The organism is Thioalkalivibrio sp. XN279, from assembly GCF_011089885.1.
Lineage (GTDB): Bacteria > Pseudomonadota > Gammaproteobacteria > Steroidobacterales > XN24 > XN24.
On the sequence record NZ_JAANBD010000028.1, the window covers coordinates 284,263 to 341,028 of the forward strand.

Consider the following 56,766-nt stretch of genomic DNA (forward strand, 5'->3'; position numbering starts at 1 on the left):
CAGATCGGCTACATGGTGCTGGGCATCGGCATGGCCTCGACGCTGGGCCTCACCGCCGCGCTGCTGCACGTGTTCAACCATGCACTGATGAAGGGCGCGCTGTTCCTCGCGCTGGGTTGCATCGCCTATCGCTTCGGCACCACGCAGATCGACGCCTTCCGCGGCCTCGGGCGGCGCATGCCCTGGACCATGGCGGCCTTCGTCGCGGGCGGACTGAGCCTTATCGGCGTGCCGCTCACGGTCGGCTTCATCAGCAAGTGGTACCTGGTCTCCGCCGCCATCGAGCTGGGCTGGTGGCCCATCGTCGCCGTGATCATCGTGGGCTCGCTGCTGGCGGTGATCTACATCTGGCGCGTGGTCGAGGTGGCTTACCTGCAGCCGGCTGAGGATACCAGCCGCTGCGAGGCGCCGCTGGCCCTGTTGCTGCCGACCTGGGTGCTGGTCGGCCTGAACTTCTGGTTCGGCATCGACACCCGCGTCACCGTCGGCATCGCCGAGCGCGCCGCGACGCTGCTGTTCTCCACCGCCGCGGGTGGCGCGCCATGATCCCGAGCGCCTCCACCGCCCTCGAGATCGCCGTGCTGGTGCCGCTGGTGGGGGCGCTGCTCATCGTGCTCACCGGCAAGCGGCCCAACCTGCGCGAAGCGGTCACGCTGGTCACGGCGGTGGCCCTGTTCGCCGTCGTGCTGCGCATCATGTACAGCCTGACGCGCGAGGAGATCATCGAGATCACGCTGATCGAGATGCTGCCGGGGCTGAGCCTGTCCTTCCACACCGAGCCGCTGTCGATCCTGTTCGCCGCCATCGCCAGCTTCCTGTGGATCGTGACCTCGGTGTATTCCATCGGCTACATGCGCGGCAACAACGAAAAGCACCAGACGCGCTTCTACGCCTGCTTCGCCATCGCGCTCTCCGGCGCGATGGGCGTGGCGTTCTCGGCCAACCTGCTGACGCTGTTCGTGTTCTACGAGGTGCTCACGCTCTCCACCTACCCGCTGGTGGCGCACAAGGGCGACGAGGCGGCGAAGAAAGGCGCGCGCACCTACCTCGGCATCCTGCTCGCCACCTCCATCGGCCTGCTGCTGCCCGCCATCATCTGGACCTACGCCGTGGCCGGCACGCTCGACTTCAGGCCGGGCGGCATCCTCGAGGGGCGCATCGGCGGCGGCCTGGCGACAGTGCTGCTCTTGATGTTCGTGCTCGGCGTCGGCAAGGCCGCGGTGATGCCGGTGCACCGCTGGCTCCCGGCGGCCATGGTGGCGCCGACGCCGGTCTCCGCGCTGCTGCATGCGGTGGCCGTGGTGAAGGCCGGCGTGTTCACCATCACCAAGGTCATCATCTACATCTTCGGCCTGGACTTCCTGGTGGAGGTGCCGACCGAGCGGCTGCTGGTGTACCTCGCCGGCTTCACCGTCATCACCGCCTCGGTGGTGGCGCTGCGGCAGGTGAATATCAAGCGCATGCTGGCCTACTCCACCATCAGCCAGCTGTCCTACATCGTGCTCGCCGCGCTGGTGCTGGCGCCGCTGTCGGAAATCGGCGCGTCGGTGCACATCGTGGCGCACGCCTTCGGCAAGATCACGCTGTTCTTCGCCGCCGGCGCCATCTACATCGCGTCGAAGAAGACCGAGATCACGCAGCTGTCGGGCATCGGCCGGCGCATGCCGTGGACCATGACCGCCTTCGCCATCGGCGGGCTGTCGATGGTGGGCGTGCCGCCCACCGCCGGCTTCGTGTCCAAGTGGTACATGATCGCCGGCGCGTTCCAGAACGATAACTACTTCGTGCTCGCCGTGCTGGTCATCGCCACGGCGCTGAACGCGGCGTACTTCCTGCCCATCATCTTCCGCGCCTTCTTCGACACCGAGGACGAGCCGCCGCAGAAAGACCACGGCGAGGCGCCCTGGCCGATGGTGGCGGCGCTGACCACCACGGCGGCGCTGGTATTGTTGTTCTTCGTCTTCAACGGTCCCGTGGTGGACCTCGAATACGGCATCCTGAAGGGCCCGGAATGAGCCAGCACGACGACAAGCACGACCACTGGCTGGTGCGACCGGCCACCATCCGCTGGCTGTGGCGGGTGTTCGGCCTGGTGCTCGGCCTGACCGTGGCCGCGCAGCTGTTCATCGACGTGCACGGGTATTTCGGCGTGGACGGCTGGCTCGGCTTCAACGCCGCCTACGGCTTCCTCGCCTGCGTCGCCATGGTGCTGTTCGCGAAAGTGCTGGGCTGGCTGGTGAAGCGCCCCGAGCACTACTACCGGGACCTGGAAAAGTAGGCCATGTTCGAGATCGTCATTCCGCCGGCATTCGTGATGCTCATCGGGGCCTTCCTGGTCGCGGTGTCGCGTCCGGGCCTGCGACCGGTGATCGCGCTTGCCGCGCCGCTGGTGACGCTGTACGCGATCTGGCAGATCCCGGACGGCATCCAGCTCACCGCCACCTTCCTCGGCTACGAGGTGCAGGTGGTCGAAGGCAGCCCGGTGCGGCGGCTGTTCGCCACCGTGTTCGCGCTGATGGGCTTCGGCGGCGTGCTGTTCGCCTTCCGCCAGGCCAAGTGGTACGAGCTCGCCGCGGCCATGGCCTACGCTTCGGGTGCCATCGGCGTGAGCTTCGCCGGCGACCTCATCGTGATGTTCCTGTTCTGGGAGCTGATGGCGCTGTTCTCGGTGGTGGTGGTGTGGTGCGGCGGCACTTTCGGCTCCAAGCGCGCCGGCATCCGCTACATCATCATGCATCTCCTCGGCGGCATCATCCTCAAGGTCGGCATCGAGGGCATCATGATCCACACCGGCTCGGTGGAGATCCGCGCCCTCACGCTGGACAACTTCGACACCTGGCTGGTGTTCATCGGCATCCTGGTGAACGCGGCCGCGCCGCCCATCAGCGCCTGGCTGGCCGACGCCTACCCCGAGTCCTCGCCCACCGGCTCGGTGTTCCTCTCGGCCTTCACCACCAAGACGGCGGTGCTGGCGCTGATGCTGCTGTTCCCGGGCCAGCCGCTGCTCATCGGCATCGGGCTTTGGATGATCTTCTACGGCATCATCTACGCGCTGCTCGAGAACGACATCCGCCGCATTCTTTCCTATTCCATCATCAACCAGGTCGGGTTCATGGTGGTGGCCGTCGGCATCGGCACCGAGATGGCGCTCAACGGCGCGGCGGCGCACGCTTTCGCGCACATCTTCTACAAGGCGCTGCTGTTCATGAGCGCCGGCGCCGTGATCTACCAGACCGGCAAGCACAAGTGCTCGGAGCTGGGCGGGCTGTTCCGCACCATGCCGCTGACCACCATCTGCGGCACCATCGGCGCGCTGGCCATCTCGGCCTTCCCGCTCACCTCGGGCTTCATCTCCAAGTCGCTGACCGTGTCGGCCGCCGCCGAGATGCACATGACCTGGGTGTGGTACCTGATGGTGGCGGCATCGGCCGGCGTGTTCCTGCATGCCGGCATCAAGTTCCCGTGGTACGTGTTCTTCCAGAAGGACTCGGGGCTGCGCCCGAAGGACCCGCCGTGGAACATGCAGGCGGCCATGGTGCTGTTCTCGATCGTGTGTATCGGGCTGGGGGTGTTCCCGCAGCTGCTGTACGGGCTGCTGCCGTACCCGGTGGAGTACGAGCCTTACACCGCGGAGCACGTGGTGACGCAGACACAGCTGTTGCTGTTCGCCGGGCTGGCGTTCTTCGTCATGCTGCCGCTGATGAAGCGCACGCTCACCGTGAGCCTGGACCTCGACTGGTTCTGGCGCGTCGGCTGGGTGCGCCTGTTCCGCGCCTTCGAGGGGCTGATGAACGGCCTGCGGGAAGGCGCCGGCGGTTTCGTCCAGGGCCTGCTGCGACGATTCTCCGACGGGCTGATGCGCCACCACGGCGCGCAGGGCGTGCTGGCGCGGGCCTGGCCGGTGGGGAGCATGCTGCTGTGGGTGGCGCTGCTCCTCGCCGTCTTCATGATTTTCCGCTATTTCCCCGGGGTCGGACCGTCTTAAGTTATTGCTTCTATTGACTTAGATAGCGGTTTTCCAAGCATTTCGGACCCTTGTGTGACACAAAAACCCCTGTTTCGTGTCACGTAAGCGGAGCCGTGCAGCCCTTACATGACAGCGAACCCGGGATTCTGTGTCACGTAAGGCCCAAAACAGCCGGTTTCTAACCGTCAAACCAATATTTTTCCATCGCTTAAGCCGGTCCGACCCGAGCGGGCTGGAAACGTTTGCTTGACTCGTCCAAGGTAGAAGCACAATTCTTGTTCGTGCTCGACAGCCGTAGGGCTACATCAAGCCGATCCAAGGGTAGGCATGGATATTTTCAAACGCGCAAGCGCATCCGTTCCCGGCGGGATAGCCATCGCCCTGCTGCTGGCAGTGGCGATGCCCCTGTCAGGATGCGGCGGATCATCAAGCGAACCCCCGTCGGACGACAGCGGCAGTACTCCGCCGCCGCCACCTCCACCTCCTCCCCCACCACCCCCACCACCCGATGATGGCGGCGGTGACGACGGCGACCCGGATCCGGCACCGCCTCCCGGCCTGGACGCGCGGCCAGTGAATACCACCTGCATCGCGCCACCCCGCCCGGCCAGCACGCTGGCGCTTTCGGTGCAGCGCGCTTTCCCGGCCCTGAGTTTCCAGCAGCCGCTGTTCATGCTGCAGGCTCCAGGCGACGCCTCGCAGTGGTACGTACTGGAGAAGACGGGGCGTGTGCGCAGCTTCGGGAACCAGCCGGACGTATCGAGCACCCGCGTGTTCCTGGACCTTTCCGGAGTCGTCAATACCGCGTCCGAAGGCGGCCTGCTCGGTCTCGCCTTCGCACAGGATTACGCCAGCAGCCGCATCGCCTACGTTTCGTACACGCGCACGCCCCCCACCGGCGGCATGCAGTCGGTGGTCTCACGATTCCAGAGCACCGACGGCGGGCTGTCTCTGGACCCCGCATCGGAGCAAGTGCTGCTCACCATCGACCAGCCCTACAACAACCACAACGGCGGCGGCATCAGCTTCGGCCCCGACGGCTTCCTGTACATCGCCATCGGCGACGGCGGCTCCGGCGGCGACCCGCTGAACAATGCCCAGACCACGACCAACCTGCTCGGCGCCATATTGCGCATCGACGTCTCCGGCGACGGCGACTACACCGTTCCGCCCGACAATCCCTTCGCCGGCAACCCGCGCTGCGCCACCGGCGAGGGCGCGGCGGACTGTCCGGAGATTTTCGCCTGGGGCCTGCGCAACCCCTGGCGCTTCAGCTTCGATCGCGCCACGGGCCGCCTGTGGGCCGGCGACGTCGGTCAGAACGCGCGCGAGGAGATCGACATCATCGAGCGCGGCGGCAACTACGGTTGGCGTTTTCGCGAGGGTTTCGTCTGCTACAACCCCGCAACCGACTGCCCTTCCTCTGGGCTCATAGACCCTGTGCTGGACTATCCCCATAGCGAGGGAAGCTCGGTAACCGGCGGCTACGTGTATCGCGGGCCGGCGCTGCCCGAGTTCCAAGGGCGCTACCTGTTCGGCGACTTCGTCTCCGGGCGCCTGTGGGTGCTCGATGCGGATGAATCCGGACAGTATGACAAGACCTTGCTGGCACAGACCGGCCGCAACATCGCGTCCTTCGGCGAAGCGGAGGACGGTACGCTCTTCATCGTCGATTACGGCGGCGGCATCTATGCGCTGCAGGCAACGGGCGGCGGATCGACGACCACCATCCCGGAACGGCTTTCCGACACCGGCTGCGTGGCGCCCGCCGATGCCACCCAGCCTGCCGCCGGGCTGATCCCCTATCAGCCCAATGCGCCCTTCTGGTCGGACGGCGCCGAGAAGGGTCGCTGGCTCGCACTGCCGGATGGCACGCGCATCACGCTCACGGCCGAGGGGGACTTCGACTTCCCGCCGGGCGCCGTCCTAATGAAGAATTTCCGGCGGCAGGACCGGCTCATCGAGACGCGGCTGTTCATGCGCCACCCTGACGGCGTATGGGCGGGCTACACCTACGCCTGGAATGAAGCGCAGACCGACGCGACGCGGGTCATCGGCGGGGCGCTCGTCGATATCTCCGGCCGCCCCTGGCTGTTCCCGAGTGAAGCCGAGTGCCTGCAGTGCCACACGGCGGCGGCCGGCCGATCGCTCGGCCTGGAGATCGCGCAGCTCAACGGCGACTTGCTCTATCCCCAGACCGATCGCACCGCTAACCAGCTGCTCACCCTGGACGCGATCGAACTGCTCGATCCACCGTTGACTGCTGAGCCCGCTGCGCTACCAGCGCTGCCGGATCCCTTTGGCAGCGCTGCGCTGCCTGCAAGGGCGCGCGCCTACCTGCACACCAATTGCGCGGGTTGTCATCGGCCGGGCGGGCCGACGCCATCGGCCATGGACTTGCGCTATGACGTGACACTCGGTGCGACCGCCACCTGCGACGTCCCGGGCATTACCGGCAGCAACCTGGGTATCGAGGACGCTCACCTGCTGAGCCCGGGCGATCCGGGCCGCTCGCTCATCTGGCTGCGCATGGGGTTGCGCGACGCGCATGCGATGCCGCCGATCGGCAGCCTGGAAGCGGACGAAGACGGGTTGGCCCTGATCAGCGCGTGGATCGCCGGGCTGACGGGCTGCGATTAGGGCTCGACCGGGACCTCAGAGGTCGCCTGGCGCCAGATGCACGGACCACCGACCGCCTGGTCCAGCCGATCCAGCGCCGCCTCGTGCGCCGCCAGCTCCTCCTCGCTCGCGCGCTGCACCACCAGCTTCAGCCCCTTGCGGCGCACCTGCTTCGGCTTGCGTCGCCCGGTCCCGGCCGCCGTCGATTCCTCCGCCCCCAGCACCAGCTCCGCCTGCCCGCCCGTCATCACCAGGTAGACGTCGGCCAGGAGCTGGGCGTCGAGCAGGGCCCCGTGCAGCTCGCGGTTGGAGTTGTCGATCGCGAAGCGCTTGCACAACGCATCGAGGCTGTTGCGCTGCCCCGGGTGGAGCTGCCGCGCCAGCATCAGCGTATCCAGCACGCCGCAGATCTCGCCCATCGTCGGGCCGGGCGGCGCCAGCCGCGCCAGCTCGGCATCCAGGAAGCCGAGGTCGAAAGCGGCATTGTGGATCACCAGCTCCGCGCCCTGCACGAACTCGAGGAACTCCGCCGCCACTTCGGCAAAGCGCGGCTTGTCGGCGAGGAAGGTGTTCGACAGGCCGTGCACGTCCTCGGCGGCGCGATCGATCTCGCGCTCGGGGTTGAGGTATTGGTGGAACTTGCGCCCCGTGAGCCGCCGGTTCACCAGCTCCAGGCAACCGATCTCGATGATGCGGTGGCCCTCGGCCGGCTCCAGGCCGGTGGTCTCCGTGTCGAGCACGATTTGTCGCCTCATGTCCCCACGCCCTCGGCCGCCTGCAGCGCGTCGATGGCCGCGTTGGCCAGCGCGTCCGCGCGGTCGTTCTCGGGATGGCCGCTGTGCCCCTTCACCCAGTGCCAGCGCACCTCGTGGCGTGCAGCCGCCGCGTCGAGTTCCTGCCACAGGTCCTGGTTCTTGACCGGCTTGCGCCCGGCAGTGCGCCAGCCGTTGCGCTTCCAGCCGGCCATCCATTCCATGATCCCGCCGCGCAGGTACTGCGAGTCCGTGTACAGGTCGACCTCGCAGGGACGCTTCAGCGCCTCCAGCGCGCGGATCGCGGCGGTGAGCTCCATGCGGTTGTTGGTGGTGAGCGGCTCGGCGCCCATGAGCTCCATCTCGCGCTCACCGGCGCGCAGCAGCGCTCCCCAGCCCCCCGGGCCGGGATTGCCGCGACAGGCGCCGTCCGTCCACGCCTCCACCCGGCTCAAAGCCGGCTCCGCGTGGTCGGCTCGGCGAGGCCGGTGGGGATGCGTTCGGGCCGCTGCCACAGCCGGCGCAGCGGCGTCACGGCATGCACGCGCTTGATGGCCACCAGGAGGTAGCCGCCGTAGTAGCCCGGCAGCCGCCGCCCGCGATGCCGCACGCGCTCGCCCGACTCGGCGAACGCCGGGAAATAGCGCGCGCGCGTGGTGACGTCGAAGTTCAACAGCGACAGCCAGTCGCGCAGGCGCCGCTCCGAATAAAGCTGGTCGATGGTGGGCGGCCAGGCGCCGCGCGTCAGCAGCCGGCGCATGCCGAGCACGCTCCAGGGATTGAAGCCGAGCACGATGAGGCGGCCGCCGCCGGTCAGCACGCGCTCGCATTCCCGCAGCAGCTGGTGCGGCTCGCTGGAGCGCTCCAGGGTGTGCGGCAGCAGCACCGCATCCACCGAGTGGCTGGCCACCGGCAGCTGCCAGTCCTCGGCGAGGAAGCCGACACCGGGCGCCGGTTGCTCGGCGCACACGGCACGCCGGGCCGTGCCGGCCATACCGATGAACTCGTCGGCCCGGCCCCAGGCACCGACCTGCAGCAGCTGGCAGCCGAACACGCGGCGCAGCGGCTCCGCCGCGACGACATGCTCCGCCTGGCGCAGGCGCTGGCCCGCCGGGGATTCCAGCCAGTCGTCGAGTTCCATGGGGTAGATCGGCATGGCCCGAAGGATAGCCGGGGACAGCGCCCGGGGACAGTCCCCGCGGCCGCCGGTTGGGGACTGCCTCCAAACCAAATAGAATGCCCGGATGCTCAAGGTCACACCCGTCCAGGCATTCCGCGACAACTACATCTGGCTGATCCACGGCGAGGACCCGCGGCGCGTGGCCGTGGTCGATCCCGGCGATGCGGGGCCGGTGCTCAAGGCCCTGGAATCCCGGGCGCTCGAGGCCGTCGCCATCCTGCTCACGCACCATCACCCCGACCACTCCGGCGGCATTCCGGCCCTGCGCCAGGCGCTGGACATCCCGGCCTGGGGCCCGGCCACCGAACTGGTGGCGGGGGTCACGCACCCGGTCAGCGGCGGCGACCACGTCGACCTGCCGCGGCTCGGACTCAGCTTCGCCGTCATCGACATCCCCGGGCACACGGCCGGCCATATCGCCTTCTACGGCCACGGCGCACTGTTCTGCGGCGACACCCTGTTCAGCGCCGGCTGCGGCCGCGTGTTCGAGGGCACGCCGGAACAGATGCTGGGCTCGCTGGACACCCTCGCCCGCCTGCCGGACGACACCCTGGTCTACTGCGGCCACGAGTACACGCTCGCCAACCTGCGCTTCGCCCGCGCGGTCGAGCCCGGCAACGCCGAGATCGCGCAGCATGCCGAGCATGTAGCGGCGCTGCGCGAGGACGACAATCCCAGCCTGCCCTCGACCCTGGCGCTGGAGAAACGCATCAATCCCTTCCTGCGCTGCGACGAGCCGGGCGTGCAGGACGCCGCCCGACGCCATGCCGGCCACCCGCTCGCCTCGCGCATCGAGGTGTTCGCGGCCGTGCGACGCTGGAAAGACGAATTCGCCTGAGCGGAGGCCTGCCAGTGACCCGAAACCTGTTCCACCTCGCCGTCATCGCCGCCTTCGCCCTGCTCACGGCCTGCGCCACGCCGCCGGGCGACACCCGCACGGAGCCCGCCGACCCCACCGAGAGTGACGAGGCGTCCAAGCTGCCGCCCGCGGTCACCCGCGCCACGCTCGGCGCCGCCGACATCTCCGGGGACGGCAGCGCAGAGACGCCGGACACCCCGGCCGCGGCCGCAGCAGCGCCCGCTCCAGCAGCACCCGCAGCCCCGGCCGCGCCTGACGAGCTCATTGCACACCTGCGCAGCCAGTTCAGCATCCCGCCGGCGGGGCGCGCCGAAGTGCGGAAACACGCCGACTGGTACGTGCATCACTTCGACTACCTGGAGCGCGTGTTCGAGCGCGCCAGCCCCTACCTGCCGCACATCGCGGCCGAGGTGGAGGCGCGCGGCCTGCCGGGTGAGGTGGCCTTCCTGCCGGTGGTCGAGAGCGCTTTCGATCCCTTCGCCTACTCGCACGGCCGCGCCGCAGGCCTGTGGCAGATCATCCCGAGCACGGGTAAGCATTTCGGCCTGAAGCAGAACTGGTGGTACGACGGCCGCCGCGACGTGCTCGAGTCCACGCGCGTGGCGCTGGACTATCTCGAGTACCTGCATGGCCTGTTCGACGGCGACTGGCTGCTCGCGGTGGCCGCGTACAACTGCGGCCAGGGCACGGTGGCGCGCGCCATCCGCCGTAACCAGTCGCTCGGCCTGGAGACCGATTTCTGGAGCCTGAAACTGCCGGCCGAGACCCGTGTCTACGTGCCGCGCCTGCTCGGGCTGACGACCGTGCTGGCGGCGCCGGACGACCATGGTGTCACCCTGCCGGAGATCTCGCCGCAGCCTGTGTTCGCGGTGGTCGAGCTCGACGGCCAGATCGACCTGGCCGTGGCCGCGGAGCTGGCCGGCCTCGAGCTCGCCGAGCTGCAGAAACTGAATCCCGGTTTCAACCGCTGGGCCACCGACCCGGACGGCCCGCACCGGCTGCTGGTGCCGGTCGCTATGGCGGCGGATTTCCACGTCGCCATCGCCGCCCTGCCGGCGAGCGAGCACATGCGCTGGCAGCGTCATGCCGTGCGCCCGGGCGACACGCTCGGCGGCATCGCGCGACGCTACGACACCACCGTCGAGGTGCTGCAATCCGTGAACGGCCTGCCCGGCACCCGGATCCGCGCCGGTGCGCACCTCATGGTGCCGACCTCCACGCGCAGCATCGCGGACTATCCGCTCAGCGCCGACAACCGCCTTGCCGACACCCAGGCGCGCCAGCGCGCCGGCCGCGTGCGCAGCGAGCACACCGTGCGCAAGGGCGAGTCGCTGTGGTCGATCGCGCGCCGCCACGGCGTCGGCCATCGCGAGCTGGCGTCGTGGAACGGCATGGCGCCGGGCGACACGCTGTCGGTGGGACGCACACTGGTGGTCTGGCAGGCCGGTGACAAGGCTGGGACCGCCAAGGCTGCGGCCGCCAGGCCTGGCGCCGACCCGATGATCCGCCGCATCAACTACACTGTGCGCCGTGGCGACTCGCTGTACCGCATCGCGAACAACTTCCGCGTCTCGGTGGCCGACATCCGGCGCTGGAACGACCTCGACGAGCAGCGCTACCTGCAACCCGGCCAGCGGCTGGTGCTGCACGTGGATGTGACGGCGCAGTCGGGCGGCTAGTGGCAGCGGCGCGCAGACGCCGAGCGGAAAACGCACAGAGAGGAGCAACACGATGGGATTCCTGAACGGCAAGCGTGCGCTGATCGTCGGGCTGGCGAGCGAGCGCTCGATCGCCTGGGGCATTGCGCAGGCCATGCGGCGCGAGGGCGCTGACCTGGCCTTCACCTACCAGGGCGAGAAGCTCAAGCCGCGCGTCGAGGCCATGGCCGCGGAACTCGGCGGCGGCTTCACCTGCGGCATGGACGTGGCCGAGGACACCGAGATCGCCGCCGCCTTCACCGCGCTGGGCGAGCACTGGGACGGCTTCGACATCCTGGTGCACTCGGTCGGCTTCGCGCCGCGCGACCAGCTCTCGGGGCGCTTCGTCGACTCGGTGACGCGCGAAGGCTTCCAGGTGGCGCACGACATCAGCGCCTACAGCTTCGCCGCGCTCGCCAAGGCCAGCCTGCCGCTGATGCGCGGTCGCCAGGGCGCCCTGCTGACCCTGAGCTATCTCGGCGCGGTGCGCGCGGTGCCGAACTACAACGTCATGGGCCCGGCCAAGGCCAGCCTCGAGGCCAGCGTGCGCTTCCTCGCCGCCGACCTCGGCGCCGACGGCATCCGCGTCAACGGCATCTCGGCGGGACCGATCAAGACGCTCGCCGCGGCGGGCATCGGCGGCTTCCGCAAGATGCTGGGCCAGGTGGCGCGCATCGCCCCCCTGCAGCGCAACGTCACCATCGAGGACGTCGGCAACGCGGCGGCTTTCCTGTGCTCCGACCTGGCGGCGGGCATCACCGGCGAGATCCTCTACGTCGACGGCGGCTACAGCCACGTCGGCATGTCCCTGCCGGAAGACTGAGCAAAGCGTCCATGCTGCGCTCCACCGCGCTTCTCGTGCAGCGCTACGTCATGGGGCGCGAGACGGTGCTGGCCCACGCGCGCGCCTTCGGCCTCGAGCTGCGCGTCCCGGTGCGCGACGCGGCGGGCGCCGGGATCTACCTGCACGGCATGCATGCACCGGACGTCGCCGACTTCCTGGTGCGCCGGCTGCAGCTCGAGCCCGGCGAGCTCGTGTTCGACGTCGGCGCCAGCATCGGCTGGTACGCGCTGCTGCTGTCGCGACTCGCACCGCGCGGTGTGGAAATCCACGCCTTCGAGCCGGATCCCTGGGCGCGCGGGCTGTTGCAACAGAACCTGAATCACAACCGCGCGGACGACGTGGTGGTGGTGGATGCCGCCATCGGCGATGCCGCCGGCGAGGCCACGCTGCATCGCTACGGCAGCCGCCGGCGCACGCCGCTGGGTTCGCCCCGCACCGACCGGCTGCCGGTGCGCATGCTGCGGCTGGACGATTACTGCATCGAACAGGGGCTGGCGCGGCGCCCGGTCGGGCTGGTCAAGCTGGGTGTCCAGGGCTTCGAGTTCCAGGCCCTGCAGGGGGCACGCGCCACGCTGGCGCGCTGCCGCACGGTGCTGACCGAATACGCGCCGCTGCACCTGCGCCAGGCCGACGTGCATCCTGCGGGCGTGCTCGACCTGCTGGTGGAACTCGGCTTCAGCCCCGCGGTGATCGAGCCCGACGCCCTGCGGCCGGTGGAGCGCGCCGAACTGCTGCGTGACGCCAGGCCGCAGACGCTGGCCTGGACGCGGCCGGTGGCGGCCCGGCGACCGGCGACACCGGACCCGCACGCGCTGGCGATCTGAGAGCCCGCTAGCTCCTGGCCCGCTGCGGGCCGCCCTCGACCAGGACCCCTTCCTCGCCTTCCAGCTTCGCCACGATCACGGCGCAGGCGCAGTCGCCGAGGATGTTGATGGCGGTGCGCGCCATGTCGAGGATGCGGTCGAAGACGAACAACACGCCGATGGCCTCCACCGGCAGCCCGACCGCAGCGAGGATGATGGCGATCGCCACCAGCGAGGCCGAGGGAATGCCGGCCACGCCCACCGAGGTCACCAGCGCGGTGATGACGATGACGAACTGCACGCCGAAGGACAGCTCCAGGCCGTAGGCCTGGGCGATGAACATGGCGGCGACGCACTCGTACAGCGCGGTGCCGTTCATGTTCACCGTGGCGCCGAGCGGGAGCACGAAGCTCGAGGTCCGGTTGGAGACGCCGGCGCGCTTCTCCATGGCGTCCATGGTGATCGGCAGCGTGGCCGAGGACGAGGCGGTGGAGAAGGCCGTCAACAGCGCCGGGGCCGCGGCCCGGTACAGCGCCACCGGGCTCACCTTGCCCACCGTCTTGACCAGCAGGGGAATGCTGATGAGCGCATGCAGGGCCAGCGCGCCGAGCACGGTGAGGCTGAACACGACCAGCGGCCGCGCCGCGTCGAAGCCGGTCTGCGCCACCGTGCGCGCCACCAGCCCGAACACGCCGATGGGGGCGAAGGTCATCACCCACTCGGTGACCTTCATCATCACCGCGAACAGGCCGTCCCAGAAGCGGTACATGGCCTCGCTCTGCTCGTTCTCGACGCGGGTCATGAAATAGCCGAACACGATGCTGAAGAAGATCAGGCCCAGCATCTGGCCCTCGGCCGCAGCCTGGATGATGTTCGGCGGCACCATGCTCATGAACAGCCGCGCCAGCTGCCCGCCGCCGCCGCTGCCGGCCGTGGCGCCGACGCTCTCGGCCACGGCGCGCGTGCTCTCTTCCAGCGCCAGCAGGTCGCGCGCCGGCTCGCCGTCGACGATGCCCGGCTGCACCAGGTTCACCAGCACCAGCCCGATGAGGATGGCCATCAGGGTGGTGACGCCGTAGAACAGGAGCGTCTTGCCGCCGAGGCGGCCGAGGTTGCCGCCGCCGCCGATACCCGCCACGCCGACGATGATCGAGGAGACGATCAGCGGCACGATGAGCATCTTCAGCGCATTGATGAACAGCGTGCCGACGAAGTCGAACACCGAGTAGAAGGTGACCCCGAACAGGGCCCCCTGCTCGCCCGCCAGCCACCCCGCCGCGACGCCCGCGACGATCGCGATCAGGATCCGCCAGTGGAGCTGGAGCTTGCCCACCTTCCTACTGCAGGGCGTTCTCGAACACCGTCACTTCCGCGCGCTGGCGCATGTCCTCGAGGTAAGCCTGCAGCTCCTGCGAAGCCCGTGCCCCACGGCTGCGGTCGCGCAGCTGGCGCTGTTCCTCGGGGCGCAGCAGGTCCAGCCCGCCAGGCGTGGCCGTCAACACCCGCACCACGAACGCTGCGCTGGGGCCCTGGGTGCGGCTGATCACGGGCTCGCCGGCCGGGCGAGGCGCCGCGAAGGCTGCGCTGACCACCGCCGGCGGCGCCGTCACGTCGTCGCGCACCACGGTCAGGCCGGCGACGTGGTCGCCCGACACCGCCGCGGCGACCTCCGCCACGGGCTCGCCTGCGGCCAGCCGGGTCTCGGCCTCCGCGGCCAGCTCCGCCACCCGGGCGGCCGCACGCTCGCGGCGCAGTTCGTCCTGGATCTGCGCCGCCACGTCCTGCAGCGGGCGCTGCTCGGGCGGGTGATGGTCGCTCACGCGCAGCACCAGGACGCGGTCATCGTCGAGTTCCACCAGGCCGCTGTTCTCGCGCCGGTCGAACACGCCCTCGCTCCAGGCCGCCGCCAGCACCGCGGGCTCTGCGGCGATGCCGGCGCCGCCCTGGCGGGTCACGTCCGCCACCGTGCTGATCTCGTAGCCCAGCGCCGCCGCGGCGGGCTGCAGGCTGTCCGGGTTCTCGAAGGCGAGCGTCGCGAGCGCCTCGGCGTCATCGTAGTAACGATCTTCCGCCTGGCGACTGCGGTACTCGGCGAGCAGCTCCTCGCGCGCTTCCTCGAAGCTCGCGCCGCCGCTCTGCTGCATTTCGTCGAGCCGGATCAGGTGCCAGCCGAACTCCGACTGCACCGGCTCGCTCACCGTGCCGGGCTCCATGGCGAACAGCGCCGCCTCGAAGGCCGGCACCATCATGCCGCGCTCCACCCAGCCGAGATCGCCGCCCTGGCGCGCCGAGCCGGGATCCTCCGAGGCCTCCTCCGCCACCGCGGCAAAGTCCTCGCCGGCCTCGATGCGGGCGCGCAGCGCCTCGATCCGCGCCTCGGCGTCGTCGCCGGTGACGAGGATGTGCGCCGCCTTGCGGCGTTCCAGTCCGAGGAAGCGCTCGGGCTCCCGGCTCACCTCGGACTCGTAGTAGGCGCGCAGGTCTTCCTCGGACACTTCCACCTGCGCAGCCAGCGTGTCCAGCTCGACCAGGATGTACGCCAGGTCCACGGCCTCGGGCGTCATCCAGCGCTCCGGGCTCTCCTGGTAACGCGCCTCGACCTCGGCCTCGCTCACCTCGATGTCAGCCAGGAAGCGCTCCAGCGGCAGCGAAACCCACTCGATCTCGCGCAGCTCCCGCTCCAGCGCCACGCGGCGCGCCAGTTCGTCGGGGGTGATGAAACTGGACAGCACGATTGCGTCCTGCAGCTGCTGCACCTCGAGCAGGCGGCGCTGCTCGGCCTCGAACATCGAGGGCGTGTAGCCGGCGCCCGCGAGGGCGGCCCGATACGCCTCCATGCTGAACTCGCCGCCGACCCGGAAAGCCTCGTAGGACTGCACCTGCTCGGCCAGCGCTGCGTCGCTGACGCGGTAACCCGCACCGACCACGCGCTGCTGCAGGAGCTCGCGACTGACGAACTGCTCGATGACGCCGCGGCGGATCTCGTCGGCGATCTCCTCGGGGACGTCGCCGCGAAAGGCCTGCTGGAAACGCGACACCTGCTCCTGGTAGGCGCGCCGCACGGGCTCCACCGGGACCTCGGCGCCGTTGACCTTGGCGGCCATCGGGCGTGGCGTGAAGCTGAGGTCGATACCCCACACGGCGAACACGATGCCGATGGTGATGACGATGGTCCAGGCGACCCAGCCGGTGATCTTCTCTCGGATTTTCTGCAGCATGAAAGCCTCGGCTCTCCAGGCGGCCCCGGCCTGCGCCGGGAGCGGAAAATGAAAGGGCGCCACGCGGGCGCCCTTGCAAAATGGCGGAGCGGACGGGACTCGAACCCGCGACCCCCGGCGTGACAGGCCGGTATTCTAACCGACTGAACTACCGCTCCAAAACTGTGACTGGTGGGTGCTGAAGGGATCGAACCTTCGACCTTCGCCTTGTAAGGGCGACGCTCTCCCAGCTGAGCTAAGCACCCGCGCTCCCCGGGAGGGCGCGCTAGTTTACTGCGTCCTTCAGTGCTTTGCCAGCCTTGAAGCCCGGCACCTTGCTCGCAGCGATGGTGATGGTTTCGCCCGTCTTGGGGTTGCGGCCCTGGCGGGCGGCGCGCGCCTTCACCGAGAAGCTGCCGAAACCAACAATGGAAACCTGGTCGCCCTTCTTCAGCGCGCGGGTCACGGTGTCAACAAACGCCTCGACAGCCTTGGTGGCGTCGGTCTTGGTGAGGTCGGCGGCCGCAGCCACGGCATCGATCAATTCGCCCTTGTTCATCAGCGTACCTTCGTGTTCTGTATGTGTGTTGTGTCCCCGGCCCCAAACTGCGAAACCCGCCGACGCGGCGGGCTGTGCGGGAGTGCGCCGTAAGAGGTCCGGTTTTATAGCAAGCGCACCGGGTGAGGTCAATTAAACCATGGTTTCGATACCGTGCCGCGGTGCGCAAAACACGCCGCGCAACCGTAAAAACCGAAACGCGATCAAAGCCGAATTTCCGTATCATGGACCAGTTCTAAATTCGAGGATGGAATCATGGAGCTCGACCCCCTCTTCCTGTCGCGCGTGCAATTCGCGTTCGTCGTCTCCTTCCACGCCATCTTCCCGGTGTTTTCCATCGGGCTCGCGGCCTACATCGCCGTACTGGAAGGTATCTATTACAAGACCGACGATCCGTCGTGGCTGAAGCTGTCCAAGTTCTGGACCAAGGTCTTCGCCATCGTGTTCGGCATGGGCGTGGTCTCGGGCATCGTCATGGCCTTCCAGTTCGGCACCAACTGGAGCAACTACTCCTACGCTGCATCGAACTTCATCGGGCCGCTCCTCGCCTACGAGGTGGTGACGGCCTTCTTCCTCGAAGCGACCTTCCTCGGCGTGCTGCTCTTCGGGCGGGACAAGGTGCCGCGCGGCCTGCACCTGTTCGCCGCCTGCATGGTGGCCATCGGCACGACGATTTCCTCCTTCTGGATCCTCTCCGCCAACAGCTGGATGCAGACGCCCGCGGGCGTGGAAATGGTCGACGGCATGATCCACATGACCTCGTGGACCCAGGCCATTTTCAATTCGTCCTTCCCCTACCGTTTCGCGCACTTCCTGCTGGCCTCCTTCATCACCGGCGGCTTCGTGGTCGCCGGCGTGAGCGCGTGGTACCTGCTGCACGGCCGCCACGGCGACATCGCCGAGAAGGCCTTGAAGATGTGCGTGATCATGCTGGCTGTGGCCACGCCGCTGCAGCTGCTCTCGGGCGACATGCATGGGCTGAACACCCTCGAGGAGCAGCCGGTCAAAGTGGCGGCGATGGAAGGCAACTGGGAGACCGGGCCCAACATCCCGCTGCTGCTGTTCGCAATCCCGGACATGGCGAACGAGACCAACCACTTCGAGATCGGGATCCCCAACGGGGCCAGCCTGATCCTCAAGCACAGCGCGGACGGCGTGGTGCCGGGCCTGAAGTCGGTGCCACCAGAGGAACGGCCGCCGGTGGGCGTGACCTTCTGGAGTTTCCGCGTCATGGTGGCCATCGGCATGCTGATGATCGCCGTGTCGCTATGGGGCGCGGTGCAGCTCTATCGGCGCAAGCTCTATGAGTCGACGCTGCTCCTTAAGATCCTCAGCTGGATGATTCCGTTGCCGTTCCTGGCCGTGATTGCGGGCTGGTTCGTGACCGAGATCGGACGCCAGCCCTGGATCATCTACGGCATGATGACCGTCGGCGAAGGACTGACCCCGTCGCTCACCGGCTGGATGGCGCTGACCACCCTGATCGGTTACTTCGCCGTCTATGCGGTGGTGTTCGCCTCCGGCCTGTACTACCTGCGCAAAGTCATCATGGCGGGCCCGGACCCGGTCGAGGAATCACACGAACGCATCACCGGCACGCCGAAGCGGCCTTGGTCCGCGGTGGATGGCAAGTTCGAAGCAGCCGGCACGACAGGGAGCTGAACATGGAACTGATCGACCTGACGCTCGTGTGGGTGGCGCTGATTGGGTTCGGCGTCTTCATGTACGTCCTGATGGACGGCTTCGACCTCGGCGTAGGCATCCTTTTCCCCTTTGCCCCCGGCGAAGAGTCGCGCGACCTGATGATGAACTCGGTCGCGCCGGTGTGGGACGGCAACGAGACCTGGCTGATCCTCGGCGGCGCCGGCCTGCTGGCGGCGTTCCCGATGATCTACTCGGTGTTCCTGCCGGCGCTGTACATCGGCGTGTTCCTGCTGCTGGCGGGCCTGATCTTCCGCGGCATCGCCTTCGAGTTCCGTTTCAAGGCGACCACCGGCAAGAAGTGGTGGAACATCTCCTTCTTCGGCGGCTCGACCGTGGCGTCCTTCGCCCAGGGCGCGGTGATCGGCAGCTACGTGCAGGGTTTCAACGTGGTCGACGGCCGCTATGTCGGCGGCGCTTTCGACTGGCTGACGCCCTTCACGCTGATGACCGGACTCGGCGTGGTGGCGGGCTATGCCCTGCTGGGCGTGACCTGGACCATCATGAAGACCGAGGGCAAGACGCAGGACTGGGCCTTCAGGCTGGCGCCCAAGCTGCTCGCCGTGGTGCTGGTGTTCTTCGTGCTGGTGAGCGCCTGGACCCCGATGACAAACGAACGCGTGATGTCGCGCTGGTTCGACCACGTCAACTGGCTGTGGCTGTTCCCCGCGCTGACCCTCGCCTTCGCCGCCTGGGTGTTCTACAAGCTGAAGCAGCGCGCGGACATTGCGCCCTTCATCGGCTCCATGATCCTGTTCTCGATGTTCTACCTCGGGATCCTGATCTCCATGTGGCCGCTGGCCGTGCCGCCCAACTACACCTTCTGGGACGCCGCCTCGGACCCGGGCAGCCAGCTGTTCCTGCTGATCGGCTTCCTGTTCCTGATCCCGATCGTGCTCGGCTACACCGCCTGGACGTACTGGGTGTTCCGCGGCAAGGTCGGCCGCGGAGCCGGTTACGCTGGCCACTGAGCCGGCGCCCGGCGCCGCCCCAGGTCCGGGTGACTGGCTGAAAACGCGGGCGCCGGCCTGGCTGGCGCCCGCTTCGTTTGCGCTGGCCGTCACCGAGGCCGCCTGCGTGCTCGCCCAGGCGTGGCTGCTGGCCTGGATCCTGTCGCAGGCCATCGTCCACGGCGCCGCGCTGGCGACCCTCGCGCTGCCGCTCGCCGGCCTGCTCGCCGCGTTCATCCTGCGCGCGCTCATCGGCGGCGTGCGCGGAATGATCGCCGCGCGCGCTTCCGGCGCCGTGCGCCAGGCACTGCGCGGCGAGCTGTTCACGCGCATGGTGGACGCCGGGCCGCTGCTGAAGGGGCGGCGCGGCACCGGCGCCTTGTCCACCGTGCTGATCGAGCAGGTGGAGACGCTCGATCCCTTCTACGCCCGTTTCATGCCGCAAATGATCACGGTGCGCGTGGTCCCCGTGGCCATCCTGGTGGCCGTGGCCTGGGCCGACTGGCTGGCAGGCCTGCTGCTGCTGCTGAGCGCGCCGCTGATCCCGGGCTTCATGATTCTCATCGGCTGGGGCGCGGAACAGGTCAGTCGCGAGCAACAGGCGGCACTGGCCCGGCTCGGCGGCATCTTCTTCGACCGCCTGCGCGGGCTGGACGTGCTGCGCCGCTTCGGCGCCGAACAGCGCGAGGCCAGGCGCATTGCCGATTTCACCGAGGATTTCCGCGCCCGCACCATGCAGGTGCTGCGCGTCGCCTTCCTCTCCTCCGCGGTGCTGGAGTTCTTCAGCTCGGTGGCGATTGCCATGCTCGCCATCTACATCGGCTTCGGCCTGCTGGGCTTCGTCACGCTCGGCCCCGCGGAAAACCTCACCCTGTTTTCCGGCCTGTTCGTGCTGCTGCTGGCGCCGGAGTTCTACAACCCGCTGCGCACCCTGGCCCAGCACTGGCACGACCGCGCCGGCGCGCTCGCCGCGGCGCGCAGCATTCGCGAGGTGCTGGCCACGCCGCCGGCGCGCGCTGAGCCTGCCGCGCCGGCTGCACGGGTCCCGGCGGCCGCGTGCCGGGTGCGCGTGCACGGCGTGGAGCTGGCGCTGCCCGGGCGGCCGCCGCTGTTCCAGGACCTGTCACTCGAGGCAGCGGCCGGCGAGAAGCTGGTGCTCTACGGTCCCAGCGGCTGCGGCAAGTCCACGCTGCTGGGCATCATCGGCGGCTTCCTGGCGCCGGACGCGGGCGAAGTCCACTACGACGAGGTCCCGGTGGCCGCCCTCACGCGCGGCCAGCTCAGCGCGCTGCGCGGCTACCTCGGCCAGCAGCCGTTCCTGTTCGCCGGCAGCATCCGCGAGAACATCACGCTGGACCGGCCGGCGGATGCGGCGGCGCTCGAGCGCGCCCTGGCGCTCGCCGGCCTGGCGAGCTTCCTCGCCGGCCTCCCGGGCGGCCTGGACACCCGCCTCGGGCAGGACGGGCTGGGCGTCTCCGGGGGCCAGGCGCGACGTATCGCGCTGGCGCGCGTGCTGTTGCGGCCGGGGCCGTTGCTGCTGCTGGACGAGCCCACGTCGAGCCTGGACGCGGACACCGAGCGGCGTTTCTGGGCCGACCTCGACCGCGCGCTGGCGGTACAGCCCATGACCGTGGTGTGCGCCAGCCACAGCCCGCTGGCGCTGGCCTGGGCCGACCGCGCCGTGGCCCTCGGGGAGGCGTCCGCATGAGCAGCCGCCCGACTCCGGACCGCCTGCCTCTCGGCCGCCTGCTGGCGCGGCGGCGCGGCTGGCTCATCGCCGGCCTGGCGCTGATCCTGCTCAGCCTGTTCGCCGGCGTCGCCCTGCTGGCGCTGTCGGGCTGGTTCATCACCGCCAGCGCCCTGGCGGGCCTGGGTGTCATCGCCACGCTGGATATCTTCGCCCCCGGCGCCGGGATCCGCCTCGCCGCCATCACCCGCACGGTGGCGCGTTACGGCGAACGGCTGGTCACGCACGAGGCCACGTTCCGCCTCTTGGCCGACCTGCGCCTGGCGTTGTTCGAGCGCCTGCTGCGCCTGGACGAGGTGCAGCTGCGCGGGCTGCAGCGCGGCGACACGCTGAACCGCCTCACCGCCGACGTCGACACCCTCGACCACCTGTTCCTCGGCGTCATCGGGCCGGGCGTGTCGGCGTTCCTGCTCACGCTCCTTGCTGCCCTGCTGGCGGCGCTGTGGGTGGATCCGGGTGTTGCCCTGGCCGTGGCGCTGGTGCTGCTGGCGGCCAACCCGCTGGTCGCCGAGCTGGCGCGACGCCGGGGCCTGGCCGCAAGCCGCGGCCTGGTCGCGGCCCTGCCCGGGCTGCGGCGCCAGGCCGGCGACGGGCTGGAAGGCCTGCAGGAACTGGTGGCCTTCGATCTCGGCGACGTGCAACGACAGGCGCTCGAGACGCGCTCTGCGCACATGATCAGCCTGCAGGAGCGCCTGCAGCGGCTGGATGCCGCCAGCCAGGCCGGCGTTACGCTGGCCGGCTTCGGCGCCACCTGGCTGGCGCTGGTGCTGGGGCTGGCGCTGCTGCAGGCCGGGACCATCAGCGGGCCGGTGCTCGGGCTGCTGGTGCTCGGCGTGCTCGCCCTGGGCGAGGCCTGGCAACCCCTGCCGGCGGCATGGCGCCGCCTGGAGCAGTGCCGCGGCGCCGCGCAGCGCCTGGGCGAAAGCTGGGGCCAGTCCCCGATGCTCGCCGTCGCAGACGAAGCGCTCGCGCCCCACGGCCGCCGCCTGTCGCTGCAGGCCGTCACCTTCGGCTATCGCGCCGACCTGCCGCCGGTGCTGCAGAACTTGTCGCTGGAAATCGACGCCGGGGAACGCATCGCCGTGGTCGGGCCCAGCGGCGCCGGCAAGAGCACGCTGGCCATGCTGTTGATGCGCCAGCTCGATCCGGACGCCGGCACGGTGCGGCTCGAAGGCGTGGACCTGCGGCAGCTCGACCCGGACGGGCTCAGGCGGCACATCGGCCTCCTGGCGCAGCGCCCCGTGCTGTTTCGCGACACCTTGGCGGAGAACCTGCGCATCGCCCGGCCCGGGGCCGGCGACGGGGAACTGATGCACGCGCTGGAAATCGCCGGTCTCGGCGGCTTCGTCTCCGGCCTGGAACACGGTCTGGATACCTGGATCGACGAGGCCGGCAGCAACCTCTCGGGCGGCGAGGCGCGGCGCGTGTCGCTGGCGCGGCTGGTGCTGACCGACTGCCCGGTGGTGATCCTGGACGAGCCGACCACGGGCCTCGACGCCGCCACCGCGCAGGGGCTGGCACAGACCCTGGACCGCTGGCTGCAGGGACGGACCGCGGTGATGATCACCCACGACCCGGAGCTGCTGCCGCGCTACGACCGGGTCTTGCGGGTCGGCGCCTGAACACGCGCCCATGAAAAAGGGGCGCGCAGCAACACCGCCGCGCGCCCCCGGTCCGTTACCGCCGCTCAGTGCGCGTGCACGCCCTTGCCTTCGCCCTTGGCCTCGGCAGCCTTGGGGGGCTCCTCGGGAGTGATGTCCTCGCCCGGCTCGGGCATGTGCGTCAGCGCCACCTCGAGCACCTGGTCGATCCACTTCACCGGCCTGATGTCGAGCTTGCCCTTGATGTTCTTCGGGATCTCGGCCAGGTCCTTCTCGTTCTCCTCCGGGATCAGCACCACGTGGATGCCGCCGCGATGGGCCGCCAGCAGCTTCTCCTTCAGCCCGCCGATCGGCAGCACTTCGCCGCGCAGCGTGATCTCGCCGGTCATGGCGACGTCCGAGCGCACCGGGATCCCGGTCAGCGCGGAGACCAGCGCGGTGCACATGCCGATGCCGGCGCTGGGGCCGTCCTTGGGCGTCGCACCCTCGGGCACGTGGATGTGCACGTCCTTCTTGGAGTGGAACTCGGGATCGACGCCGAGCACCCGGGCGCGGCTGCGCACCACCGTCATGGCGGCCTGGATCGATTCCTTCATCACGTCGCCGAGCGTGCCGGTGTGGATCAGCTTGCCCTTGCCGGGGATGGTGGCGGCCTCGATGGTCAAGAGCTCGCCGCCGACCTCGGTCCACGCCAGGCCGGTGACCTGGCCGACGCGATCGGTCTCCTCGGCACGGCCGAAGCGGAAACGCTTCACGCCGAGGTATTTCTCGATGCTGGTCGGCTTCACCGCGACCTTCTTCACGTCCTTGTCGAGCACCATCTCCTTCACGGCCTTGCGGCAGATGCGGGCCAGCTCCCGCTCGAGGTTGCGTACGCCGGCTTCGCGCGTGTAGTGGCGGATGATGTCGCGGATCGCGCCGTCGCTGATCACCACCTCGCCTTCCTTGAGGCCGTTGTTCTTCACCTGCTTCGGCACCAGGTAGCGCTTGGCGATGTTGAGCTTCTCGTCCTCGGTGTAGCCGGGGATACGGATCACTTCCATGCGGTCGAGCAGCGGCGCCGGGATGTTCAGGCTGTTCGCCGTGCAGATGAACATCGTGTCCGACAGGTCGAAGTCCACCTCGAGGTAGTGGTCGTTGAAGCTCGAGTTCTGCTCGGGATCGAGCACCTCGAGCAGCGCCGAGGACGGGTCGCCACGGAAGTCCATCGACATCTTGTCGATCTCGTCCAGCAGGAACAGCGGGTTGCGCACGCCCGTGCGCGACATGTTCTGGATGATCTTGCCCGGCATGGAGCCGATGTAGGTGCGGCGGTGACCGCGGATCTCGGCCTCGTCACGCACGCCGCCTAAGCTCATGCGCACGAACTTGCGGTTGGTGGCGCGCGCGATGCTCTTGCCGAGCGAGGTCTTGCCCACGCCCGGCGGCCCGACCAGGCACAGGATCGGGCCCTTCTGCTTCTTCACGCGCTGCTGCACGGCCAGGTACTCGACGATGCGCTCCTTGACCTTCTCCAGCCCGTAGTGGTCCTCTTCCAGCACCTTCTCGGCGCGGGACAGGTCCTTCAGGATCCGGGTGCGCTTCTTCCACGGCGCCTTCACCAGCCAGTCGATGTAGTTGCGCACCACGGTGGCCTCGGCCGACATGGGCGACATCATCTTCAGCTTGTTGAGCTCGGAGGTGGCCTTTTCCTTAGCCTCGGCGGGCATGCCGGCGGTCTCGATCTTCTTCTCCAGCTCGGCGACCTCGCTGGCCTCCTCGTTCATGTCACCCAGTTCCTTCTGGATGGCCTTCATCTGTTCGTTGAGGTAGTACTCGCGCTGGCTCTTCTCCATCTGCTGCTTGACGCGGCCGCGCACGCGCTTTTCGATCTGCAGCACGTCGATCTCGCCCTCGATGAGCGCCATCACCAGCTCCAGCCGCTCGCGGATGGAGGCTGTCTCCAGCACGCGCTGCTTGTCGGCCAGGCGCAGCGACATGTGCGCCGCCACCGTGTCCGCCAGCCGGCCCGGGTGGTCGATCCCGGACAGCGAGGTGAGGATCTCGGGCGGCACCTTCTTCGACAGCTTGACGTAGTTCTCGAAGTGGGTGATGACGGAACGGGTCAGCACCTCGACTTCACGCTCCTCGGGGGCGCCGGTGTCTTCCAGCACCTCGATGTCGGCGGTGAAATACTCGCCCTCGCGGATGTCCTTGAGCGCCACGCGCTCGCCGCCCTCGACCAGCACCTTCACGGTGCCGTCGGGCAGCTTGAGCAGCTGCAGGATGGTGGCCAGCGTGCCGAAGTCGTACACGTCGCCGGGACCCGGCTCGTCCACGTCCGCCTGCTTCTGCGCCACCAGCACGATCTGCTTGCCGGCCTGCATGGCCTGGTTCAGCGCCTGCACCGAGCGGTCGCGGCCGACGAACAACGGGATCACCATGTGCGGATAGACCACCACGTCCCGCAACGGCAGCAACGGGGCGCCGGACTCGGGGGCTTCAGGCTTGGCGGGGGTCTGGGTGATGTCTTCTGCCACGTGGATACTCTCCTGGATGCTCAAGGACGGCGGACTCGCCAAGGGGCGAGCCGGCACGCCCTAGTTATGGGGGCCGGGCGGCGATTAATCAAGGGTTCGACCCGGCGGGGGGCCGGAGATTCAAAAGAATTTCGCGCGCAGACGCAGAGCGCGCAGAGATCGCACAGGTGTGCGGGGGTGTCCGGGGGCGCCCGGGGCGCGCCTGGCGGGGCGATCCTACAGGGCCGACCCGGTCGGGCGGCGCTCCTCGCGACGGGACTCGTCGGACTCGAACATCATGTAGGGCTTGTTCTCGCCGTTCACGACGGTCTCGTCCACCACCACCTTGGTCACGTCCTCCATGGACGGCAACTCGTACATGGTGTCGAGCAGCACGTTCTCGAGGATGGTGCGCAGCCCGCGCGCGCCGGTCTTGCGCGCCATGGCCTTGCGCGCCAGCGCGCGCAGCGCGTCGTCGCGGAACTCCAGCTCCGCGCCCTCCATCTCGAACAGGCGGCGGTACTGCTTGGTGAGCGCGTTCTTCGGCTCGACCAGGATCTGCACCAGGGCGTCCTCGTCCAGCTCCTCCAGCGTCGCCACCACCGGCAGGCGGCCGACGAATTCCGGGATGAGACCGAACTTGATCAGGTCCTCCGGCTCCACCTCGTGGAACAGCTCGCCGGTGGACTTCTGCTCGTTCTTCCCCTGGACCTCGGCGGCGAAGCCGATGCCGCTCTTGGTCGAGCGGTTGGAAATGATCTTCTCCAGGCCGGCGAAGGCGCCGCCGCAGATGAAGAGGATGTTGCGCGTGTCGACCTGCAGGAACTCCTGCTGCGGGTGCTTGCGGCCGCCCTGCGGCGGCACCGAGGCGACCGTGCCCTCGATCAGCTTCAGCAGCGCCTGCTGCACGCCCTCGCCCGAGACGTCGCGGGTGATGGACGGGTTGTCGGACTTGCGCGAAATCTTGTCGATCTCGTCGATGTAGACGATGCCGGTCTGCGCCCGCTCGACGTCGTAGTCGCACTTCTGCAGCAGCTTCTGGATGATGTTCTCGACGTCCTCGCCGACGTAGCCCGCCTCGGTGAGCGTGGTGGCGTCGGCGATGGTGAAAGGCACGTTCAACAGGCGCGCCAGGGTCTCCGCCAGCAGCGTCTTGCCGCAGCCGGTGGGCCCGATGAGCAGGATGTTGCTCTTCGCCAGCTCGACCTCGTCGCCACGCCCGGCGCGCTCACCGCTGCGGCTCTCGAGGCGCTTGTAGTGGTTGTACACCGCCACCGAGAGCACTTTCTTGGCGGCCGACTGGCCGATCACGTACTGGTCGAGAACGCCGTAGATTTCCTGCGGCTTGGGCAGCTTGCTGTGGCCGCTCTCTTCCTTGTCCTCGAGCTCCTCGCGGATGATGTCGTTGCACAGCTCGACGCATTCATCGCAGATGAACACGGACGGACCCGCAATCAGCTTCCGCACCTCGTGCTGGCTCTTGCCGCAAAAGGAACAGTAAAGCAGCTTGCCGTCTTCGTGCTTGCCGCGGGAATCGTCAGCCATGCCTCGACCTCGGGGATATGAACTTTTTCCGGCTGCTCAGCGCGTTACCGGCAGCGACTATATAGCACGGGCCCAAGCCCGGCTGCAAAAAGGCGGCCCCCGGCGGAGCCGCCCCCAGGGGCATCCTGAGGCCGGTCCGGGCGGCCTCAGCTGCCCTTCTCGCCCTGCAGCGGCAGCGCCTCGCCGCGGCGGGTCAGGACGCGATCGACCAGGCCGTAGTTCACCGCCTCCTCGCCGCCGATGAAGAAATCGCGGTCGGTGTCCTGCGCCACCTTTTCCTTGGTCTGGCCGGTATGGTGGGCCAGGATCTCGTTCAGGCGGTCGCGGATTTTCAGCACCTCGCGGGCGTGGATGTCGATGTCCGAGGCCTGGCCCTGGAAGCCGCCGAGGGGCTGGTGAATCATCATGCGCGAGTGCGGCAGGCAGAAGCGCTTGCCCTTGGCGCCGCCCGCCAGCAGCACGGCGCCCATGCTGGCGGCCTGGCCGCAGCAGATGGTCGACACGTCGGGCTTGATGAACTGCATGGTGTCGTAGATCGACATGCCCGCGGTCACCACGCCGCCCGGCGAGTTGATGTAGAGGTGGATGTCCTTGTCCGGGTTCTCCGACTCCAGGAACAGCAGCTGCGCCACGATGAGGTTGGCCATGTGGTCCTCGATCGGGCCCACCACGAAGATCACCCGCTCCTTGAGGAGGCGCGAGTAGATGTCGTAGGCGCGCTCGCCCCGGGCGGTCTGCTCGACCACCATCGGCACCAGGTTCATCGCCGTCGTCGTCATGCGCCTTCCTCCTGGTTCATGAGCTGGTTGAAGCTGACCGGCTTGTCGGACACCTTGGCGCGCTGCAGCAGCCAGTCGACGACCTGCTCCTCCAGGACCGCAGTCTCGACCTGGCTCATGAGCTCGCGGTTGGCGCGATAGACGCGAGCCACCGCCTCCGGGTCGCCGTAGTTCTCGCCGATTTCCTTCAGGCGTTCGTCCACCTTGGCGGGGTCGACGCGAATCTCGTTGCTGCGCACGATCTCGCCGATGAGCAGCCCCAGGGCCACGCGGAAACGGGCCGGGCCCTCGAAAGGTTCGCGCGGCGGCAGCTCGGCCTGGCCTGGCTCGGCATTGGGGTTCATGCGCCGCGCCATGTCACGCCGCAGCGCCTCGATCTCCTGCTCGATGAGCGCGCCGGGGACCTCGAACTCGTTAGCCGCCACCAGCTTGTCGAGCAATTGGCGCTTGACGATGTCGCGCACCCGCCCCGCCATCTCGTCGCGCATGTTCTGCTCGACATCCTGGCGCAGTTTCTCCACGCCGCCTGCCTCGATGCCGAAGGACTGCGCGAACAGCTCGTCCACGACAGGCAGGTGGTTCTCCTCGACCTTGCGGCAGGTGACCTTGAACTCGGCCTTCTTGCCGGCGACGTCCGCGCTGCCGTAGTCCTCGGGGAACCCGACCTCCACGGTGCGTTCCTCGCCGGGCGCCAGGCCCTTCAGCCCCGCCTCGAAGTCCGGCAGCATGCGGCCTTCACCGAGCACCACCGGGACCTCGTTCCCGGCGCCGCCGCGGAACTCCTCGCCGTCGATGGTGCCCTTGAAATCGATGGTGATGCGGTCGCCGTCCGCAGCAGCCCGCTCCACGGCGTGCCAGTGCGAGCGCTGCGCACGCAGCTTCTCGATCATCTCGTCGACTTCTTTCTCGCCGATCTCGGCGACGGGCTGCTCGACCTCGATGCCCTCGTGGCCCTTCAGCTCGATCTCCGGGAAGACCTCGAACACGGCGGTGAAGCTGAGCGGCTCGCCCTTGGGCGCACTGTGGCTCTCGATGCGTGGCGTACCTACCGGGCGGAGCTTCTGCTCGGTGATGGCCTCGATCCAGCTGTCACGGATCACCTCGGTGACCACGTCCTCGCGCACCTGGGCGCCATACTGCTGGCGCACCACCTTGAGCGGCGCCTTGCCGGGGCGGAAGCCCTTGATCTTGGCGCGCCGGCCCATGTCCTGCAGCCGCTTGTCGACTTCGCCCTCGATCCGGTCTGCCGGCACCTCGACCTTCATGCGTCGCTCGAGACCCTCGGTGGATTCCACGGAAACCGTCACCATGTCATTCCTCTTCCATCAATGCTGTGAAACTGGTGCGAAAGGAGAGACTCGAACTCTCACGGGGGATCAACCCCACCGGGACCTAAACCCGGCGCGTCTACCAGTTCCGCCACTTTCGCGCATGCGCCGGTACCGCCGGATCCGGCCAGCGCCAGACAAGCCGCGAATTATAACTGATAACCAGCGATTCAGTCGCCGGGCCGGCGACGGCGGCCGTCGCCCGGGCCGGTCACGGGCCGATGCCACCAGGCTTGACGCAGAGTACTCTGCATTATAGAGTTCTGGCCCTCTCTGGAATACAAGCCCATCCCGGCAATCACCGCCTACTGGAGCCACAGATGCATACGCCCGACCGCCTGAAACAGGACCTCGACTTCGTCAGCAACGCCGTGCGCCGTGCCGAGAGCGATCAAGGCTACGCCCTGATTTATTTCCTTTGGGCAGCACTCATTGCTGTTGGCTTCGCGCTGCCTGATTTCGCCCCCGGGCTCGCCCTGCCGTACTGGCTTGTGGCCGGGATCGGCGGCGGCGTCTTTTCCGCCTGGTATGGCGGCCGGCGCGCCAGCAAGGAAGGCGTGAAAGATCCTCAGCTCGGCCGGCGCTATGCCCTGCACTGGCTCTTGTCGGGCATGGGGATCGGGCTCGTCATCGTAATGGGCACGACCGGCGCACTGCCGATCCAGCAGATGGCCGGGCTTATCCTCCTGACCACGGGCATGGCCTATGCGCTGGCCGGCGTTCATCTCAATCCGCCCCTGTTGCCGAGCGGCTTCATCATGCTGCTGGCGTCAGCCGTGGTGCTGTTCATCCCGCTGCCCTACGTGTGGACCGCGACCGGCCTCGCGGTTGCAGCCGCCCTGCTGGCTGCCGGCATACGCGCAGCACGCCAGCGATGAATCCACGCGAGTCAGAGGTACAGGCAGGGTTGTCAGGCCTGGATCCCGTGCTCGAGCACCGGGCGCGCCTGGCCGTCTGCGTGCTGCTATCCCGGCACGGCGAAATGAGCTTCGCCCGCTTCAAGAGCCTGCTCGAACTGACCGACGGCAATCTCGGCGCACAGATGCGCAAGCTGGAAGAGGCCGGCTATATCGAGCTCCGGCGGGAATTCGAGGGACGCAAGCCCGTGACCTGGTACCGCCTCACCGACGCCGGACGACAGGCCCTCAAGCTGCATCTCGGCGCGATGCGGGCCCTGCTGTCCGCGGCGGGCGCCAGAACGGACTGAGCGCAAGGGCAACAAGCTGCGGGCACAAAAAAAGACACCGCCTCACGGCGGTGTCTTCCATTTTTTGGTGGGCCGCGAAGGAATCGAACCTTCAACCTGCGGATTAAGAGTCCGTTGCTCTGCCAATTGAGCTAGCGGCCCGGATCGCTTGCCCCGTCCGACGAGGCAGGGGCGGAATTTTGGCGATGCGGGAGGCCTTTGTAAAGGCTTGCTCCCGTGCGCCGGAAAATGGGGTGGACGATGGGACTCGAACCCACGACGACCGGGATCACAACCCGGGGCTCTACCAACTGAGCTACGTCCACCATCGAACGGCGGGGCATTTTACCCCGAATCACGGAAATTGGCGCGCCCGGCAGGACTCGAACCTGCAACCCTCGGCTTAGCTTACCAACTACCGCTTTCGCGGCCCCGCAATACAGCGAGTTTGTGGTCTGGACTATCCCTTCGCCATCTCAGGCGCCGCACGTCTAGTCTCTACGGAGCCCCGCGTCGATCAGGTTGATATCGGCAGGTTTCCACGGGATTGCCATCAGCATGACCTGTTAAGGTTTCCCCGTTACGGTGCGGTCCACTGGGGCGGTTCCGTTTTCCGCTCCAGGCTCCTCACTCAAAGGCCGATGCTCTGTCCGGTTGAGCTACGGGCGCATGATCCGAATCTTCCAACATCCTCCCTGGCACGTTGACTGGTCGGGGCAGAGGGATTCGAACCCCCGACCTTCTGCTCCCAAAGCAGACGCGCTACCAGACTGCGCTATGCCCCGGCACGTGACCGGAAGGGCTGCGAATGATACGCCCAGCCCCGGGGCCGGTCAACGCGCGAAAGGGCAGTTTTTCTTGTCCGCTCCGATGCTTGCGTGAGACACTAGCGGCTTGTTTCCGGCCGGGTGCAGCCACCGTGACGGCACAGATCATCGACGGGCGGCAGGTCGCCGCCGACATCCAGCGAGACCTTCGCGCCCGCATCGAAAACCGCGTTGCAGCCGGCCGCCGCCGTCCCGGGCTCGCGGTGGTGATGGTCGGCGAGGATCCTGCCTCCGCCATTTACGTGCGCAACAAGCGCAAGGCCTGCGAGGACGCCGGCATCCGCTCGGTGGCCCACGACCTGCCCGCTGACACCACGCAGGACACCCTGGACGCGCTCATCGCCGCGCTAAACACCGATCCCGTGATCGACGGCATCCTGGTGCAACTGCCCCTGCCCGCCCAGCTCGACGCGCGGCGCGTCATCGAGGCCATCGACCCGGCCAAGGACGTCGACGGCTTCCACCCCTACAACATCGGCCGCCTCGCCCAGCGCATCCCCCTCCTCCGGCCCTGCACCCCGGCAGGCGTGATGGCGCTGCTGGCGCACTACGACATCCCGGTGCGCACCCGGCGCGCGGTCGTCGTGGGCGCCTCCAACATCGTCGGCCGCCCCATGGCGCTCGAGCTGCTGCTGGCCGGCGCCACCACCACGGTCTGCCATCGCTTCACCCAGGACCTGGCCGCGGAGCTGGCCGACGCGGACATCGTGGTCGTGGCCGTGGGCAAGCCGGCCCTGGTCAAGGGCGCATGGATCAAGCCCGGCGCCGTGGTCGTGGACGTCGGCATGAACCGGCTGTCCGACGGCAAGCTGTGCGGCGACGTGGAGTTCGATGCCGCCGCCGAGCGGGCGGGCTGGATCACCCCCGTGCCGGGCGGTGTCGGCCCGATGACGGTGGCCATGCTGCTGAAGAACACGCTGGACGCGGCGGAGCGGCGCGACTTCTAGCAAGGGTTTGCGCCACGAAAAAGCCCCGCCGGCGAACCGGCGGGGCCTCCTCTGCGCAACGGACGTGGGGGGCATCGTCCGTCACTTCGGAACGCTCAGGCGCCAGCTTTAATCCGCCGGCAGCACATCAACCGTGGTCGCGCCCGGAGCTTCCACGGGGACGTTCTCAAATGTCGTCCAGCGCATCGTGCCGAAGCCTTCCCCGTCTTCCGCCGTCGGGTCGTACTCGCTGGCTTCCGGTGAAACGTCGACCACGTAGTCGCAGGTGAACGCCACGGTGTACTCGCCTTCCTCCAGGAAGGGGATCACGTAGGAGGCCAGCGTGCCGTCGATCTCGTCGGCCTCGAGCAGCTTGTAGACCAGCGGGTCGTCGCCGTCGGCCGGATCGCCATCCATGTCGTCCGGGTTCGCTGCGCCACCCTCGAACACGTACACGCCGCCGCTGCAGGTTTCGGCCTCCTGCAACTCGGCCAGGTACGCCAGGTCCACGGTGCCCACGACGCGGCCGACCAGCAGGCTGTCAACCATCCGCAGGGCCGGCTTGAGGATGTAGTTCGGCGCCAGGCCCGGGGGCGCGATGACGGACTTGCGCAGGTCGAAATCGATCACGATCTCGGTCGTGCCCTGCTGCGAGACAATGAACGGCCGCACCAGCTTCAGGCCGCTCTCCGACCCGCTCGGGATCCACAGCGGGAATCGTTCACCCGTTGTTTCCAGCCGGATGTAGGAACCGTCCTGCAGGTCCTGCTCGGCGAGAACTTTCAGGCGGATCCAGTTGTACTGGCCGGCGCCCAGCTCGAAATCTTCAAGCAGCGCCTCGGTCGTGCCGTCCTGCAGCTGCAGCAGGTCTATCGACCTGGGCTCGTCATAGTCGACGCTGATCGGCTCGCCGCCAGCCGGCTTCAACTCGAGGCCAGTGAACACCACCACGACCTCCGCGGCATCATCCACGGGAGAGTCGGTCAACTGCACGGTGAGGAGACCGTTCCCGTCGTCCGAGCCGCCGCACCCCGCAAGCGCCAGCGCACCGGCGGCGAGGACCGACAGCCCAAGGGTTGTCTTTAGAGTTAACATGAATCGTCTCCTTTCATCAGCAAGAATTCAGGTATCGGGTCGCTCCCCGCAGGGAAGCCCGCGAACCGGAGCAAAGCACATGCTCCTTGTGTCTTTACACGAAGCAACCGGGGTTTTGGTTCCCTATGGCGGCGTGCCAGTCCACCGGAACCCTCCGGCAGCGCCGTTCGTGTAGGGTCTGATGTCCCCGCCAACTTCGCGCTCCCCGGACGACCATGCGCGCGCACGTGCGTTCAAGGAGTTGCTCGAGCCGCTGATCCCCGTCTTTTACCGTAATGCTTTCCGCTGGACGACCACGCAGGATCGCGCCGAGGACCTGGTGCAGGAACTGCTGGTCAGGCTTTATCCCCGCATGGACGAACTGGCAGGGCTCGATCGCGTGCAGCCCTGGGCGCTGAAGGTGATGTATCGCATTTTCGTCGACCAGCACCGGCGCGAAATGAACTCCCCGGTACGTTCGCTCGACGCCCTGCCCGGCAACCGGAACGATCCGTCCGAATCTCCGCTGGAACGCTGCGCCGCCGACGGGCCGGGACCGCCCGAACTGGTGGAGCGCGAGCTGACCGGGGAGCGCGTCGCGACGGCTTGGGCGCGGCTCGGCGAGGACCAGCGCGTGGTGGTGGCCATGCACGACATCGAGGGTTACGGCCTGGAAGAACTGGCCGTGTTGCTGGATGTCCCCGTCGGCACCCTCAAGTCCCGGCTGCACCGCGCCCGCGGCCGTCTGCGCGAGCTGTTGGCCGGGGAACCTTTTGCCGCGCCCGTTCGTGATCAAGGGCAAGAGGAAGCGAAATGAGCCAAATGCCGGATTGCAAAACCCTGCGCTCGAAGCTGGACGACCTGCTGGACGGCGCCTTGCCGCGGCCGGAAGCGGAAGCTCTCGAGCGGCACATTGCGGGCTGCCCTGCCTGTGAAGCGACGCGCGCGGATGCCGAGGGCCTGCGCGCTGCGTTGCGCGCCATGCCCGTGCCAGGGATGCGTCCCGGCTTTGCCCAGGCTGCGCTGGCGGCCGCTGTCGCGCAGGACGCCGGGCGGAAACAGGCCGCCGTCCCGGCACCGCGCGAAGCGCGCCGCCGTACACGCCGTTTCGGTTTCATGCCATGGCCGGCCTCACCGGCCTGGCCCTGGCTCGGGGCCGCCGCCGGCGCCGTCGCCGCAGGCCTCCTGGTGGTGGCGCTATGGGGCCTGCCGCAGGATGCCGTGACGCCGGTGGACTCAGTCCCCCAAGCGGCAGAGCTGACACTGGCCCTGTATGAGCCGCGTGACATCGCCATAGCGATCGATGCCGAACAAGCCATGCCGGGCGCCCGCCTGACTGTGCGCCTCGCGGGCGGGATCGAGCTGGTAGGCTTCGGCGATACGCGCGAGCTGAGCTGGGAGACGGACCTGGACCAGGGCACCAACATGCTGTCGCTGCCGGTGCTCGCCCATTCACTCGAGCAGGGCCGGCTGACCGCGCTGGTCGAGCATGGAGAACGCAGGCAACAGATCGAGCTGGCCATCCGGACGGATGCGCCCGAAAGTGAGAAGCCATGAAACGCGATTTCTTGTTGTTGGCCGGCGTGTTGCTGGCGTTGGGACACGCTCCGGGCGCGATGGCGGATGAGCGTCCCGCCGCAGCGGAAGCGCCTGCTGCACCGCCGCCGCTGGACGTGACCATGCGCGTGATCGACAACCCGGACGCCGTGGCGCCTGAGGCCATCACGCGGCGCATCGCGCTGCCGCCTGTGCCGCCACGCACCGAGACGCAGGAGCGCGGCAGCGAGCGCGAACGCGCTCAGGCGCCCACAGGCGAGGCGGAACGCAACGAGATCGCACAGGAGGCGCGCGAACGCCAGCACGAGGTCGGCCAGGACGCAGCAGATCGCGCTCGCGAAATGGCGGAGCAGGCGGCGGAACAGCGCGAGGAATTCGGCCGCTCGCGCGCCGAGGAGATCCGTCCCGAACGGCCTGAGCCACCCGAACCGCCGCGCCCGCCGCGACCATAGTTGCCCCCCGGCACGCCGCCGCCCCACCTCGCCTGCGGGATGGGCCAGGGTCGGCGGCGCGCTTGCTATGATCCATCGCATGGACCGCCAGGGACGAAGACGCTGATGCACCGGCTCACCCGCATGGGCCTGGTCGCACTGGTGTCGATGGGCGCGCTGGTGCTCCATGCGGGTTCCGCGCGCGCCGAGGAAGACCCTGGTGCCCGGGCGCTCTTTGCCGCCGGGGCCGCCGCGGCCGAGGAAGCCGACTACGCTGCGGCGCTGCAGTCTTTTCTCGCTGCCCGCGATGCAGGGCTCGACGGACCCGCCGTCCACTACAACATTGGCGTCTGCGCCTGGAACCTGGGAAACCTGGACCTGGCCGAGCAAGCATTTCTCGAGACTGCGCGCGAACCCGCGATGGCGGCCCTCGCCCACTACAACCTCGGCCTGGTGAGCCGTCGCCGCGGCGACACCGAGGCTGCACGGGAATGGTTTACCCGCGCGCTCGACGCGGCCGGGGAAGACGATGCCGTACGGCAACTTGCTGCAGCCGGTCTTGCCGCGCTGCCGCCCGTCCTGACAGGCGCCAATGCAGTCCCCACACCAGGGCGCGCCACGGCCGTGTTCCTGTCCGCTGCGGCCGGGTACGACGACAACGTGGCGCTGCTGGCGGATGGCGAGCTGCTGGGCGTAAGCGAGCTGGACAGCCCGTACGCCGAGCTCCAGGCCGCCGTGGCTGCGCCGCTGCCCGCCGACCTGAGCCTGCAGGCGGGCGCCTTCCTCGTCGATTACGCCGACCTGCCCGAGCTCGACCAGCGCGGCGCCCAGGTCGAGCTGTTGTACACGCCCCGCGTCGCTGCATGGCGACTGGAGCTCGGAGGGCGCTACAGCCTGAGCCAGCTCGACGGCGAACGCTTCGAGGACCAGCGCAGCCTGCTGGTGGGTGCCAACCGACCAATCGCCCGGAACTGGCAGCTCCGGCTCAGGCTGCGCTACGCGGACATCGAGGGCCGGGCGCCTTACGAGGGCCTGACCGGTGACCGGGTCGAGGCGGCGCTGCGGCTGCGGCGTGCGGCCGGTCCCAACCGCTTCCAGGCCGAATATCGCTTCGAGACCAACGACCGGGCCTCCGACGACCTGTCACCCGAGCGCCACCGCGTCGATCTCGAGTGGCGCCGCGACCTCGCTCGCGGGCTCCATGCCAACCTGGCGCTCGGCTGGCGCCACAGCCGCTACGAGACGCCCCAGGTCTCCTGGACCGAGCGCCGCACGAATGCCGGCGCCGGCGTGGGCGGACCGATCTACGGCGCCTGGGAATGGCTGCTGCGCTACGACTGGGCCGATAACAGCGCTTCACTCGCCGAGTTCGAGTACGACCGCAATCGCGCCTTCCTCGGGGTGCAGGCCGTCTTCTAGCTTCGCCGCCAGGTGGTCCCGCCCGGACCGTCTTCGAGGATGATGCCTGCCGCGGCGAGTTCATCACGGATCCGGTCCGCCGCGGCGAAGTCCTTGCGCTTGCGCGCCTGCATGCGGTCTTCGATGCGCGCCTCGATCTCGTGTTCGCAGAGCGGCATAGATGCGCCCGTCGAGCCCTGCTGCGCAGCAGTATCCAGCGCCGCAGCGCCCTCGGACTTCACCTCGGCATGCTGCGGCAGCGGCTGGCCGTCGGCGCCAAAACCGCGCCCGCCGCTCTTCAACCAGGCGTCGGGATCGGTCTGCAGCAGGCCGAGCACGCCGCCGATGCTGCGCAACGTCGCAGCAAGTCGCTCCGCAGCCGCTTCGTCGCCGCCGGACTTCGCGGTATTGAGCTGGCCCGCCAGCTGCTGGAACAACGCCAGCGCTTCAGCCGTATTGAAGTCGTCGTCCATCACATCGCGAAAGCGCGCCACCCAGCTCTCGTCGGGCTCGCCAGCAGGCTCGACGCCGCGCAGGGCGGTGTAGAGCCGACGCAGCGCCGCAACGGCCTGGTCGAGGTTCTGCTCGGTGTAGTTCAGCGGGCTGCGGTAGTGGCTGGAGAGCACGAAGTAGCGGATGGCCTCGGCCGGGTAGCGCTCCAGCACCTCGCGGATGGTGAAGAAGTTGCCCAGCGACTTGGACATCTTCTCTTCGTCCACGCGCACGAAGCCGTTGTGCATCCAGTAATTGACGAACTTGCCGCCGGTGGCGCCGCAGCTCTGCGCGATCTCGTTCTCGTGGTGCGGGAACTTCAGATCGAGGCCGCCGCCGTGGATGTCGAAGTGCTCACCGAGGATCTCGGTCGACATCACCGAGCACTCGATGTGCCACCCCGGCCGTCCGCGGCCCCACGGCGACTCCCACGCCGGCTCGCCCGGCTTCGCCGCCTTCCACAGCACGAAGTCCAGCGGATCGCCCTTGGCCTCGTCGACCTCGACGCGCGCGCCGGCGCGCAGGTCGGCCAGGCGCTTGCCGGAGAGCTTGCCATACTCCGGAAAGCTGGCCACGCGGTAGTACACGTCGCCGTTGTCAGCGGCGTAGGCATGCCCGCGCTCGATGAGCGCCTGGATCATGTCCTGGATCTTGCGGTTGTCGGTGTATTCCGTGGCGCGCGGCTCGTGGTCGGCCGGACCGATGCCGAGTGCGGCGAAGTCCTCGTTCATGGCGTCGATGTAGCGCTGCGTCAGCGACTGCAGCGTCTCGCCCGCCTCCGCCGCGCGCTTGATGATCTTGTCGTCGATATCGGTGATGTTGCGCACGAAGGTCACGTCATAACCCGACCAGCGCAGGTAGCGCGCCACCACGTCGAACACCACGTGTGCGCGCGCATGCCCGATATGGCAGTAGTCGTACACCGTCATGCCGCAGGCGTACATGCGCACCTTGCCGGGCTCGATGGGCTGGAACGTTTCCTTGGTGCCGGTGAGGGAGTTGTGGATCTGCAGCATGGGTGGACCTGTCAGCTCTGGGCGTGCCGCGCCAGGCGGGCACGAATCACTTCGCGGGGCATGACTGCGAACAGCGTGCCCAGCTCCGGCCCCTCGGCCCGGCCAGTCAGCGCCATGCGCAGCGGCTTGAAGAAATGCTTGCCGGACGCACCGGTGGCCTCCCTGACCGGACCGGCGAGCGCCTTGTGGTCCGTGGCGCCGGCATCGAAGGCGGCCAGGGCGGCGGCGAAGACGGCCGGCGGCGCGCCGGTATCGGGCCACGGCTCGACCTCGGTCGCGCCGAACAGGAGCTGCGCCCAGGCGGCAACCTCGGCCGGGGATTCCACGTTGTGGCACACGGCGGCGAGGAAGGCCTCGCGCTGTTCCGGCGGGACCGCGGCCATGGCCTCCGGGCCGGCCCAGCTTGCCAGCGCGGCGTCATCGAGCGCATCCAGCGCCAGGCGCTGCCAGTGCCCCACGTGCGCCGGGTCGAAACGCTGCCCCGACGTCGTCAGCTGTGCCGGATCGAAGCCCTGCGCCAGCTCATGCATGGACATCAGCCCGTGCGCTTCCCAGGGATGGCCGAGGCGGGCCAGCGTGTTGGCCAGGGCCAGCGGCAGCACGCCCGCAGCGCGGAATTCGCCGGCGCTGGTCGCGCCGCTGCGCTTGGAGAGCTTGACGCCGTCGGGGCCGGCGAGCAGCGGCATGTGGCCGTAGCGCGGCGCCGGCAGCTCGAGTGCCCGCAGGATCGCCAGCTGGCGCGCCGTATTGACGAGATGGTCTTCGCCGCGCAGCACGTGGGTGACGCCCATGAGCGCGTCGTCCAGCGCATTGGCGAACAGGAAACCCGGCATGCCGCCGCTGCGCGCCAGCACGAAATCGCTGATCTCGCTGGCCGGGAGGGCGCGCGGGCCGCGTACCAGGTCGTGCCACGCGACCTCACCCGTGGTCGGCGCGGTAAAGCGGATGGCAGGCATCTGTCCCGCCTCGCGCCGCCGCAAGATCTCGGCCTGGGGCAGCGCCGCCCACTCGCGATCGTAGCGCGGCGGCAATCCCTGTCGGCGCAGTTCGTCGCGACGCGCACGCAACTCGGCGTCGGTGCGATAGCAGGTGTAGGCATGGCCGGTTTCGGCAAGGCGGCCGAGGTACTCGCGGTAGATCTCGCCGCGCTCGGACTGGCGGAACGGCCCGCCGACGCCGTCCCGGTCCGGGCCCGCGTCCCAGTCGAGACCCAACCAGGCGAGATCCGCGAGCTGGCGCTCGAGGTCGCCCTCGCCTTCGCGCGCAGCGTCCGTGTCCTCGGCGCGCAACAGGAAGCGACCGCCCGTGCCGCGCGCCAGGCACCAGTTGAACAGCGCCGTGCGCAGGTTGCCTGCGTGCAGGCGACCGGTGGGGCTGGGAGCAAAGCGCGTGACGACCGACATAAGCCCGCAATCTTAACAGGGAGACGCTGCTAGAATGGGGTCTGACCCCCGTAAGGGTCGGATCCCAAAGGAGTTGAACATGCGTCCGATGATTTCCGCGCTCGCCCTTGCCCTGCTCTCCGCCCCGGCGGGCGCCGACGATCCCGGCAGCAAGGCGCCGCGCGTCGAGCTGGTCACCACCCACGGCACCATGGTGCTGGAGCTCGACCTGGCGAAGGCCCCCGTCACTGCCGGCAATTTCCTGCAATACGTGCGCGACGGCCACTACGACGGCCTCATCTTTCACCGCGTCATCAGCGGTTTCATGATCCAGGGCGGCGGCTACGACACCGAGTTCGGCGAGCGCGAAACCCGCGCACCGATCGAGAACGAGTCGCGCAACGGCCTGTCCAACGAGCGCGGCACCATCGCCATGGCGCGCACCAACGACCCGCATTCCGCCTCGGCGCAGTTCTTCATCAACCTGGTCGACAATAACGGCCTCGACGGCGCCCCGGGCCGGTGGGGTTACGCCGTCTTCGGACGCCTTGTCGAGGGACTCGACGTGCTGGACAAGATCGGCTCCCTGCCGACCGGCCGCGGCGGGCCCTTCCCCACCGATGTCCCGCAGGCGCCGGTGGTGATCCAGAAAGCCCGCGTGCTCGACGAAGACTGAGCGACCGGCCCATGGCGACGCTGTTCATTTCCGACCTGCATCTCGACCCGGCCCGCCCGGACATCACGACGCAGGCGCTGGACTTCCTCCACAGCGAAGCCCACGAGGCCGACGCCCTCTACATCCTCGGCGACCTGTTCGAAGCCTGGGTCGGCGACGACGACCCGGAGCCGGAGAAGCGCCGTGTCATCGCGGCGCTGCGCAAGCTGAGCGACGCCGGGCTGCCGCTGTATTTCATGCACGGCAACCGGGATTTCCTCGTCGGCGCGCGCTTTGCCGCAGAAAGCGGCTGCACGCTGCTCGAGGACCCGACGACCATCGAGCTGCACGGCACGCGCGTGCTCCTGATGCATGGCGACACGCTGTGCACCGACGACCACGAGTACCAGGCATTTCGCGCCATGGTGCGCAACCCGGCGTGGCAGCAGGCCATGCTGGCGCGCCCGCTGCCCGAGCGCCTGGCGCTGGCGCAGCAGCTGCGCGAGACCAGCGCCGCGTCCATGGCCGGCAAGCCGATGGAGATCATGGACGTCAACCAGGGCGCGGTCGAGGCCGCCATGCGCCAGCACGGGGTCTACACGCTGCTGCACGGCCACACCCACCGCCCTGCCGTGCACCAGTTCGAGCTCGATGGCCACGAGGCCGTGCGCATCGTGCTCGGTGACTGGTACACGCAGGGCAGCGTGCTGAGCTGGGACGCCGGCGGTTTCGTCCTCAGGACCCTGCCGCGCTGAAACCCTGACCCGCGCGGGCTGACCTTGGCCCGGGAACCCGCCCGCACCGGGACCGTGCCATGCGTCCCTCTCGGTTAATGGAGATGCCCTCGAGTGACGCATGGCAGGTCCCCGGTGCTGCGCCAGTCACGGGTCTTCCCGCCGCGGCGCGCAGCCAGGGCCTCAGCGCGGCATGTCTTTCCGGTGTCAGCCAGATCCGGCGCCGACCTGGCCACGATGGCCTCCGCCACCCCCACCGAGCGACGTGCCGACCCGTCAGCTCCAACCTCGGAGTCCCCGCGCCCCACCGCAACCTGGCCCCCGAAACAAGGCAGCGGGGCTGGGACGTGCAACGCGCACTGAACGAGATAAAGATTTCCGAGTGAAGGGCGCGTTGCGCGGTCCGGCCCCGCGGTCAGGTCTTCAAGGGAACGGGGGCCGATGCCGTCGTTCAGGCCGGCGGCCCGCTGTGGAAGCGCAGCTCTGTATCCGGCTCGGTCGCGAGCCTGTTCTCCACCGTGCGAATCGCGTCGATGCGCGCTTCCAGCTCGTCTCCCGCGAAACCCCGCGCCAGCTCCAGGTAGTGCTGGAAGTGGCGTGCCTCGGAGGCGAGCAGGCCGCCGTAGAAGCGGCCCAGCTCGTCGTCTAGGCGCGGCGTCAACAGGGCGAAGCGCTCGCATGAGCGGGCCTCGATGAAGGCGCCGACGATGAGGCGGTCCACCAGGCGGCCCGGCTCGTTGCGCCGCACGATCTCCGCCAGGCCGGCGGCGTAACGCGAGGCCGGGACGCGCTGCCACTCGATGCCGCGCAGCCGCATGTGGCGGCGCACCTGCTCGAAATGCCGCAGTTCTTCGCGCGCGAGGCGTGACAGGCGCTCGGTGAGCTGTTCGTGCTCCTCGTAGCGAAACAGCATCGCGAGGGCCGTGGAGGCCGCCTTCTTCTCGCAGTTGGCGTGGTCTATGAGCATGAGCGGCAACGCCGCGGGATCGGCCGCGGCGTCCACCCAAGCCTCCGGCGTGGCCGCGCCGAGAAATTCCGCCAGTTCCGCGGTCACGATGTCGTGCGAGTCAGCCACAGCGGACGGTCCCCGTCAGGTGTCCTGGATACGCAGGCGGCGCCGGCGCACCAGCCACCACACGGCCAGCGCCGTGGGCACCACCAGGAGCGCCGTGACCGACTCCACCGGCAGCGGCAGGCCGCTCTTGGCCAGGCCCTTGAGGGCGTAGTTGATCAGGCCCACGAGGTAATAGCTGATTGCCGCCACGGACAGCCCTTCCACGGTCTGCTGCAGGCGCAGCTGCTGCCAGGCGCGCCGGTTGAGCGAGTTGAGCATGTCCCGGTTCTGCTCCTCGATGGTGGTCTCGATGCGCGCACGCAGCGCCTCCGTGGCACGCGCCACGCGCAGCGACAAATCCTGCAGGTGCGCGTCCACCGAAACGCAGGTGTCCAGCGCCGGGCGCATGCGCCGCTCGAGGAACTTGGTGAGTGATGAGCGGCCGGAGTACTTGCGCTCGCGCAGGTCGTCGAGGTGCCGCTGCACCAGCGCCATGTAGGCTCGCGTCGCCGAGAAGCGATAGTTCGTGTCCGAGCGCATGTGCTCGATGGCCTGCGAGATGACGGACAGCTCCTTGAGCAGCTGCTGCTCGGCGGCGGCCCCGTCGGCCCGCGCCAGCCGGTCGATGAGCTCCGCCAGCTCCATGTCGAGCAGCCTGGCGCGCGGCCAGATGCGCTTGGCTTCCGGGTAGCCGAGCAGCGCGAACACGCGGTAGGTCTCGATCTCCAGCAGCCGCTGCAGGGTGCGCCCGGCCTGGAAGTCGTTCAACCCGGCGTTGAATATGAGGTAGCGGCTGAAGCCGTCGGCGTGCAGCTTGAGAGTGGTCCAGACGGCGGCACGGTCGTCGACGATCAGGCTGCCGATGAGCAGCTCGTTGTCGAACAGCGCCGCGAGCTGCGGAGAGAATGGATCGGGCGGCTCCGCGGCGACGACACCCACATGGGTGGCGACCAGCAGCTCGCCCGGCAGGGTCTCGAGCCAGCCCGGCGGCAGCACCTCGAGGGCGGTGGGCGCAAAGGGCGAGTCCTCGCCGCCGGGGCGCAGGAAAGTGTAGGTGCAGAACTCGGTGTGGCGCTCCCAGCGCACGGTGAAGCCCGGAAAGTCGGCGTACCACGCCATGGTGTCGGGGCCCGGCGGCGTGACACCATGCACGGCGGCCAGCGCCTCCAGGCAGGCGCGGTGCGCCACTGCGGCGCCGGGATCCGCAGGCATCACCAGGTGACTGACGCGGACGGGAGGCTGCACGGTGGGGAACGGGCGCGCGTGCGGCTCCGCGTACAGCTCGCCACGCAACGGATGGAGGCGAGGCAGCCCGCGTGCCGGCGCAGGCTCGGGACCCTGGTTACTGTGCATGAAGGGCCTCCCTCTCCTAGGGTCGTTGCAGCGCTTCCGCCAACAGGCGCCCGTTCAGCGCTTCCACCTCCGCGAGCACCGTCTCGGCGGAAGCGAATCGCGCCGCCGGAGATTTCGCCATCATGCCCTCGAGCAGCGGCTGGCAGTCGGCCAGGGCCTCGGGCAGCACCGGCAGCGGTGCATGCGCATGCTTGCGAATCACCGCCAGCGGCGAGCCCGCCAGGTAGGGCTTGCGCCCGGTGAGCATCTCGTGGAACACCACGCCCAGGCTGTAGATGTCCGAGCGCTCGTCGACCTCGGCGCCCTCGCCCTGCTCCGGGCTCATGTAATACGGCGTGCCGCAGATCTCGCCGAGGCCGCTCAGCTCGATCGTCGCGTCGCGCAGCTTGGCCACGCCGAAATCGATCAGCGCCAGGCTGCCGTCGTCGCGGAACATGATGTTGGCGGGCTTGAGGTCGCGATGCAGCACGCCGACCTTGTGGATCGCCGCCAGCGCGTGCGTGATCTGCATCATGATCTCCAGCGCCTGGCCCAGCGGCAAGCCGTTGCCGATGCGCTCGCCGAGCTGTCCGCCGGCGAAATACTCCATGGCGATATAGGCCAACTCGTCGGCGATGCCGAGCTCGTGGATGTTCACCACGTTGGGATGGCGGATGCCCGACACCAGCTCGTACTCCTGCAGGAAGCGTTGCAGCGGCCCGAAGCGCTCGACCTCGTCCGGCACCTGGCGAAACACCTTTACCACCACCAGCCGCTCGGTGCTGAGCTTCTCCATCAGGTACACCGCGGCCGTGGAGCCCGTGCCCAGCGACCTGAGGAAGCGATGGCCCTTGAGATTGAACTGGCTGTCGCTGCCGGGTCGCAGCGCCTGGGCCCGTGGCTTCGGCGCGCGTCCCGGCCGATCCAGCGCCTGGGTCGTGACGCGGCGAATATGCGCGTGGTCCGTGGGCCCCTTGGGCAGGTAGTCGTCAGCGCCGGAGCGCAGGGCCTGCTCGATGGCCGTCTTGTCGCCCTGGGGCGTGAGAAAGATCACCGGCGGACAGCCGGGGCGACGCTTGAGTTCCTCGAGGATGTCGATGCCGTCCTGCTCGCCGAGCTGGTGGTCGAGGAACAACAGGTCCCACTGGGCAGGCTCGAAGCCCGCCGGCAGCAGGTTGTCCTCCAGGGGGTTGTGGCCCACGATCTCGGCGTCGGGGAACGCCGCCGCGAGATGATGCCCGAGCCAGGCCCGGTAGTCGCGGTGGTCGTCGATGATCAGGACGCGCAGCGCCACGACACCTCAGAGCACTTCCACGGCCACGGGGGCGCCGGCATGGCGGCCGTCGCGCTTCACCTTGACCTCGTCGGCGCGCGCCGCCTCGATGCGGCGCAGGTACTCGGCCGTGATGTCGCCGGTGACGTAATCCCCGGAGAAGCAGGACGTATCGAACTCGCGGATGTTGGCATTGTCGTGCTGCACGGCGCGCACCAGGTCGTCCAGCGTCTGGTAGATGAGCCAGTCGGCGCCGATCAGCTTCTCGACCTCTTTTTCGCTGCGGCCGTGCGCGATCAGCTCCGAGGCCGCAGGCATGTCGATGCCGTAGACATTCGGGTAACGCACCGGCGGTGACGCGGAAGCGAAATACACCTTGCGTGCACCGGCCTCCCGCGCCATCTCGATGATCTGGCGCGACGTCGTGCCGCGCACGATGGAGTCATCGACGATGAGCACGTTTTTCTTGCGGAACTCCAGGTCGATAGCGTTGAGCTTGCGGCGCACCGACTTCTCGCGCAGCGTCTGCCCCGGCATGATGAAGGTGCGACCGATGTAACGGTTCTTGATGAAGCCCTCGCGATACTTCACGCCGAGGCGGTGCGCCAGCGGCAGGGCGCAGGTGCGGCTGGTGTCGGGCACCGGGATGACCACGTCGATGTCATGCTCCGGGCGCAGCTTGAGGATGCGGTCCGCCAGCGCCTCGCCCATGCGCAGCCGCGACTTGTACACGGAGATGTTGTCGATGATCGAGTCGGGCCGGGCAAAGTAGACGTATTCGAAGATACAGGGGCTGTGCCGCTCGGCCGGCACGCACTGGCGCGTGTGCAGCGCGCCGCTGACGTCGATGAACACCGCCTCTCCCGGTTGCACGTCGCGCAGGAGATCAAAGCCGGCGATGTCCAGCGCCACGCTTTCCGACGCCAGCATGTGCTCGCGCTTGCCGTCGATGTCCCGGTAACCGATCACCAGCGGCCGGATACCGCAGGGATCACGCAGCCCGACGATGCCGGTGTTCATGATCAGGGCCACGATCGCGTAACCACCGCGGCAACGCCGGTAGATCCCCTCGGCCGCACGGAACACCTGGTCGGGCTGCGGAACCTCGCCATCCAGCTGCTCGAGCTCGTGGGCGAAGACGTTCAGCAGCACCTCGGAATCGGAAGTGGTGTTGAGGTAGCGGTGGTCTTCGCGGATGACCAGCTCGGCGAGTTCGTCGGCGTTGGTCAGATTGCCGTTGTGCGCCAGGCAGATGCCGTAGGGCGAGTTGGTGTAGAACGGCTGGGCCTCGTCGCGGCTCGAGGTGCCCGCGGTCGGGTAACGGCAGTGGCCGATGCCCAGCGGGCCGCTCAGCTTGATCATGTGGCGGCGCTGGAACACGTCGCGCACCAGGCCGTTGTTCTTGCGGATATGGATGCGCTCGTCCGCGGTGACGATGCCCGCTGCGTCCTGGCCGCGATGTTGCAACACCGTAAGCGCGTCGTAGAGCAACTGGTTGACCGCGCCGGCGCCCACGATTCCAACGATTCCGCACATCAGTCCGTCACTCCGCCAGTATTTCGCCGAGCTCGTCCAGCCCGGCATCCAGGTACTCCCGCAACCAGTCCGTCAACTCGGTCGTGCGCGGCACGATGAGCGACTCCTGCCACCAGGCCTCGCGATCCATCTCCAGCAACTGCAACACGATCACCAGCAGGCCGACCACCAGCACGCCGCGCCCGGCGCCGAAGACCATGCCCAGCACCCGGTCCGTGCTGGTGAGGCCGCTGCTCTGGATCAGCATCCCGACGAGCTTGGAAAACAGGGCGCCCGCCAGCATCACGCCGACGAACAGGATGACGCGCGCGGCCCAGAGCTTCAGCGCCGGCGAGCTCACGCTGGCGAGCAGCGGGTCCAGGATGCCGGAGAAGCGCCAGGCCACCCACAGCGCGAGCACCCAGGTGATCAGCGACAGGGCCTCCTTGAAGAAGCCGCGGAAAAAGCCGATGCCCATGGAAACCAAGAAAGCACCGAGCAGGATGTAGTCGACGATGACCATGCGCGACCCGCCCCTCTTAATCTTGCGCGCGGACGACGCGCGCTCCGGTGTGGCCCGCGGCGCGCAGCCGCGTCATCAGTTGCTCAGCTGCCGCCCGCTCGGGCACCGGGCCGACTCTCACCCGGTGCATGGTACCGGCGTCGGTTGCCACGCGCGACACAAAAGCGTCGAAGCCCTGCCCGGCGAGGCGCTCGCGCAGGTTCTCGGCGTTGGCGGCCTGGGAGAAACTTCCGACCTGCACGGTCCAGCTGTCCTCCGCCGGCGCCTGCGGCGTCGGCTGGGATCGTGGCTCGGATTGCGGTGCGGGTTGCGGAGAGGGACGCGGCGGCGGCTGGCTCGGCTGCGCATCGGACCGGTCCGGGCGGGTGGCCGGCTGTTGCGGCTCTGACAGTGCCGGCCGTTGGATTACGCCCGCCGGGGCAGCCGGCTCCGGGCCCTCTGCCCCTGGCGCCTCGGCCTCGCTGCCGCCGATCTGCACCGGCCGGCCCGCAGCCGGGTCCAGCGGAATGCTGTAGCTGCGCGTGGCCCCGTCGCTGCGCGGCAGCTCGAGCTTCTGCTCGACCGCGCGCGGCGATTGCGCCGGGCCATCGAGCAACCAGGGAATGACGATGATGCCGAGCGCCACGATGACCGTGGCGCCGACGATGCGCTCCTTCAACTGCCGTTTCATATAGCCAGGTTCGTGACGCGGCCGGCGCTATCGTGTATGGGGTGCGCAGTATAACCCAAGCCACTCCATGGCCGGGCCCACGGTGTGGAAAGACCCGCATACCACCACGCGGTCGCCCGGGCGGGCCGCCGCCGCCGCCGCCGCGCAGGCCTCCGCAACCGATGCCGCGCGGGTCGCGGGGCTGCGCAAGGCGCCGGCGATGCGCGTCTCCAGCGCCTCCGCCGCAAGCCCGCGCGGGGGTTCGAGGGCGGCGATGAACCAGCCGTCCACCGCGTTGCTGAGCGCGTCCGCCACGGCATGCGCATCCTTGTCCTCCAGCATGCCGAGCACGCACCAGGTCCGGCCGCGCGCCGGCGCGGCCGCGAGCGCCTGCGCCAGCACCCGCGCGGCATCCGGGTTGTGTGCCACGTCGAGCCACCACTCGACCTCGCCGGGGATGCGCTGCATGCGGCCCGCCAGGCGGATGCGCCGCAGCGCCCGCGCCGCGGCAGCGGGGGACAGCGCCGCCGTCTCCAGCGCCAGGAAGGCGGCGATGGCGCAGGCAGCGTTGTCTTTCAATGCGGACGCCGGCAGCGTCGCGCCCGGCAACCCGGGCAACATGCGCGCGCCATCCTGCCAGCACCAGCCCGCCGGACTCTCGACCCAGTCGAAATCCACGCCGAGCCGCAGCGCGCCTGGGCCGGCGGCCGCCAGCAGCGATGCCGGCGGCGCGCGGTCGCCGATGACGGCCGGCTTGCCGGGCCGGAAAATCCCGCCCTTCTCGCGGCCGATGCTCTCGCGATCCGGGCCGAGCCATTCCGTGTGATCGAGCCCGACCGAGGTGACGATGGCGGCGTCCGGCTCAACCGCGTTCACGGCATCGAGGCGTCCGCCCAGGCCCACCTCGAGCACGGCCGTGTGCACGCCACGCCGGCGGAATATCTCCAGCGCAGCCGCGGTGCCGAATTCGAAGTAAGTCAGCGAGATTGCGCCGCGGGCAGCATCGACGGCCTCGAAGGCGCTCACCAGCGCCTCGTCATCCACCTCCACGCCGTCGATGCGCACGCGTTCGTTGTAGCGCAACAGGTGCGGCGAGGTGTACGCGCCGGTGCATCGGCCCGCCTCCAGGCTGAGCGCTTCCAGTGTCGCCACGCAGCTGCCCTTGCCGTTGGTGCCGCCGACGGTGAACACGCGCTCGCACGGGCGCAGCAGGCCCATGCGCTCGAGGACGGCGTGGATACGCTCCAGCCCCAGCTCGATTTCCGCGGGATGCAGGCGCTCCTGCCAGGCCAGCCATGCGGCGAGCGTGCGGCGGGACAAGCGCAGCCTATTCCGTCGCTTCCAGCGCGCGCCCCGTGAGCATGGACAGCAGCCGCGCGATGGTGGGGCGCAGCTCGCGCCGGTCCACGATCATGTCAAGGGCGCCGTGCTCGAGCAGGAACTCGCTGCGCTGGAAGCCTTCCGGCAGCGTCTCGCCGACGGTCTGCTGGATCACGCGCGGGCCGGCAAAGCCGATCAGCGCCCGCGGCTCGGCGATATTGACGTCGCCCAGCATCGCGAGGCTGGCGGACACGCCGCCCGTGGTCGGGTCGGTCATGACCGAGACATAGGGCTGGCCCGCGTTCGACAGCCGGCGCAGCGCCGCCGCGGTCTTGCTCATCTGCAACAGGGAGTACAGACCTTCCTGCATGCGCGCGCCGCCGCTGGCTGAGAAGCACACCAGCGGCATGCGCTCATCCACCGCGGCATCCGCGGCACGCCGGAAGCGCTCGCCGACCACCGACCCCATGGAGCCGCCCATGAAGCGGAACTCGAAGGCGCAGGCCGCCAGCCTGAGCCCCATCAGCGTCCCGGTCATGGCCACCAGCGCGTCCTGCTCCTCGGTCGCCTTCTGCGCCTGCGTGAGGCGATCACGGTAGCGCTTGCTGTCGCGGAACTTCAGCGGATCTTCCGGCTGCAGCGACTGGCCGAGTTCGCGCCCCGAGCCGGGGTCGAGGAAAAACTTGAGGCGGGTGCGCCCGCCGATGCGCATGTGGTGGTCGCATTTCGGGCAGACGTGCAGGCTGCGCTCGACCTCGGGCCGGTAGAGCACCGCGTCGCAGGCCGGGCACTTGGTCCACAAGCCCTCCGGCACGGAACGGCTGCGGCCCTGGGTCCCGCCCTGGGTCTTGATCCGCGACGGCATCAGCTTGTCGAACCAGTTCATGCCTTCCCCCGGGGACGAGCCCCCTTTCGCGCAGCATACGCGATGCTGCACCCTTTCCTGCCTGGCTCCCGATGATAAACGAATCCGCTCATGCCAGCGGTCCGGGGCGTTCCGCCGCCGGCTGCGGCAGCAGCGCGCCGTAGTCCACCGCCACCATGTAGAGCCCTGCAGCGGGCGCCGTGGCGCCGCCCTGGCAGCGGTCGCGTCCCGCCAGCACCTCGGCCACCCATGCTTCCGGGGCATCGCCCCGGCCCACCGCCGCCAAGGTGCCGACGATGTTGCGCACCATGTGGTGCAGGAAGGCGTTCGCCGTGACGTCCACGCGAATGAAGTCGCCCATGCGTTGCACGGCCAGCGCCGTGAGGCGGCGCATCGGCGTGCGCGACTGGCACTCCGCGGCGCGGAACGCGGAGAAGTCGTGTTCGCCGAGCAGCGCCTGGCCGGCGCGATGCATCCGTGCGGCATCCAGCGGCCGATGCACCCACCAGGCACGGTCGCGCCACAGGGCAGGGCGCGTCTCGCGGTTCAGCACCAGGTAGCTGTAGCTGCGCGCCACGGCTGAGAAGCGCGCATGAAAGCCCTCCGGCGCCGGCTGCGCCCAGCGCAGTGCAATGCCAGGCGGCAGCGCGGTGTTCGCCCCCAGCACCCAGGCACGCATCGGGCGTTCCGCTCGCGTGTCGAAATGCGCTACCTGGCCGGTGGCGTGCACCCCCGCATCGGTGCGCCCGGCGCCCGTCACGGCCACCGCCTCGTCCGCCACGCGCGACAAGGCGACCTGCAGCGCATCCTGCACGCTGGGACCGTCCTTCTGCGACTGCCAGCCCAGCAGCCCGCAACCGTCGTACTCCACCCCCACGACGACCCGCCGGCAACCCGCGGCCGGATCGTTCACAGCTGTCCTCCCGCCAGGCACGCCGTCACCCCGGCCGCCAGCAGCAACCAGTCGCGCGCACCGGGGCCGGCCAGCGCCGGCAGTCGCGCCGTGTCCGGCGGCATCATGGCCGCCGCCTCGACGTCCCGTACCAGGGCCGCGGCGGCATCGCCCCATCCGGCCAGGCCGGGGCGCCGGCCCGTCGCCGCACCCGCCACCCGCTCGGCCGTGAGAGGGACGGCCTCGAGGGTCAGCGCGAGCCGTCGCGCAAACACCTCGACGTCGAGGCCCAGCCATCCGAGCGGACGCAGCAGCATGACCAGCCCGGCGGCCATGCAGGCGGTGCCGGTACGACGGCGCAGCAGTTCCACAGCGGCCACCAGCACGACCAGCACGCCGCTGCGGCGCAGCGCGATGTCCAGTTCACTCCATGTCGGCCACCAGGCGCTGCGGGCGGCAGGACCCGGCTCGGGCGCCACCCACAGGTAGATCACCACGATGGAGAGCAGCAACCAGCGAATGCGGCGCAGGGCCCTGAAGATGCCGACGAGGGTGTCACGCCCATGGGCTGCGGCCGCCAACAGCACCACCCCGAGAGCGAGCCCCAGCGCGGCAAGCGAATAACGAAACAGCATGGCGGCAAGCACCAGCAGCAGCAGGATGCGAAACGCCGGATGAAGCCCGGTCGGGGCCTCATCCGGCGCTGCCACGCCGGGCGCGGGACGCATGGCTCAGCCGAGGCTGTCGAGAAGCTCGCGAGCTTCCTGCTGCTGCGTCTCGTCACCCTCGGCGGCGACTTCCTCGAGGATGCTGCGCGCCCCGTCGGGATCGCCCATGTCGATGTAGGCGCGGGCGAGGTCCAGCTTCGTGCCGACCTCGTCCATCTCCTCCAACACGCCGGCGTCACCGGCAGGCGCGGACGTTTCGTCTTCGTCTTCGCTCGCACCGGAGAACCCGACAGCCACCTTGGTGGCATCGCCCTCGTCCGGCACCTCCCGCTCCGCGCCGACTTCGGCCTCGAGCACCTGGGTCAGGTCGTCGAGATCGAGATCCTCGTCCTCCATCGCTTGCTCTATGGTCTCGTCGTCGCGGCTGTCCACCTTGCGCACCAGCGTCCGATCCGACTCCTCTTCCTCCAGCTCGGACTCGAGGCCCAGGACCGTGGGCTCGTCTTCCTCGGGCAACCGCGGGCCAGGCTCGACCACTGTGCCCTCGCCCTCCTCGACCTCGAAGCCGGCCTCACCGGACAACGTCGGCTCGTCGGAGTCCAGCTCGAAGCCCTCGCCGCGCTGGGTCGGGTCTTCGCTGCCGCGCGGCAGCAGGGAAGCATCCATCATCATGGTGCCGCCGTCGTCTTCCTCGGCCTCGGGCGGCTCCAGGAAGGGTTCTTCTTCGCCTGCCTCCTCCGGAAACTCGGGGGCGCGCTCGGCGAGGTCCTTCAGGGCGTATTCGCCCGACTCGCCGATGTCGAGGTCGATGCCGAGTTCGTCCAGGTCCAGCTCAGCCGTCTGCTCGACCTTGGCCGGGGAGAGCGCGCGCTGTTCCTGCGTGTCCTCCGGCGCGGGCACGACCGGCTCATACGCGCCGCTCTGATCGGCCTCGGGCGTGCCGACGTCGAAGTCCAGCCAGCTGCCCGAGGCCGCGGTATCGACTTCCTCGGCCCCCTCGGCGCCGAGATCGATGTCGACCGCGACGTCCGCGCCGCCCTCGAAGAGCGCCTCCCCGGGGCAGATCTGCCTGCCCATGATGGCGATCTTCGACCAGTCCGCCTCGGCCTCAGCACCGCCCGTCTCGCGGATGGATTTCGCCTGGGAGAGGAACTCCTTCGCGTTGCCCCAGACGAAGCAGATGTCCACCAGCTTGCGCCTGAGGTCATAGCGATCGGGCTCGTGCGCGATGGCCTTCTTCATGATCTCGGCGGCCTGGTCGTAGAGACCGTAAGCCATGTGGAAGTCCGCCTCGGCCAGCGGGTCGGACTGGTCGAGGTTGATGCCCGTCTCGCTGGCGATCGTGTCCTCGAAGGGATACTGGTAGTCCTCGCCGGTCTCGGGCGTGGCCGCCGCCTTGCGTTGCGGCTGTTCGGTCTCAGCGCGGCGCGGCTCGGGCCGCGACTCGCGGGCAGATTCCTCCACCTCGATCTCGGCTTCCTTCACCGGCTTGCGCGGCGTGACCTTCGGCGCCGCGACGGCTGCTGCGGCGCCACCCGCTGCGAGCTGGCTGCCGGTCGGCTCGAGCGCACCCCAGGTGCCGGTCTCGGCCAGCTCCTCCTCGATGCTGCGCTCTTCCTCCTGGCGCTTGCGCAGGAAAATGGCGATGGCGCCGACGACCAGCACGACGGCAAGAACCAGCCACAGCCAGAGGCTCCCCAGCCAGCCGAGGATGCGCTCGCCAAACGAAGGGGGCTGCTGTACCGGGGCTGGCGGCGTCACCGCAGGTGCGGCGGGCTCCGCTGCAGGGGTCTCAGCGGGGGTGGCGCCCGGCGCCTCGGGCTCGGTCGTGGCCTCACCGGCCTCACCTGCCGCGGCGGGCGCGGCCGCCCCGTCCACGGCGGCACCTGATTCGAGTTCGGCCAGGCGCGCCTGCAACGCCGCAATCTCGGCGTCCTTCAGTTCCATCAGGCGGCGGGTTTCCGCCAGCTCGCCACGCAAGGCATCCACTGCTTCCAGCACCGGGTCCGTGGTCGAGCCCGGGGCCGCGGCAGGCAGGCCGGTCGGGGCTGTCGCCGCCGGCGTCTCGGCCGGACCCGGCGCCGGTTCCGGCGCGGTCTCAGTGGGGGGCGCCAGCTCGAGACGGCGCTCCGGCGCCGGCGCGGCGGCCGCCGTGCTCCAGGCCTGGTTCTGGCGCCGCACCTCGGCATTCGCCTGGGTGGTCGTGGTCGCTGCCATGCGATCGCGGCTCGGCACGCGCAGGATGGCGCCGGCGCGCAGTCGATTGATGTTGCCGTCGAAGGCTTCGGGGTTGGCCTCGAACAACGCCACCATCACCTGGTTGGTGGTGAACGAGGCGTCAGGCCGCACGCGCTGCGCGATGCCCCACAGCGTCTCGTTGCGCTGCACCGGGCCGTACTGCGTGTCGTAATCGTAGTCGCGGGCGACCGGGGCGGGCGCGGCCACGGGCGGCGGCTCCGGCGCAGGCCGGGACACGGCTTCCGGGGCCGGGCGCGGCGCCTCGACTGCCGGGGCCGGCGCAGCCTGCGGCTCCGGGGCCGGCAGGAACACCGGCGGGTCGAGCAGCACGGTGTACTCGCGCAGGATCTGGCCGCCGTTCCAGCTGGCCTCCACGAGGAAGGTCAGGAAGGGCTCCACCACGGGCCGCGAGGTACTGACGACGATGGTCGCGGCGCTCGGACCGCTGGCGCGCACGTCGAACTGGATGTCGTCGAAATACGCAGGTCGCGCCAGGCCGTAGCGCGCGAAAGCCTCGGGCGACGCCATGGCGACGCGCAGCGACTCACGCTCCTCCGGGGACGAGATACTGAGGCTGATCTCGGCATCCAGCGGCTGGTTGAGATAAGAGTTGAGACGGATCTCGCCGAGGCCGAGCGAGAGGGCCGCACCTGGTGCGAGTACGAGGGAAAGCACCCCAAGAAAGATCAGCTTGCGCGACATTATCACTCCCTGGCTGCGACCTTGCGCAGGCACGCACCGACCCTAGCCCGGCCGGTACGCGCTGTCGACGGATGGCATTTCACATAATGAGCCGAATATAGACTCACAAGTATTTTTTTACAAAAGTTTCAGCGATCTGGACGCTGTTCAGGGCCGCGCCCTTGCGAATGTTGTCGGCTACGATCCACAGGCTCAATCCCCTCGGGTGCGATATGTCTTCCCGGATCCGCCCCACGAACACCGGGTCGGCACCGCTCGCGTCCGTGGCCGCCGTCGGGTAGCCGCCCGGCTGGCGCCGGTCCACCACCGTGACGCCTGGAGCCTTTCGTAACAGGCTTCGCGCCTGCGTCGCCGTGATCTTGTCCACGGTTTCCAAGTGTACCGCCTCGGAGTGACCGAAGAACACCGGGATGCGGACCGCGGTCGCGTTCACGCCGATGCCCGGGTCGGCGAAGATCTTGCGGGTCTCCCAGCACATCTTCATTTCTTCGCGCGTGTAGCCGTTGTCCTCGAACACGTCGATCTGCGGCAGGGCGTTGAAGGCCAGCTGGCGCGGCGTCAGCATCTTGCCGAGCGGCCGGCCGTTCATGAGTTCCGCCGTCTGGCGCGCCAGTTCCTCGACCATGCTGCGGCCGGCGCCCGAAACCGACTGGTAGGTGGCGACGTTGATCCGCGTGATACCGACCGCGTCGTAGATGGGCTTGAGCGCCACCACCATCTGGATGGTGGAACAGTTGGGGTTGGCGATGATGTTGCGCGCCCGGGCGCCGTCGAGCGCGCCGGGGTTCACCTCGGGCACCACCAGCGGCACGTCGTCGTCGTAGCGGAAGCACGAGGTGTTGTCGATCACCATGGCGCCGGCCGCGGCCGCGCGCGGCGCATGCTCACGCGACACCGAGCCGCCGGCCGAGAACAACGCCACGTCCACGCCCTTGAAGTCGAAGGCCGCGAGTTCCTTGACCAGGTGCGACTTGCCGCCGAAAGCGACGCGCGTGCCGGCCGAGCGCTCGCTGGCCAGCAGGTGCAGCTCACGCACCGGGAACTTGCGCTCCGCCAGGCAAGCCAGCATCGCCTCGCCCACCAGGCCGGTGGCGCCGACCACCGCCACGGAAAATCCCTGCTTGCCACTCATGTATGTTGCCGTCCTGCCTGTCGTCACTTGCCCGTTGCGCCACCGGCCTCGATGGGTCCCGCGGCCTCCTCGTTGCGCGCCAGCCCGCGCCACGCCACCGCCGCGGCAATGCCGGCAAGCACGGCGGCGCCCGTCCACGTCAGCGCCGGGCCGCCGGCCGCCCAGGCGTAACCGCTCGCCAGGCTGCCCAGCGCGCCACCGACCCCGAAACCAAGCGCACTGTACAACGCCTGCCCCCTGCCTTGCAGCCTGCCGGGGAAAGCCCGGTGCACCAGCAGCACGGCGACGGCATGAAACAGACCGAAGGCCGCCATGTGCAGCGTCTGCGCCAGCACCAGCACGGGCAGCCAGGCCGCACCCCAGGCTGTCAGCAGCCAGCGCAACGCGCTCACCGCAAGCGCCCCCACCAGCAGCAGCCGCGAGCCGTAACGCTCGATGAGGCGCGGCGCGAAGATGAACATCAGCACCTCGGCGGCCACGCCCCAGGCCCACAACAGGCCGGCGGCGCCGGTGCTGTAGCCGAGGCGATCCAGGTAGATGGTGAAGAAGACGTAGTAGGGCCCGAAAGCGGCCTGCTGCAGGATGCACACCAGCAACAGCGCGAGCACCCACGGGCGGCGCAACGCCGCGCCGAGCCGCTGCGGCGCATGCTCCGCCGGCGCGGCCGGCGCCGGCGGCACCACCCAGACGGCGAGCGCCGTGACGGCGACCACCGCCACCAGGACCAGCGGCACCCGCGCCACGCCTGCCCCGGAAAACGCCAGCCCGCCGAGCACCACGGCGACGATGAAACCGACCGAGCCCCAAAGCCGGACCAGCCCGTAGCGCTGCGGTCGCGTGCCGAGATGGCTGAGCGTGGTGGCCTCGAACTGCGGCAACAGGCCGCTCCACGGCAGGGCAAAAGCCGCCAGTCCCAGCGCCACTGCGGCGTAACCCGAGGCGCCCCAGAGGAGCGCGGCGCCGCCGGTCGCCAGCAGCGCGCCCGCACGCAGCGTCAGGTCGCGCCGCCCGGTATGGTCCGCCGCCCAGCCCCAGAAGCCGGGCGCCAGGATGCGCATCGCCATGGGAATGGCCATCAGCTGGCCGATGGCGATGGCGCCGAAGCCCTCGTGCTGCAGGTAGAAGGAAAAGAACGGCACCAGCACGCCGATGGCGCCGAAATAGCACAGGTAAAACGCCGACAGCCGCGGGTACAGTCCGACGGGCGACCCTGCCGCGCGGGGACCGCCGGGCTCAGCCCGGGGCATCCGGGATCAGCGGCGCACCTGGAACCACGCCCGCGTTCTGGCCGCGGTCCCTGAGCAGGTGATCGATGAGGACCAGGGCGAGCATGGCCTCTGCAATCGGCGTGGCGCGCACGCCCACGCAGGGGTCGTGGCGGCCGGTGGTGATGACCTCCGCCGGTTCGCCGCGCACGTTCACGGTGCGCCCGGGCAGGCGCAGGCTGGAGGTCGGCTTCAGTGCGATGCTGACGCGGATGGCCTGGCCCGACGAGATGCCGCCCAGGGTGCCGCCGGCGTGGTTGGAGAGGAACCCTTCCGGCGTCATCTCGTCACGGTGCTCGGTGCCCTTCTGCTCCACCACTGCGAAACCGTCGCCGATCTCCACCGCCTTCACGGCATTGATGCCCATCATGGCGTGGGCGATGTCGGCGTCGAGCTTGTCGAACACCGGCTCGCCGAGGCCGGGCGGCACGCCGGTGGCGACGACGTTGACGCGGGCGCCGATGGAGTCGCCCGACTTGCGTAGCCGGTCCATGTAGGCCTCGAGCTCGGGCACGCGCGCCGGGTCCGGGCAGAAGAAAGGGTTGTCGTCCACGGTGTCGAGATCGATCGGCTCCATGCGGATGGGGCCGAGCTGCGCCAGCCAGCCGCGGATGTCGATGCCGAGCCGCGTGGCGAGATACTTGCGCGCCACCGCGCCCGCCGCCACGCGCATCACGGTCTCGCGCGCGCTGGAACGGCCGCCGCCGCGATGGTCGCGGAAGCCGTACTTGCGGGCCCAGGTGTAATCGGCGTGGCCGGGCCGGAACAATTCAGCGATCTTGGTGTAATCCTTCGACTTCGCGTCCTGGTTCTCCACGATCAGCCCGATGGGGGCGCCGGTGGTGCGGCCCTCGAAGATGCCGGACATGATGCGCACCCGGTCGGGCTCGCGCCGCTGGCTGACGTGGCGCGACTTGCCGCTGCGACGGCGCTCCACGTCGCGCTGGATGTCCTCCTCGTCCAGCTCCAGCCCCGGCGGGCAGCCGTCGATGATGCAGCCCAGCCCGGGGCCGTGGCTCTCGCCGAAGGTCGTG

At 69.0% G+C, this 56,766-nt stretch carries 49 protein-coding genes and 6 tRNA genes (2 of these 55 cut by a window edge); 22 read left to right on the forward strand and 33 right to left on the reverse strand.

Annotation, left to right across the window (positions count from 1 at the left end; all coding sequences use genetic code 11):
• The 5 genes from G8346_RS10935 to G8346_RS10955 form a co-directional block, all read left to right on the forward strand.
• Positions 1–546, forward strand: partial view of a monovalent cation/H+ antiporter subunit D family protein gene (locus G8346_RS10935; RefSeq protein ID WP_166051144.1) — the final stretch only. It extends 900 nt beyond the left edge of the window; 546 of the gene's 1,446 nt are visible here — the last part of the coding sequence; its start codon lies beyond the left edge, outside the window; it ends in the stop codon at positions 544–546.
• Positions 543–2,015: a monovalent cation/H+ antiporter subunit D family protein gene (locus G8346_RS10940; RefSeq protein ID WP_166051146.1), complete on the forward strand. Its 1,473-nt coding sequence runs from the start codon at positions 543–545 to the stop codon at positions 2,013–2,015. Before G8346_RS10935 ends, G8346_RS10940 begins: the two co-directional genes overlap by 4 nt.
• Entirely contained in the window at positions 2,012–2,278 is a 267-nt protein-coding gene (locus G8346_RS10945) for a hypothetical protein (RefSeq protein WP_166051148.1), read from the forward strand. The genes G8346_RS10940 and G8346_RS10945 overlap by 4 nt, the downstream gene beginning before the upstream one ends.
• Before the next feature lie 3 nt (positions 2,279–2,281).
• Entirely contained in the window at positions 2,282–3,985 is a 1,704-nt protein-coding gene (locus G8346_RS10950; RefSeq protein ID WP_166051150.1) for a Na(+)/H(+) antiporter subunit D, read from the forward strand.
• A 555-nt stretch (positions 3,986–4,540) separates the two neighbouring features.
• A complete protein-coding gene (locus G8346_RS10955; RefSeq protein ID WP_166051152.1) occupies positions 4,541–6,607 on the forward strand; it encodes a PQQ-dependent sugar dehydrogenase in 2,067 nt (688 codons plus the stop codon).
• On the opposite strand, the gene dnaQ is transcribed toward G8346_RS10955, so the two are convergent.
• Genes dnaQ through G8346_RS14840 form a run of 3 tightly spaced genes read right to left on the reverse strand, consistent with a single transcriptional unit; the run spans position 6,604 to position 8,494 of the window.
• Entirely contained in the window at positions 6,604–7,341 is a 738-nt protein-coding gene (gene dnaQ, locus G8346_RS10960) for a DNA polymerase III subunit epsilon (protein ID WP_166051154.1), read from the reverse strand. The two genes, G8346_RS10955 and dnaQ, sit on opposite strands and share 4 nt — an antisense overlap.
• A complete protein-coding gene (rnhA, locus tag G8346_RS14835) occupies positions 7,338–7,793 on the reverse strand; it encodes a ribonuclease HI (protein ID WP_240901435.1) in 456 nt (151 codons plus the stop codon). Before rnhA ends, dnaQ begins: the two co-directional genes overlap by 4 nt.
• On the reverse strand, positions 7,790–8,494 hold the full coding sequence (locus G8346_RS14840) for a class I SAM-dependent methyltransferase (protein ID WP_166051158.1): 705 nt from the start codon (positions 8,492–8,494) through the stop codon (positions 7,790–7,792). Before G8346_RS14840 ends, rnhA begins: the two co-directional genes overlap by 4 nt.
• Positions 8,495–8,582: 88 nt before the next feature.
• On the opposite strand from G8346_RS14840, the gene gloB reads away from it, so the two are divergent.
• The 4 genes from gloB to G8346_RS10990 are packed head-to-tail and all read left to right on the forward strand — an operon-like array spanning position 8,583 to position 12,742.
• The gene (gene gloB / locus G8346_RS10975) at positions 8,583–9,356 is read left to right on the forward strand and encodes a hydroxyacylglutathione hydrolase (RefSeq protein WP_166051160.1); all 774 of its coding nucleotides are present in this window, start codon (positions 8,583–8,585) and stop codon (positions 9,354–9,356) included.
• Between the two features lie 14 nt (positions 9,357–9,370).
• Positions 9,371–11,056, forward strand: coding sequence for a LysM peptidoglycan-binding domain-containing protein (locus G8346_RS10980; RefSeq protein ID WP_370520604.1), 1,686 nt, complete (start codon positions 9,371–9,373; stop codon positions 11,054–11,056).
• Between the two features lie 52 nt (positions 11,057–11,108).
• On the forward strand, positions 11,109–11,897 hold the full coding sequence (locus tag G8346_RS10985; RefSeq protein WP_166051162.1) for an enoyl-ACP reductase: 789 nt from the start codon (positions 11,109–11,111) through the stop codon (positions 11,895–11,897).
• An 11-nt stretch (positions 11,898–11,908) separates the two neighbouring features.
• Positions 11,909–12,742, forward strand: a complete 834-nt coding sequence (locus tag G8346_RS10990; protein WP_166051164.1) for an FkbM family methyltransferase — start codon at positions 11,909–11,911, stop codon at positions 12,740–12,742.
• A 7-nt stretch (positions 12,743–12,749) separates the two neighbouring features.
• On the opposite strand, the gene G8346_RS10995 is transcribed toward G8346_RS10990, so the two are convergent.
• The 5 genes from G8346_RS10995 to G8346_RS11015 form a co-directional block, all read right to left on the reverse strand.
• Positions 12,750–14,054 (reverse strand): dicarboxylate/amino acid:cation symporter, encoded by a 1,305-nt coding sequence (locus G8346_RS10995; RefSeq protein ID WP_166051167.1) that lies wholly within the window; start codon positions 14,052–14,054, stop codon positions 12,750–12,752.
• A 4-nt stretch (positions 14,055–14,058) separates the two neighbouring features.
• The gene (locus G8346_RS11000) at positions 14,059–15,939 is read right to left on the reverse strand and encodes a SurA N-terminal domain-containing protein (RefSeq protein ID WP_166051169.1); all 1,881 of its coding nucleotides are present in this window, start codon (positions 15,937–15,939) and stop codon (positions 14,059–14,061) included.
• Positions 15,940–16,020: 81 nt separating this feature from the next.
• Positions 16,021–16,097 (reverse strand) — tRNA-Asp (locus G8346_RS11005).
• 11 nt (positions 16,098–16,108) lie between these two features.
• Positions 16,109–16,184 (reverse strand) — tRNA-Val (locus G8346_RS11010).
• 20 nt (positions 16,185–16,204) lie between these two features.
• A complete protein-coding gene (locus G8346_RS11015) occupies positions 16,205–16,477 on the reverse strand; it encodes an HU family DNA-binding protein (RefSeq protein ID WP_166051171.1) in 273 nt (90 codons plus the stop codon).
• A gap of 255 nt (positions 16,478–16,732) precedes the next feature.
• Here G8346_RS11015 and G8346_RS11020 point away from each other — a divergent pair, with 255 nt between their 5' ends.
• From G8346_RS11020 to cydC, 4 genes are all read left to right on the forward strand, one after another.
• Positions 16,733–18,139, forward strand: coding sequence for a cytochrome ubiquinol oxidase subunit I (locus tag G8346_RS11020; RefSeq protein ID WP_166051173.1), 1,407 nt, complete (start codon positions 16,733–16,735; stop codon positions 18,137–18,139).
• Between the two features lie 2 nt (positions 18,140–18,141).
• Positions 18,142–19,149 (forward strand): cytochrome d ubiquinol oxidase subunit II, encoded by a 1,008-nt coding sequence (gene cydB / locus G8346_RS11025; protein ID WP_166051175.1) that lies wholly within the window; start codon positions 18,142–18,144, stop codon positions 19,147–19,149.
• Positions 19,150–19,231: 82 nt separating this feature from the next.
• A complete protein-coding gene (gene cydD / locus G8346_RS11030; RefSeq protein ID WP_255454012.1) occupies positions 19,232–20,836 on the forward strand; it encodes a thiol reductant ABC exporter subunit CydD in 1,605 nt (534 codons plus the stop codon).
• Positions 20,833–22,497: a thiol reductant ABC exporter subunit CydC gene (gene cydC / locus G8346_RS11035; protein WP_166051178.1), complete on the forward strand. Its 1,665-nt coding sequence runs from the start codon at positions 20,833–20,835 to the stop codon at positions 22,495–22,497. The genes cydD and cydC overlap by 4 nt, the downstream gene beginning before the upstream one ends.
• Before the next feature lie 65 nt (positions 22,498–22,562).
• Here cydC and lon read toward each other — a convergent pair whose 3' ends face one another.
• The 5 genes from lon to G8346_RS11060 form a co-directional block, all read right to left on the reverse strand.
• Complete coding sequence (lon, locus tag G8346_RS11040) at positions 22,563–24,995, reverse strand: endopeptidase La (RefSeq protein ID WP_370520605.1); 2,433 nt, start codon at positions 24,993–24,995, stop codon at positions 22,563–22,565.
• Between the two features lie 216 nt (positions 24,996–25,211).
• A complete protein-coding gene (gene clpX / locus G8346_RS11045; RefSeq protein WP_166051180.1) occupies positions 25,212–26,519 on the reverse strand; it encodes an ATP-dependent Clp protease ATP-binding subunit ClpX in 1,308 nt (435 codons plus the stop codon).
• Between the two features lie 146 nt (positions 26,520–26,665).
• Positions 26,666–27,298, reverse strand: coding sequence for an ATP-dependent Clp endopeptidase proteolytic subunit ClpP (gene clpP / locus G8346_RS11050; RefSeq protein WP_166051182.1), 633 nt, complete (start codon positions 27,296–27,298; stop codon positions 26,666–26,668).
• Complete coding sequence (gene tig / locus G8346_RS11055) at positions 27,295–28,608, reverse strand: trigger factor (protein WP_166051184.1); 1,314 nt, start codon at positions 28,606–28,608, stop codon at positions 27,295–27,297. The genes clpP and tig overlap by 4 nt, the downstream gene beginning before the upstream one ends.
• 30 nt (positions 28,609–28,638) lie before the next feature.
• Positions 28,639–28,727: transfer RNA gene (locus G8346_RS11060), tRNA-Leu, on the reverse strand.
• Positions 28,728–28,946: 219 nt separating this feature from the next.
• On the opposite strand from G8346_RS11060, the gene G8346_RS11065 reads away from it, so the two are divergent.
• Positions 28,947–29,504, forward strand: a complete 558-nt coding sequence (locus tag G8346_RS11065) for a hypothetical protein (RefSeq protein ID WP_166051185.1) — start codon at positions 28,947–28,949, stop codon at positions 29,502–29,504.
• Entirely contained in the window at positions 29,501–29,833 is a 333-nt protein-coding gene (locus G8346_RS11070; protein ID WP_166051187.1) for a transcriptional regulator, read from the forward strand. The genes G8346_RS11065 and G8346_RS11070 overlap by 4 nt, the downstream gene beginning before the upstream one ends.
• 65 nt (positions 29,834–29,898) lie before the next feature.
• Here G8346_RS11070 and G8346_RS11075 read toward each other — a convergent pair.
• From G8346_RS11075 to G8346_RS11085, 3 genes are all read right to left on the reverse strand, one after another.
• Positions 29,899–29,974 (reverse strand) — tRNA-Lys (locus G8346_RS11075).
• Between the two features lie 88 nt (positions 29,975–30,062).
• Positions 30,063–30,138 (reverse strand) — tRNA-His (locus tag G8346_RS11080).
• A 382-nt stretch (positions 30,139–30,520) separates the two neighbouring features.
• A tRNA-Pro gene (locus G8346_RS11085) sits at positions 30,521–30,597 on the reverse strand.
• A gap of 134 nt (positions 30,598–30,731) precedes the next feature.
• Here G8346_RS11085 and folD point away from each other — a divergent pair.
• Positions 30,732–31,586, forward strand: a complete 855-nt coding sequence (folD, locus tag G8346_RS11090; RefSeq protein ID WP_166051189.1) for a bifunctional methylenetetrahydrofolate dehydrogenase/methenyltetrahydrofolate cyclohydrolase FolD — start codon at positions 30,732–30,734, stop codon at positions 31,584–31,586.
• Between the two features lie 108 nt (positions 31,587–31,694).
• Here folD and G8346_RS11095 read toward each other — a convergent pair whose 3' ends face one another.
• Positions 31,695–32,660, reverse strand: a complete 966-nt coding sequence (locus tag G8346_RS11095; RefSeq protein ID WP_166051191.1) for a DUF4382 domain-containing protein — start codon at positions 32,658–32,660, stop codon at positions 31,695–31,697.
• 181 nt (positions 32,661–32,841) lie between these two features.
• On the opposite strand from G8346_RS11095, the gene G8346_RS11100 reads away from it, so the two are divergent.
• The 4 genes from G8346_RS11100 to G8346_RS11115 all read left to right on the forward strand — a co-directional run bounded on the left by G8346_RS11100 (position 32,842) and on the right by G8346_RS11115 (position 36,046).
• Positions 32,842–33,456 (forward strand): RNA polymerase sigma factor, encoded by a 615-nt coding sequence (locus tag G8346_RS11100; protein WP_166051193.1) that lies wholly within the window; start codon positions 32,842–32,844, stop codon positions 33,454–33,456.
• On the forward strand, positions 33,453–34,196 hold the full coding sequence (locus G8346_RS11105; protein ID WP_166051195.1) for an anti-sigma factor: 744 nt from the start codon (positions 33,453–33,455) through the stop codon (positions 34,194–34,196). Before G8346_RS11100 ends, G8346_RS11105 begins: the two co-directional genes overlap by 4 nt.
• On the forward strand, positions 34,193–34,648 hold the full coding sequence (locus G8346_RS11110) for a hypothetical protein (RefSeq protein ID WP_166051197.1): 456 nt from the start codon (positions 34,193–34,195) through the stop codon (positions 34,646–34,648). Before G8346_RS11105 ends, G8346_RS11110 begins: the two co-directional genes overlap by 4 nt.
• A gap of 105 nt (positions 34,649–34,753) precedes the next feature.
• Complete coding sequence (locus G8346_RS11115; protein ID WP_166051199.1) at positions 34,754–36,046, forward strand: tetratricopeptide repeat protein; 1,293 nt, start codon at positions 34,754–34,756, stop codon at positions 36,044–36,046.
• On the opposite strand, the gene cysS is transcribed toward G8346_RS11115, so the two are convergent.
• Both cysS and gltX read right to left on the reverse strand, forming a co-directional pair.
• Positions 36,043–37,533, reverse strand: a complete 1,491-nt coding sequence (gene cysS / locus G8346_RS11120) for a cysteine--tRNA ligase (RefSeq protein WP_166051201.1) — start codon at positions 37,531–37,533, stop codon at positions 36,043–36,045. The genes G8346_RS11115 and cysS overlap by 4 nt on opposite strands.
• Before the next feature lie 11 nt (positions 37,534–37,544).
• Complete coding sequence (gene gltX, locus G8346_RS11125) at positions 37,545–38,936, reverse strand: glutamate--tRNA ligase (RefSeq protein ID WP_166051203.1); 1,392 nt, start codon at positions 38,934–38,936, stop codon at positions 37,545–37,547.
• A gap of 79 nt (positions 38,937–39,015) precedes the next feature.
• Here gltX and G8346_RS11130 point away from each other — a divergent pair, with 79 nt between their 5' ends.
• Both G8346_RS11130 and G8346_RS11135 read left to right on the forward strand, forming a co-directional pair.
• Positions 39,016–39,591 carry a peptidylprolyl isomerase gene (locus tag G8346_RS11130; RefSeq protein WP_166051205.1) on the forward strand — a complete coding sequence of 192 codons (576 nt, stop codon included), beginning with the start codon at positions 39,016–39,018 and terminating at the stop codon, positions 39,589–39,591.
• Between the two features lie 11 nt (positions 39,592–39,602).
• Positions 39,603–40,325, forward strand: a complete 723-nt coding sequence (locus G8346_RS11135; RefSeq protein ID WP_166051207.1) for a UDP-2,3-diacylglucosamine diphosphatase — start codon at positions 39,603–39,605, stop codon at positions 40,323–40,325.
• A 430-nt stretch (positions 40,326–40,755) separates the two neighbouring features.
• Here the strand turns inward: G8346_RS11135 and G8346_RS11140 are convergent, their stop codons facing one another.
• The 14 genes from G8346_RS11140 to aroC all read right to left on the reverse strand — a co-directional run.
• Complete coding sequence (locus G8346_RS11140; RefSeq protein WP_370520606.1) at positions 40,756–41,379, reverse strand: tRNA-(ms[2]io[6]A)-hydroxylase; 624 nt, start codon at positions 41,377–41,379, stop codon at positions 40,756–40,758.
• Between the two features lie 15 nt (positions 41,380–41,394).
• Positions 41,395–42,711: a DUF3422 family protein gene (locus G8346_RS11145; RefSeq protein ID WP_166051209.1), complete on the reverse strand. Its 1,317-nt coding sequence runs from the start codon at positions 42,709–42,711 to the stop codon at positions 41,395–41,397.
• Positions 42,712–42,727: 16 nt separating this feature from the next.
• The gene (locus tag G8346_RS11150) at positions 42,728–43,984 is read right to left on the reverse strand and encodes a protein kinase (protein ID WP_166051211.1); all 1,257 of its coding nucleotides are present in this window, start codon (positions 43,982–43,984) and stop codon (positions 42,728–42,730) included.
• Between the two features lie 6 nt (positions 43,985–43,990).
• Positions 43,991–45,499: an amidophosphoribosyltransferase gene (purF, locus tag G8346_RS11155; protein WP_166051213.1), complete on the reverse strand. Its 1,509-nt coding sequence runs from the start codon at positions 45,497–45,499 to the stop codon at positions 43,991–43,993.
• A 7-nt stretch (positions 45,500–45,506) separates the two neighbouring features.
• Positions 45,507–46,001 (reverse strand): CvpA family protein, encoded by a 495-nt coding sequence (locus G8346_RS11160; RefSeq protein ID WP_166051214.1) that lies wholly within the window; start codon positions 45,999–46,001, stop codon positions 45,507–45,509.
• Positions 46,002–46,017: 16 nt separating this feature from the next.
• Complete coding sequence (locus tag G8346_RS11165) at positions 46,018–46,671, reverse strand: SPOR domain-containing protein (RefSeq protein WP_166051216.1); 654 nt, start codon at positions 46,669–46,671, stop codon at positions 46,018–46,020.
• A gap of 27 nt (positions 46,672–46,698) precedes the next feature.
• A complete protein-coding gene (folC, locus tag G8346_RS11170) occupies positions 46,699–47,970 on the reverse strand; it encodes a bifunctional tetrahydrofolate synthase/dihydrofolate synthase (RefSeq protein WP_206202704.1) in 1,272 nt (423 codons plus the stop codon).
• A 7-nt stretch (positions 47,971–47,977) separates the two neighbouring features.
• Positions 47,978–48,856, reverse strand: a complete 879-nt coding sequence (accD, locus tag G8346_RS11175; protein ID WP_166051218.1) for an acetyl-CoA carboxylase, carboxyltransferase subunit beta — start codon at positions 48,854–48,856, stop codon at positions 47,978–47,980.
• An 88-nt stretch (positions 48,857–48,944) separates the two neighbouring features.
• Positions 48,945–49,712 (reverse strand): tRNA pseudouridine(38-40) synthase TruA, encoded by a 768-nt coding sequence (gene truA, locus G8346_RS11180; protein WP_370520644.1) that lies wholly within the window; start codon positions 49,710–49,712, stop codon positions 48,945–48,947.
• Positions 49,713–49,744: 32 nt separating this feature from the next.
• Complete coding sequence (locus tag G8346_RS14845) at positions 49,745–50,455, reverse strand: hypothetical protein (protein ID WP_240901436.1); 711 nt, start codon at positions 50,453–50,455, stop codon at positions 49,745–49,747.
• A gap of 3 nt (positions 50,456–50,458) precedes the next feature.
• On the reverse strand, positions 50,459–53,335 hold the full coding sequence (locus tag G8346_RS11185; RefSeq protein WP_166051222.1) for a FimV/HubP family polar landmark protein: 2,877 nt from the start codon (positions 53,333–53,335) through the stop codon (positions 50,459–50,461).
• Positions 53,336–53,438: 103 nt separating this feature from the next.
• Positions 53,439–54,467: an aspartate-semialdehyde dehydrogenase gene (locus G8346_RS11190; protein WP_166051224.1), complete on the reverse strand. Its 1,029-nt coding sequence runs from the start codon at positions 54,465–54,467 to the stop codon at positions 53,439–53,441.
• 23 nt (positions 54,468–54,490) lie between these two features.
• Complete coding sequence (locus G8346_RS11195; RefSeq protein WP_166051226.1) at positions 54,491–55,714, reverse strand: MFS transporter; 1,224 nt, start codon at positions 55,712–55,714, stop codon at positions 54,491–54,493.
• Positions 55,701–56,766 carry the 3' portion of a chorismate synthase gene (gene aroC / locus G8346_RS11200; RefSeq protein WP_166051228.1) on the reverse strand. The gene runs 35 nt beyond the window's last position, so only the last 1,066 of its 1,101 coding nucleotides appear in the window; its start codon lies off the right edge, out of view; it ends in the stop codon at positions 55,701–55,703. The genes G8346_RS11195 and aroC overlap by 14 nt, the downstream gene beginning before the upstream one ends.

What these genes read in the sequence shown, in the direction of transcription:
- G8346_RS14845 (WP_240901436.1), bottom strand. Translation starts at nt 50,455, where the DNA reads ATGCGTCCCGCGCCCGGCGTGGCAGCGCCGGATGAGGCCCCGACCGGG.
- G8346_RS11160 (WP_166051214.1), bottom strand. Translation starts at nt 46,001, where the DNA reads ATGGTCATCGTCGACTACATCCTGCTCGGTGCTTTCTTGGTTTCCATG.
- G8346_RS11100 (WP_166051193.1), top strand. Translation starts at nt 32,842, where the DNA reads ATGTCCCCGCCAACTTCGCGCTCCCCGGACGACCATGCGCGCGCACGT.
- G8346_RS11095 (WP_166051191.1), bottom strand. Translation starts at nt 32,660, where the DNA reads ATGTTAACTCTAAAGACAACCCTTGGGCTGTCGGTCCTCGCCGCCGGT.
- G8346_RS11065 (WP_166051185.1), top strand. Translation starts at nt 28,947, where the DNA reads ATGCATACGCCCGACCGCCTGAAACAGGACCTCGACTTCGTCAGCAAC.
- G8346_RS11135 (WP_166051207.1), top strand. Translation starts at nt 39,603, where the DNA reads ATGGCGACGCTGTTCATTTCCGACCTGCATCTCGACCCGGCCCGCCCG.
- G8346_RS11115 (WP_166051199.1), top strand. Translation starts at nt 34,754, where the DNA reads ATGCACCGGCTCACCCGCATGGGCCTGGTCGCACTGGTGTCGATGGGC.
- cydB (WP_166051175.1), top strand. Translation starts at nt 18,142, where the DNA reads ATGGAACTGATCGACCTGACGCTCGTGTGGGTGGCGCTGATTGGGTTC.
- clpX (WP_166051180.1), bottom strand. Translation starts at nt 26,519, where the DNA reads ATGGCTGACGATTCCCGCGGCAAGCACGAAGACGGCAAGCTGCTTTAC.
- G8346_RS11105 (WP_166051195.1), top strand. Translation starts at nt 33,453, where the DNA reads ATGAGCCAAATGCCGGATTGCAAAACCCTGCGCTCGAAGCTGGACGAC.
- cydC (WP_166051178.1), top strand. Translation starts at nt 20,833, where the DNA reads ATGAGCAGCCGCCCGACTCCGGACCGCCTGCCTCTCGGCCGCCTGCTG.
- G8346_RS14840 (WP_166051158.1), bottom strand. Translation starts at nt 8,494, where the DNA reads ATGCCGATCTACCCCATGGAACTCGACGACTGGCTGGAATCCCCGGCG.
- G8346_RS10990 (WP_166051164.1), top strand. Translation starts at nt 11,909, where the DNA reads ATGCTGCGCTCCACCGCGCTTCTCGTGCAGCGCTACGTCATGGGGCGC.
- G8346_RS11070 (WP_166051187.1), top strand. Translation starts at nt 29,501, where the DNA reads ATGAATCCACGCGAGTCAGAGGTACAGGCAGGGTTGTCAGGCCTGGAT.
- purF (WP_166051213.1), bottom strand. Translation starts at nt 45,499, where the DNA reads ATGTGCGGAATCGTTGGAATCGTGGGCGCCGGCGCGGTCAACCAGTTG.
- gltX (WP_166051203.1), bottom strand. Translation starts at nt 38,936, where the DNA reads ATGTCGGTCGTCACGCGCTTTGCTCCCAGCCCCACCGGTCGCCTGCAC.
- G8346_RS11185 (WP_166051222.1), bottom strand. Translation starts at nt 53,335, where the DNA reads ATGTCGCGCAAGCTGATCTTTCTTGGGGTGCTTTCCCTCGTACTCGCA.
- G8346_RS10945 (WP_166051148.1), top strand. Translation starts at nt 2,012, where the DNA reads ATGAGCCAGCACGACGACAAGCACGACCACTGGCTGGTGCGACCGGCC.
- G8346_RS10985 (WP_166051162.1), top strand. Translation starts at nt 11,109, where the DNA reads ATGGGATTCCTGAACGGCAAGCGTGCGCTGATCGTCGGGCTGGCGAGC.
- gloB (WP_166051160.1), top strand. Translation starts at nt 8,583, where the DNA reads ATGCTCAAGGTCACACCCGTCCAGGCATTCCGCGACAACTACATCTGG.
- G8346_RS11165 (WP_166051216.1), bottom strand. Translation starts at nt 46,671, where the DNA reads ATGAAACGGCAGTTGAAGGAGCGCATCGTCGGCGCCACGGTCATCGTG.
- cysS (WP_166051201.1), bottom strand. Translation starts at nt 37,533, where the DNA reads ATGCTGCAGATCCACAACTCCCTCACCGGCACCAAGGAAACGTTCCAG.
- G8346_RS11130 (WP_166051205.1), top strand. Translation starts at nt 39,016, where the DNA reads ATGCGTCCGATGATTTCCGCGCTCGCCCTTGCCCTGCTCTCCGCCCCG.
- G8346_RS10940 (WP_166051146.1), top strand. Translation starts at nt 543, where the DNA reads ATGATCCCGAGCGCCTCCACCGCCCTCGAGATCGCCGTGCTGGTGCCG.
- G8346_RS11020 (WP_166051173.1), top strand. Translation starts at nt 16,733, where the DNA reads ATGGAGCTCGACCCCCTCTTCCTGTCGCGCGTGCAATTCGCGTTCGTC.
- G8346_RS11015 (WP_166051171.1), bottom strand. Translation starts at nt 16,477, where the DNA reads ATGAACAAGGGCGAATTGATCGATGCCGTGGCTGCGGCCGCCGACCTC.
- tig (WP_166051184.1), bottom strand. Translation starts at nt 28,608, where the DNA reads ATGGTGACGGTTTCCGTGGAATCCACCGAGGGTCTCGAGCGACGCATG.
- G8346_RS11145 (WP_166051209.1), bottom strand. Translation starts at nt 42,711, where the DNA reads ATGCACAGTAACCAGGGTCCCGAGCCTGCGCCGGCACGCGGGCTGCCT.
- G8346_RS11000 (WP_166051169.1), bottom strand. Translation starts at nt 15,939, where the DNA reads ATGCTGCAGAAAATCCGAGAGAAGATCACCGGCTGGGTCGCCTGGACC.
- clpP (WP_166051182.1), bottom strand. Translation starts at nt 27,298, where the DNA reads ATGACGACGACGGCGATGAACCTGGTGCCGATGGTGGTCGAGCAGACC.
- accD (WP_166051218.1), bottom strand. Translation starts at nt 48,856, where the DNA reads ATGAACTGGTTCGACAAGCTGATGCCGTCGCGGATCAAGACCCAGGGC.
- G8346_RS11195 (WP_166051226.1), bottom strand. Translation starts at nt 55,714, where the DNA reads ATGCCCCGGGCTGAGCCCGGCGGTCCCCGCGCGGCAGGGTCGCCCGTC.
- G8346_RS11190 (WP_166051224.1), bottom strand. Translation starts at nt 54,467, where the DNA reads ATGAGTGGCAAGCAGGGATTTTCCGTGGCGGTGGTCGGCGCCACCGGC.
- dnaQ (WP_166051154.1), bottom strand. Translation starts at nt 7,341, where the DNA reads ATGAGGCGACAAATCGTGCTCGACACGGAGACCACCGGCCTGGAGCCG.
- G8346_RS10950 (WP_166051150.1), top strand. Translation starts at nt 2,282, where the DNA reads ATGTTCGAGATCGTCATTCCGCCGGCATTCGTGATGCTCATCGGGGCC.
- G8346_RS11110 (WP_166051197.1), top strand. Translation starts at nt 34,193, where the DNA reads ATGAAACGCGATTTCTTGTTGTTGGCCGGCGTGTTGCTGGCGTTGGGA.